This is a genomic window from Citrobacter sp. CtB7.12 (genome assembly GCF_001297795.1).
In the GTDB taxonomy this organism is placed as follows: Bacteria; Pseudomonadota; Gammaproteobacteria; order Enterobacterales; family Enterobacteriaceae; genus Citrobacter_A; species Citrobacter_A amalonaticus.
On sequence record NZ_LIFT01000011.1, the window covers coordinates 1 to 57671 of the forward strand.

The 57671-nt window shown below is 53.1% G+C and carries 55 protein-coding genes, 1 tRNA gene and 2 rRNA genes (1 of these 58 running past the window's edge); 31 read left to right on the forward strand and 27 right to left on the reverse strand.

Features of this window, described 5'->3' with window-relative positions; all coding sequences use genetic code 11:
- The first annotated feature begins 100 nt into the window (after positions 1-100).
- The 3 genes from rrf (AOY24_RS14495) to rrf (AOY24_RS14505) all read left to right on the forward strand — a co-directional run bounded on the left by rrf (AOY24_RS14495) (position 101) and on the right by rrf (AOY24_RS14505) (position 462).
- A 5S ribosomal RNA gene (gene rrf, locus AOY24_RS14495) occupies positions 101-216 on the forward strand.
- A gap of 14 nt (positions 217-230) precedes the next feature.
- Positions 231-306, forward strand: a tRNA-Thr gene (locus tag AOY24_RS14500).
- 40 nt (positions 307-346) lie between these two features.
- Positions 347-462 (forward strand): 5S ribosomal RNA (gene rrf / locus AOY24_RS14505).
- A gap of 106 nt (positions 463-568) precedes the next feature.
- Here rrf (AOY24_RS14505) and AOY24_RS14510 read toward each other — a convergent pair.
- The 7 genes from AOY24_RS14510 to AOY24_RS14540 form a co-directional block, all read right to left on the reverse strand.
- Positions 569-1327 carry an amino acid ABC transporter ATP-binding protein gene (locus AOY24_RS14510; RefSeq protein ID WP_042324914.1) on the reverse strand — a complete coding sequence of 253 codons (759 nt, stop codon included), beginning with the start codon at positions 1325-1327 and terminating at the stop codon, positions 569-571.
- A gap of 7 nt (positions 1328-1334) precedes the next feature.
- On the reverse strand, positions 1335-2438 hold the full coding sequence (locus tag AOY24_RS14515) for an amino acid ABC transporter permease (RefSeq protein ID WP_044263691.1): 1104 nt from the start codon (positions 2436-2438) through the stop codon (positions 1335-1337).
- 9 nt (positions 2439-2447) lie between these two features.
- The gene (locus tag AOY24_RS14520; RefSeq protein ID WP_042998363.1) at positions 2448-3629 is read right to left on the reverse strand and encodes an amino acid ABC transporter permease; all 1182 of its coding nucleotides are present in this window, start codon (positions 3627-3629) and stop codon (positions 2448-2450) included.
- Positions 3630-3698: 69 nt separating this feature from the next.
- Positions 3699-4724: an amino acid ABC transporter substrate-binding protein gene (locus AOY24_RS14525; protein WP_042998362.1), complete on the reverse strand. Its 1026-nt coding sequence runs from the start codon at positions 4722-4724 to the stop codon at positions 3699-3701.
- Between the two features lie 425 nt (positions 4725-5149).
- Positions 5150-5371, reverse strand: a complete 222-nt coding sequence (locus tag AOY24_RS14530) for a membrane protein (protein ID WP_000825639.1) — start codon at positions 5369-5371, stop codon at positions 5150-5152.
- Between the two features lie 240 nt (positions 5372-5611).
- Positions 5612-8725, reverse strand: a complete 3114-nt coding sequence (locus AOY24_RS14535; protein ID WP_054176875.1) for an efflux RND transporter permease subunit — start codon at positions 8723-8725, stop codon at positions 5612-5614.
- Positions 8726-8736: 11 nt separating this feature from the next.
- Positions 8737-9900 (reverse strand): efflux RND transporter periplasmic adaptor subunit, encoded by a 1164-nt coding sequence (locus tag AOY24_RS14540; RefSeq protein WP_044263683.1) that lies wholly within the window; start codon positions 9898-9900, stop codon positions 8737-8739.
- A gap of 412 nt (positions 9901-10312) precedes the next feature.
- On the opposite strand from AOY24_RS14540, the gene envR reads away from it, so the two are divergent.
- Positions 10313-10960, forward strand: a complete 648-nt coding sequence (gene envR / locus AOY24_RS14545) for an acrEF/envCD operon transcriptional regulator (protein WP_042998359.1) — start codon at positions 10313-10315, stop codon at positions 10958-10960.
- A 27-nt stretch (positions 10961-10987) separates the two neighbouring features.
- Here envR and AOY24_RS24005 read toward each other — a convergent pair whose 3' ends face one another.
- From AOY24_RS24005 to AOY24_RS14580, 8 genes are all read right to left on the reverse strand, one after another.
- A complete protein-coding gene (locus AOY24_RS24005) occupies positions 10988-11152 on the reverse strand; it encodes a DUF2556 family protein (RefSeq protein ID WP_042998358.1) in 165 nt (54 codons plus the stop codon).
- 82 nt (positions 11153-11234) lie between these two features.
- Positions 11235-12119 carry an adenine-specific DNA-methyltransferase gene (yhdJ, locus tag AOY24_RS14550; RefSeq protein ID WP_044263680.1) on the reverse strand — a complete coding sequence of 295 codons (885 nt, stop codon included), beginning with the start codon at positions 12117-12119 and terminating at the stop codon, positions 11235-11237.
- 85 nt (positions 12120-12204) lie between these two features.
- Positions 12205-12501, reverse strand: a complete 297-nt coding sequence (gene fis, locus AOY24_RS14555) for a DNA-binding transcriptional regulator Fis (protein WP_000462905.1) — start codon at positions 12499-12501, stop codon at positions 12205-12207.
- A 25-nt stretch (positions 12502-12526) separates the two neighbouring features.
- Positions 12527-13492 carry a tRNA dihydrouridine synthase DusB gene (dusB, locus tag AOY24_RS14560; RefSeq protein ID WP_044327070.1) on the reverse strand — a complete coding sequence of 322 codons (966 nt, stop codon included), beginning with the start codon at positions 13490-13492 and terminating at the stop codon, positions 12527-12529.
- A gap of 327 nt (positions 13493-13819) precedes the next feature.
- Positions 13820-14560: a carbonic anhydrase gene (locus tag AOY24_RS14565; RefSeq protein ID WP_054176876.1), complete on the reverse strand. Its 741-nt coding sequence runs from the start codon at positions 14558-14560 to the stop codon at positions 13820-13822.
- A gap of 146 nt (positions 14561-14706) precedes the next feature.
- On the reverse strand, positions 14707-15588 hold the full coding sequence (prmA, locus tag AOY24_RS14570; protein ID WP_042998347.1) for a 50S ribosomal protein L11 methyltransferase: 882 nt from the start codon (positions 15586-15588) through the stop codon (positions 14707-14709).
- Between the two features lie 11 nt (positions 15589-15599).
- The gene (panF, locus tag AOY24_RS14575; protein WP_042998346.1) at positions 15600-17051 is read right to left on the reverse strand and encodes a sodium/pantothenate symporter; all 1452 of its coding nucleotides are present in this window, start codon (positions 17049-17051) and stop codon (positions 15600-15602) included.
- Positions 17041-17283 carry a YhdT family protein gene (locus AOY24_RS14580; RefSeq protein WP_042998345.1) on the reverse strand — a complete coding sequence of 81 codons (243 nt, stop codon included), beginning with the start codon at positions 17281-17283 and terminating at the stop codon, positions 17041-17043. Before AOY24_RS14580 ends, panF begins: the two co-directional genes overlap by 11 nt.
- A 579-nt stretch (positions 17284-17862) precedes the next feature.
- Here AOY24_RS14580 and AOY24_RS14585 point away from each other — a divergent pair.
- Together AOY24_RS14585 and AOY24_RS14590 are read left to right on the forward strand one after the other, a co-directional pair.
- On the forward strand, positions 17863-18555 hold the full coding sequence (locus AOY24_RS14585) for an oligogalacturonate-specific porin KdgM family protein (RefSeq protein WP_161804588.1): 693 nt from the start codon (positions 17863-17865) through the stop codon (positions 18553-18555).
- Between the two features lie 28 nt (positions 18556-18583).
- Positions 18584-19021, forward strand: coding sequence for a DoxX family protein (locus AOY24_RS14590; protein ID WP_044255997.1), 438 nt, complete (start codon positions 18584-18586; stop codon positions 19019-19021).
- Positions 19022-19113: 92 nt separating this feature from the next.
- Here the strand turns inward: AOY24_RS14590 and accC are convergent, their stop codons facing one another.
- The 5 genes from accC to AOY24_RS14615 form a co-directional block, all read right to left on the reverse strand.
- Positions 19114-20463 carry an acetyl-CoA carboxylase biotin carboxylase subunit gene (gene accC / locus AOY24_RS14595; protein ID WP_042998343.1) on the reverse strand — a complete coding sequence of 450 codons (1350 nt, stop codon included), beginning with the start codon at positions 20461-20463 and terminating at the stop codon, positions 19114-19116.
- A 10-nt stretch (positions 20464-20473) separates the two neighbouring features.
- The gene (accB, locus tag AOY24_RS14600; RefSeq protein ID WP_042998342.1) at positions 20474-20941 is read right to left on the reverse strand and encodes an acetyl-CoA carboxylase biotin carboxyl carrier protein; all 468 of its coding nucleotides are present in this window, start codon (positions 20939-20941) and stop codon (positions 20474-20476) included.
- A 382-nt stretch (positions 20942-21323) separates the two neighbouring features.
- Positions 21324-21923: a protein-methionine-sulfoxide reductase heme-binding subunit MsrQ gene (msrQ, locus tag AOY24_RS14605; protein ID WP_044255994.1), complete on the reverse strand. Its 600-nt coding sequence runs from the start codon at positions 21921-21923 to the stop codon at positions 21324-21326.
- Positions 21924-22928: a protein-methionine-sulfoxide reductase catalytic subunit MsrP gene (gene msrP, locus AOY24_RS14610; protein WP_054176877.1), complete on the reverse strand. Its 1005-nt coding sequence runs from the start codon at positions 22926-22928 to the stop codon at positions 21924-21926. It lies immediately after the preceding gene.
- Positions 22929-23033: 105 nt separating this feature from the next.
- The gene (locus tag AOY24_RS14615; RefSeq protein ID WP_054176878.1) at positions 23034-24008 is read right to left on the reverse strand and encodes an MDR family oxidoreductase; all 975 of its coding nucleotides are present in this window, start codon (positions 24006-24008) and stop codon (positions 23034-23036) included.
- A 206-nt stretch (positions 24009-24214) separates the two neighbouring features.
- Here AOY24_RS14615 and csrD point away from each other — a divergent pair, with 206 nt between their 5' ends.
- The 8 genes from csrD to tldD all read left to right on the forward strand — a co-directional run bounded on the left by csrD (position 24215) and on the right by tldD (position 36528).
- A complete protein-coding gene (csrD, locus tag AOY24_RS14620; RefSeq protein ID WP_054176879.1) occupies positions 24215-26155 on the forward strand; it encodes an RNase E specificity factor CsrD in 1941 nt (646 codons plus the stop codon).
- A gap of 308 nt (positions 26156-26463) precedes the next feature.
- A complete protein-coding gene (mreB, locus tag AOY24_RS14625; RefSeq protein WP_000913396.1) occupies positions 26464-27507 on the forward strand; it encodes a rod shape-determining protein MreB in 1044 nt (347 codons plus the stop codon).
- 63 nt (positions 27508-27570) lie between these two features.
- The gene (gene mreC / locus AOY24_RS14630) at positions 27571-28599 is read left to right on the forward strand and encodes a rod shape-determining protein MreC (RefSeq protein WP_042998337.1); all 1029 of its coding nucleotides are present in this window, start codon (positions 27571-27573) and stop codon (positions 28597-28599) included.
- A complete protein-coding gene (mreD, locus tag AOY24_RS14635; protein ID WP_042998336.1) occupies positions 28599-29087 on the forward strand; it encodes a rod shape-determining protein MreD in 489 nt (162 codons plus the stop codon). The genes mreC and mreD overlap by 1 nt, the downstream gene beginning before the upstream one ends.
- 8 nt (positions 29088-29095) lie before the next feature.
- On the forward strand, positions 29096-29689 hold the full coding sequence (locus tag AOY24_RS14640) for a nucleoside triphosphate pyrophosphatase (protein WP_054176880.1): 594 nt from the start codon (positions 29096-29098) through the stop codon (positions 29687-29689).
- The gene (rng, locus tag AOY24_RS14645; protein ID WP_042998334.1) at positions 29679-31148 is read left to right on the forward strand and encodes a ribonuclease G; all 1470 of its coding nucleotides are present in this window, start codon (positions 29679-29681) and stop codon (positions 31146-31148) included. Before AOY24_RS14640 ends, rng begins: the two co-directional genes overlap by 11 nt.
- A gap of 56 nt (positions 31149-31204) precedes the next feature.
- Entirely contained in the window at positions 31205-35005 is a 3801-nt protein-coding gene (gene yhdP / locus AOY24_RS14650; RefSeq protein ID WP_054176881.1) for an AsmA2 domain-containing protein YhdP, read from the forward strand.
- A 77-nt stretch (positions 35006-35082) separates the two neighbouring features.
- Positions 35083-36528 (forward strand): metalloprotease TldD, encoded by a 1446-nt coding sequence (gene tldD / locus AOY24_RS14655; protein WP_054176882.1) that lies wholly within the window; start codon positions 35083-35085, stop codon positions 36526-36528.
- Between the two features lie 91 nt (positions 36529-36619).
- Here tldD and aaeR read toward each other — a convergent pair whose 3' ends face one another.
- On the reverse strand, positions 36620-37549 hold the full coding sequence (gene aaeR, locus AOY24_RS14660) for an HTH-type transcriptional activator AaeR (protein WP_042998331.1): 930 nt from the start codon (positions 37547-37549) through the stop codon (positions 36620-36622).
- Between the two features lie 182 nt (positions 37550-37731).
- On the opposite strand from aaeR, the gene aaeX reads away from it, so the two are divergent.
- From aaeX to AOY24_RS14685, 5 genes are all read left to right on the forward strand, one after another.
- Entirely contained in the window at positions 37732-37935 is a 204-nt protein-coding gene (gene aaeX / locus AOY24_RS14665; protein ID WP_000051841.1) for a p-hydroxybenzoic acid efflux pump operon protein AaeX, read from the forward strand.
- 7 nt (positions 37936-37942) lie between these two features.
- On the forward strand, positions 37943-38875 hold the full coding sequence (gene aaeA / locus AOY24_RS14670) for a p-hydroxybenzoic acid efflux pump subunit AaeA (protein ID WP_042998330.1): 933 nt from the start codon (positions 37943-37945) through the stop codon (positions 38873-38875).
- 5 nt (positions 38876-38880) lie between these two features.
- On the forward strand, positions 38881-40848 hold the full coding sequence (aaeB, locus tag AOY24_RS14675) for a p-hydroxybenzoic acid efflux pump subunit AaeB (protein ID WP_054176883.1): 1968 nt from the start codon (positions 38881-38883) through the stop codon (positions 40846-40848).
- Positions 40849-40938: 90 nt separating this feature from the next.
- Positions 40939-42387: an NAD-dependent succinate-semialdehyde dehydrogenase gene (locus tag AOY24_RS14680; RefSeq protein WP_054176884.1), complete on the forward strand. Its 1449-nt coding sequence runs from the start codon at positions 40939-40941 to the stop codon at positions 42385-42387.
- Between the two features lie 29 nt (positions 42388-42416).
- On the forward strand, positions 42417-42689 hold the full coding sequence (locus AOY24_RS14685; protein WP_054176885.1) for a barstar family protein: 273 nt from the start codon (positions 42417-42419) through the stop codon (positions 42687-42689).
- 57 nt (positions 42690-42746) lie between these two features.
- On the opposite strand, the gene yhcN is transcribed toward AOY24_RS14685, so the two are convergent.
- Together yhcN and argR are read right to left on the reverse strand one after the other, a co-directional pair.
- Positions 42747-43010, reverse strand: coding sequence for a peroxide/acid stress response protein YhcN (gene yhcN, locus AOY24_RS14690; RefSeq protein WP_042998327.1), 264 nt, complete (start codon positions 43008-43010; stop codon positions 42747-42749).
- Positions 43011-43378: 368 nt separating this feature from the next.
- Positions 43379-43849, reverse strand: a complete 471-nt coding sequence (gene argR / locus AOY24_RS14695) for a transcriptional regulator ArgR (protein ID WP_042324992.1) — start codon at positions 43847-43849, stop codon at positions 43379-43381.
- A 414-nt stretch (positions 43850-44263) separates the two neighbouring features.
- Between argR and mdh the strand changes: the two genes are divergently transcribed.
- Positions 44264-45202, forward strand: a complete 939-nt coding sequence (gene mdh, locus AOY24_RS14700; protein ID WP_042998326.1) for a malate dehydrogenase — start codon at positions 44264-44266, stop codon at positions 45200-45202.
- A gap of 69 nt (positions 45203-45271) precedes the next feature.
- Here mdh and degS read toward each other — a convergent pair whose 3' ends face one another.
- The 3 genes from degS to zapG form a co-directional block, all read right to left on the reverse strand.
- Positions 45272-46339 carry an outer membrane-stress sensor serine endopeptidase DegS gene (degS, locus tag AOY24_RS14705; protein ID WP_042998325.1) on the reverse strand — a complete coding sequence of 356 codons (1068 nt, stop codon included), beginning with the start codon at positions 46337-46339 and terminating at the stop codon, positions 45272-45274.
- A gap of 90 nt (positions 46340-46429) precedes the next feature.
- Positions 46430-47797 (reverse strand): serine endoprotease DegQ, encoded by a 1368-nt coding sequence (gene degQ / locus AOY24_RS14710; RefSeq protein ID WP_042998324.1) that lies wholly within the window; start codon positions 47795-47797, stop codon positions 46430-46432.
- A 168-nt stretch (positions 47798-47965) separates the two neighbouring features.
- Entirely contained in the window at positions 47966-48364 is a 399-nt protein-coding gene (gene zapG, locus AOY24_RS14715; protein ID WP_043001761.1) for a Z-ring associated protein ZapG, read from the reverse strand.
- Positions 48365-48556: 192 nt separating this feature from the next.
- Here zapG and zapE point away from each other — a divergent pair, with 192 nt between their 5' ends.
- The 3 genes from zapE to rpsI all read left to right on the forward strand — a co-directional run bounded on the left by zapE (position 48557) and on the right by rpsI (position 50752).
- On the forward strand, positions 48557-49684 hold the full coding sequence (gene zapE, locus AOY24_RS14720) for a cell division protein ZapE (protein ID WP_044255971.1): 1128 nt from the start codon (positions 48557-48559) through the stop codon (positions 49682-49684).
- A 231-nt stretch (positions 49685-49915) separates the two neighbouring features.
- A complete protein-coding gene (rplM, locus tag AOY24_RS14725; RefSeq protein ID WP_042998322.1) occupies positions 49916-50344 on the forward strand; it encodes a 50S ribosomal protein L13 in 429 nt (142 codons plus the stop codon).
- Positions 50345-50359: 15 nt separating this feature from the next.
- Entirely contained in the window at positions 50360-50752 is a 393-nt protein-coding gene (rpsI, locus tag AOY24_RS14730; protein ID WP_000829818.1) for a 30S ribosomal protein S9, read from the forward strand.
- On the opposite strand, the gene AOY24_RS25195 is transcribed toward rpsI, so the two are convergent.
- Positions 50749-50943 carry a hypothetical protein gene (locus tag AOY24_RS25195; RefSeq protein WP_099433685.1) on the reverse strand — a complete coding sequence of 65 codons (195 nt, stop codon included), beginning with the start codon at positions 50941-50943 and terminating at the stop codon, positions 50749-50751. The two genes, rpsI and AOY24_RS25195, sit on opposite strands and share 4 nt — an antisense overlap.
- A 113-nt stretch (positions 50944-51056) precedes the next feature.
- Between AOY24_RS25195 and sspA the strand changes: the two genes are divergently transcribed.
- From sspA to nanQ, 8 genes are all read left to right on the forward strand, one after another.
- On the forward strand, positions 51057-51695 hold the full coding sequence (gene sspA / locus AOY24_RS14735) for a stringent starvation protein SspA (RefSeq protein WP_042998321.1): 639 nt from the start codon (positions 51057-51059) through the stop codon (positions 51693-51695).
- Between the two features lie 5 nt (positions 51696-51700).
- Positions 51701-52201 carry a ClpXP protease specificity-enhancing factor gene (sspB, locus tag AOY24_RS14740; protein ID WP_042998320.1) on the forward strand — a complete coding sequence of 167 codons (501 nt, stop codon included), beginning with the start codon at positions 51701-51703 and terminating at the stop codon, positions 52199-52201.
- A gap of 111 nt (positions 52202-52312) precedes the next feature.
- A complete protein-coding gene (nanR, locus tag AOY24_RS14745; protein WP_081097258.1) occupies positions 52313-53104 on the forward strand; it encodes a transcriptional regulator NanR in 792 nt (263 codons plus the stop codon).
- Between the two features lie 133 nt (positions 53105-53237).
- Positions 53238-54131: an N-acetylneuraminate lyase gene (gene nanA, locus AOY24_RS14750; RefSeq protein WP_054176886.1), complete on the forward strand. Its 894-nt coding sequence runs from the start codon at positions 53238-53240 to the stop codon at positions 54129-54131.
- A gap of 115 nt (positions 54132-54246) precedes the next feature.
- Positions 54247-55737, forward strand: a complete 1491-nt coding sequence (locus AOY24_RS14755) for an MFS transporter (RefSeq protein ID WP_044263663.1) — start codon at positions 54247-54249, stop codon at positions 55735-55737.
- Positions 55738-55784: 47 nt separating this feature from the next.
- Positions 55785-56474: an N-acetylmannosamine-6-phosphate 2-epimerase gene (locus tag AOY24_RS14760; protein ID WP_054176887.1), complete on the forward strand. Its 690-nt coding sequence runs from the start codon at positions 55785-55787 to the stop codon at positions 56472-56474.
- Positions 56471-57346 (forward strand): N-acetylmannosamine kinase, encoded by an 876-nt coding sequence (locus AOY24_RS14765; RefSeq protein ID WP_054176888.1) that lies wholly within the window; start codon positions 56471-56473, stop codon positions 57344-57346. The genes AOY24_RS14760 and AOY24_RS14765 overlap by 4 nt, the downstream gene beginning before the upstream one ends.
- Positions 57343-57671 carry the 5' portion of an N-acetylneuraminate anomerase gene (gene nanQ / locus AOY24_RS14770; protein WP_054176889.1) on the forward strand. Its footprint extends 139 nt past the window's final position, so the window shows 329 of its 468 coding nt (coding positions 1-329); its start codon is at positions 57343-57345; its stop codon lies off the right edge, out of view. The genes AOY24_RS14765 and nanQ overlap by 4 nt, the downstream gene beginning before the upstream one ends.

The window sequence follows — 57671 nt, forward strand, 5'->3', positions numbered from 1 at the left end:
CGGTACTAATGAACCGTGAGGCTTAACCTTACAACGCCGAAGCTGTTTCGGCGAAGAGATGACGCATTCAACTCAGCTTGATACAGATTAACAGAATTTGCCTGGCGGCTGTAGCGCGGTGGTCCCACCTGACCCCATGCCGAACTCAGAAGTGAAACGCCGTAGCGCCGATGGTAGTGTGGGGTCTCCCCATGCGAGAGTAGGGAACTGCCAGGCATCAAATTTAGCGTGCTGATATGGCTCAGTTGGTAGAGCGCACCCTTGGTAAGGGTGAGGTCCCCAGTTCGACTCTGGGTATCAGCACCACTTAATTAGGTTAAAGTTCGGCACAGTGGAAAAGAATTTGTCTGGCGGCTGTAGCGCGGTGGTCCCACCTGACCCCATGCCGAACTCAGAAGTGAAACGCCGTAGCGCCGATGGTAGTGTGGGGTCTCCCCATGCGAGAGTAGGGAACTGCCAGACATCAAACAAGTGAGAAGGCCATCCGAAAGGATGGCCTTTTTGCGTTTATACGCCGAAAAAACGGTAGGCCGGGTAAGGTGAAGCCGTCACCCGGCAGAGCAAACGACTAATGAATCACCTGAGACAGGAATGCTCGAGTACGTTCTGATTTAGGATGTGCAAAAAACTCATCCGGCGGGGCCTGCTCAACAATTTCCCCACGATCCATGAAGATCACCCTGTCAGCCACCGTTCTGGCAAATCCCATCTCATGCGTGACGCAAAGCATTGTCATTCCTGATTGCGCCAGGCCAATCATCGTATCCAGCACCTCTTTCACCATTTCGGGATCCAGCGCCGACGTGGGTTCATCAAAGAGCATAATTTTGGGTTTCATACATAGCGAGCGGGCAATGGCAACGCGTTGTTGCTGTCCTCCGGAGATCTGCCCTGGAAATTTATGTGCGTGCTCTGCAATACGCACACGTTCCAGGTAGTGCATCCCCAGCGCTTCGGCTTCTTTTACCGGCATCTTACGCACCCAAATCGGTGCCAGCGTACAGTTTTGCAAAACCGTCAGATGAGGAAAGAGATTGAAGTGCTGGAATACCATGCCGACTTCCTGTCGGACGCGCTCGATGTTGCGGATGTCTTCATTCAACTCAATGCCATCGACAATAATTCGTCCCTGTTGATGTTCTTCCAGATGGTTAATACAGCGGATGGTGGTTGATTTTCCCGAACCTGAAGGCCCACATAACACAATGCGTTCCCCCTGTTTAACGCGCAGGTTGATATCCTTAAGGACATGAAACTGTCCGTACCACTTATTGACGTTTTCCAGCGTAATCATCGCGTCGGCAGGTTGTATTAATAGTTGGCTCATAGAATCCTCAGTGCGGTGTACGCCCGGTGTTAAAGCGCTTTTCCAGATGCTGGCTATAGCGCGACATGCTGAAACAAAAAATCCAGTAAATCAGAGCAGCGAAGACATAGCCTTCTGTCGACATACCCAGCCAGGCAGGGTCAACTGTCGCTTGCTGCACGCTGCTGAACAGATCGAACAAACCGATGATGATGACCAGACTGGTATCCTTAAACAGGGCGATAATGGTGTTCACCAGTCCAGGGATCACCAGCTTCAGAGCTTGGGGAAGAATGACCAGCCCCTGGGTTTTCCAGTAGCCCAACGCCAGCGATTCTGCTGCTTCGTATTGCCCTTTCGGTAATGCCTGGAGCCCCCCACGAACCACTTCCGCGACGTAGGCAGACTGGAAGAGGATCACGCCAACCAGCGCCCGGATAAGCTTATCGATGCTGGTTCCTTCTGACAGAAACAGCGGCAGCATGACCGAAGACATAAACAGGACGGTGATCAGCGGGACGCCACGCCAGAACTCGATAAAAATGACGGATAAGATCCGCACGACGGGCATGTGGGAGCGACGTCCCAGTGCCAACAAAATTCCTAATGGCAGAGCCCCCGCGATCCCGACGGATGCGATGATTAAGGTCAGCGTCAGCCCACCCCATTGGCGTGTTTCAACGCGATCCAGACCAAGAAATCCGCCATACAACAGGAACCAGACAGTGATCGGGTAGATCACGGCCCAGACGACGATATAACGCCCGCGACCCGGCAACGCTTTCCAGAACATCGGCACAATGGAAGCCAACCCAATGATCAACGCCAGGTTGATACGCCAACGCTGATCATGTGGGTACAATCCATACATGAATTGTCCAAATCGTTCATGAATAAACACCCAGCAGGCGCCCGCTTTGGTACAGTCAGCACGCGTGGAGCCCACCCAGTTGGCCTGCAGGAACGCCCAGTTCAGCAAAGGGGGAATTAACTCCCACATCAGCCACAGACAGAACAGCGTCAGCAGGCTGTTTGACCAACTAGAAAAGAGGTTCTTCCGTACCCATACGATCGAACGACCAGGGCCGTTACTGGCCGGGCGCATGGGATGAGACAGCAGTGCTTTTGTCATCATGATTCCTTAGCGCTCAATGAGGGCGATTCGCCGGTTATAGATGTTCATCAGCAGCGAGATGCTCAGGCTGATGATCAGGTACACCGACATCGTGATGGCGATCGTTTCGATGGCCTGTCCGGTCTGATTAAGTACCGTCCCGGCGAACAGCGATACCATGTCGGGATAGCCAATGGCGGCGGCCAGCGATGAGTTTTTGACAATATTCAGATACTGGCTGGTCAGCGGTGGAATAATGACGCGAAGTGCCTGAGGAATGATGACCTGGCGAAGGGTCACAGTATTAGGTAACCCGAGAGAACGGGCGGCTTCATGTTGACCGTAGGGAACGGCCTGAATGCCTGCACGAATGATTTCGGCAATAAACGCCGAGGTATATACCGATAACGCCAGCGTCAGGGCTGCCAGTTCAGGAATGAGCACCATTCCGCCACGGAAGTTGAATCCGCGTAGTTGCGGGATATCCCAGTGCAGCGCCGCGCCAAAAAGCCAATGCGCGATGAGCGGCAGCAGCACAATCAGGCTTAATGCAGTAGGCCAGGTTCTGCGAAGTTGTCCCGTTTTCATCTGATGCATTTTATTGAAGCGGAACAGACCCACGGACAGCGCAATGGCAATCACTGCCGAGAGCACGAAAGCGAGTACGCCTTCCCCTAACTGCGGAGACGGGATATAGAGTCCCCGATTACTCAGAAAGACCATATCCAGCGCGCTTGCGGCCTGACGGGGGCCGGGCAAATTGCGCAGAACCGCGAAGTACCAAAAAAAGATTTGCAGCAGAGGCGGGATATTACGAAAGGTCTCAATATAAATCGTCGAGAGTTTACGCAGTAGCCAGTTATCTGAAAGGCGTGCCAGCCCGAGAAAGAAGCCGATAAATGACGCAAAGACAATACACAGCGCGGAAACCAGCAGCGTGTTAAGCAAACCCACCACAAAAACACGTCCGTACGTGTCACCCTGCTGATAGTCGATTAAGTGCTGGACGATGCCAAACCCAGCGCTACGGTCGAGAAAGGCAAAGCCCGAGGTAATGCCGCGACTGCTTAGATTATTAATCGTGTTATGAATGAGATAGATAGCAACTGCAACGACCGCAAGAATGGCGAGGATCTGGAACAGCCAGGCGCGGACCGCAGGGTTTGAAAAGGAGAGCGACCCTTTTACATTTGAGCGGCGATGGAACATAAGAAAGCCTCGGTAACCATAACTCTGAACTGAGCGCCGCTAGTGCGGCGCCCGTTACATCACAACGACTTAACGCACCGGCGGTGCGTATTGAATGCCGCCGTTATTCCAGAGATTGTTCTGTCCACGTTTGATCTTCAGTGGGCTTTCCGAGCCGACGTTGCGTTCAAAGATCTCCGCATAGTTACCCACCTGCTTGATGATGTTGTAAGCCCATTTATTGTCGAGCTTCAGATCTTTGCCGTAGTCGCCTTCTTTGCCCAGCAGATGTGCCATATCTGGTGTTGCCGGGTTCGCCGCTTTCTCATCGACATTCTTCGATGTCACGCCCATCTCTTCGGCATTCAACATGGCAAACAGCGTCCAACGCACAATAGAGAACCATTCGTCATCACCGCGACGAACAACTGGCCCCAGCGGCTCTTTCGAGATCACCTCTGGCAGTACAAGCCATTCAGCCGGGTTGCTGAGTTTGATGCGCAGGGCATACAGTTGGGACTGGTCAGAGGCGAGGGTATCGCAACGTCCGGACTCCAGCGCTTTTGCCGACTCATCTGAGCGGTCAAAAGTCACCGGGGTGTATTTCATGTTGTTGGCTTTGAAATAATCCGCCACGTTCAGTTCCGTATCTGTTCCCGCCTGAATACAAACGGTGGCACCATCTAACTCTTTCGCGCTTTTCAGACCCGCTTTGTTGTGGGTCAGGAAGCCAATGCCATCGTAATAGGTAACGCCAGTGAAGGACATGCCCATTCCTGCATCACGTGAGGAGGTCCAGGTCGTATTACGGGAGAGAAGATCGACTTCGCCAGACTGTAATGCGGTGAAGCGTTCTTTTGCGGTGAGAGGGGTATATTTTACTTTTGTATCATCTCCCAGGACGGCGGCGGCAACGCCACGGCAAACATCCACATCTATCCCGGAGAATTTCCCGTCTGCGTCAGCGTAAGAAAAACCGGGAAGACCGTCACTGATACCGCATTGTACGAACCCTTTCTTTTTTACAGCATCCAGCGTGGTTCCCGCATGTGCCTGATTGGCAACCGCAAGCAGCACACCGGCCGCAGCCAGTGTGGCTATCATCATCTTTTTCATAATGCATCCTGTGTGGCAAAGAAATTATTGTTATAGAGAGACGTTCTGCAACGTCTTTAACCTGTCTGTGGCATTGGCCATACTCTTCTAAGCAAAGGTAATGCCAGGTTTTGCGCGTGAATATCCGACGCAATAAGCAGAGTGTAGACAGGAAAAAATAAAAGCAGCGCCCTGAAATGGTGCGAAATTGAAACGTAAGCCACATTTTGGAGCAAAATATTTAAAATAATGCTCGCAAAATGAAATAACGATTTCAGGCGTGAATATCGAGAGCGTGAGTATTGAAAGATAAATGCGAAAAGAGAAAGGGGTGGACGTTATTGATTATTAAAATGTATTAGAACACGTATTTTTCAACACATTGAATGATATGAAAAACCGTATTCTTAGGCTAAGAGCGCGGCAAGTACCGCGCTCTGAGAATGTTATTTTGACAGTGCGATGATCCCCATCGTCAGGCCTGCAACCGCTGCGGCCCCGCCAGCAATGGCGCCTGCGGTTTCCCAGTTATCCTGAGTCGTCCCTTTCATACAGGTGTTGGTATGAACAAGACGTCCTTGATCATCATAAACCGGAACGCAGGGGGAATCGTGTGCACAGCCCGCCAGCAATGCAGTGAGCAATGCTACTGGAATTAATCTTTTCATGGTGTTACCTCAAAAATAAGCGTTCCGCTAAATGCAGCAACAGGGAATGCTGCTTTGCGAATACGAAATGAATTTTACCACCGCTTAAAAAAAGATTGGCATATGGAATAATCTCAATTCATGTGAATTGTAAAAATAATGAAGGAGTGAATTTAGTATTCCGCAGTGCAAATGACTATCTGTTTAATAAATAAAGATACCTGAAGGAAAAAGGCGTCCGTAGACGCCTTAATTTACACATTAACGCTGGGATTTGTTAAACCGGCCTCTGACGACCACAAAAAACACCGGGACAAAGAAGATAGCCAGCAGCGTTGCTGTCAGCATCCCTCCCATCACACCGGTTCCGACTGCATGCTGGGCGCCACTCCCTGCCCCGCGACTGATGACCAGCGGCATTACGCCGAGGATGAAGGCGAGTGAGGTCATCAGAATAGGGCGCAGGCGCATGCGCGCAGCCTCAAGCGTTGCCTCGATCAGGCCACGACCTTCTTTCTCCATCAGATCCTTGGCAAATTCCACGATCAGAATGGCGTTTTTCGCGGAAAGCCCAATCGTGGTTAACAGTCCGACCTGAAAATAGACGTCGTTATTTAGCCCACGCAGGGAAGCGGCCAAAAGGGCACCCACCACGCCGAGCGGGACCACCAGCATCACCGAGAACGGAATGGACCAGCTTTCATACAGCGCGGCAAGACAGAGGAACACGACGATCAGCGAGATAGCATACAGTGCCGGCGCCTGATTGCCGGACAAACGTTCCTGATATGACATCCCCGTCCAGTCATGACCAATACCATTAGGCAGTTTTGACGCGAGACTTTCCATCATGGCCATCGCTTCACCGGTGCTTCGACCGGGGGCAGCCTCACCCAACAACTCCATCGATGGCATACCGTTGAAGCGTTCCAGGCGCGGAGAACCATACACCCAGCGGGCTGAGCTGAAGGCTGAAAAAGGGACCATCTCGCCGTTAGCACTACGAACGTACAGATTATTGATATCTTCTGGCAGCATACGGAATTTCGCATCTGCCTGAACATACACTTTCTTTACTCGTCCGCGGTCAATGAAGTCGTTAACATAGCTGCCGCCTAACGACGCAGAGATGGTTTCGTTAATGTCTGACAGCGCAATGCCAAGCGCCTGTGCTTTTTCCTGGTCGACATCCAGCTTGAACTGAGGGGTATCCTCCAGGCCGTTAGGTCGAACACGGACCAGCAGATCGGAATGCTTAGCCACCATACCCATTAACTGATTACGTGCTGATGTTAGCGCTGTGTGCCCCAACCCCCCCTGGTCAAGCAGTTCAAAATCGAAACCCGTCGCGGTGCCCAGTTCAATTATCGCCGGCATGTTGAAGGGGAAGACCAGTCCATCCTGGATCTGGTTGAACGCGCGAGTTGCACGCGCAATTACCGCTTCAACGCTGTTTTCCTTGCCGCTACGCTCATCCCAGGGCTTCAGGCTGATGAAGGCCAGACCCGCGTTCTGCGCCTGGCCGCTAAAGCTAAAACCGTTGACCGTAAACACGCTTTCAACGTTCGCTTTTTCGTGAGTCAGGTAGTAATGGGTGACCTGATCCAATACATTTTGGGTTCGTTCCTGGGTTGAACCTGCGGGTAGCTGAACCATCGTCATGAATACGCCCTGATCTTCATCAGGCAGGAAGGAAGTGGGGAGACGGAAAAACAGTACCCCCATTCCGACAACAATCAGGATGTAAAGGAGCAGGTAGCGTCCGGTTTTGCGCACAATGCCGCTGACACTGTTGGTGTAGTGGTTAACGCTGAGATCAAATTTGGCATTAAACCAGCCGAAAAATCCGCCTTTCTTCTCGTGGTGTTCGGCGGACGCTGGTTTTAGCAGCGTTGCGCAAAGTGCCGGCGTCAGGATCAATGCCACCAGAACCGAAAGCGCCATTGCCGACACAATCGTGATGGAAAACTGGCGATAAATAGCCCCGGTGGAGCCGCCGAAAAAGGCCATCGGGATGAAGACGGCAGACAGCACCATCGCGATCCCAACCAGCGCCCCCTGGATCTGCGACATGGATTTCTCGGTTGCCTCTTTGGGCGGCAACTTTTCTTCCATCATCACCCGTTCAACGTTTTCCACTACCACAATGGCGTCATCGACCAGCAGGCCGATCGCCAGCACCATCCCAAACATCGTCAGGGTGTTGATCGAGTAGCCAAACGCCGAGAGCACGGCAAATGTACCCAATAGCACAACGGGAACCGCAATCGTCGGAATGAGCGTTGCGCGGATATTCTGTAAAAACAGATACATCACGAGGAAGACCAGGACGATCGCTTCGAACAGTGTTTTTACCACTTCGTGAATGGAGATCTTCACAAACGGCGTGGTGTCATACGGGTAAACCACTTTCATCCCTTGCGGGAAGAAGGGTTGCAGCTCAACGAGTTTGGTTTTAATCGCTTTGGCGGTATCCAGAGCGTTGGCCCCGGTCGCCAGTTTGATCCCCAGACCCGCAGCCGGTTTACCGTTAATTCGGGCGACAACGTTATAGTTTTCTCCCCCCAGCTCGATACGAGCGACATCTTTAAGGCGAACGACAGAGCCATCGCTGTTTACCCGTAATGTGACTTTGCCGAATTCCTCAGGATCTTTCAGTCGCGTCTGCGCAATGATAGAGGCGTTCAGTTGCTGCCCCGGTAGAGCAGGCGTTCCGCCCAACTGACCTGCTGCAATCTGGTCGTTCTGTATTTTTAGTTGATTGATCACATCGACCGGTGTGAGCTGGTACTTGTTCAGCCGATTCGCATCCAGCCAGATACGCATCGCGTACTGTGCGCCAAACAGCTGGACGTCACCTACACCGTTCAGGCGGCTGATCGTATCTTTTACGTTTGAGGCGACGTAGTCGGAGATATCGTCCTGGGTCGTTTGCGGATCGTCAGAGACAAACCCCGCCACCAACAAGAAACTGCTGCTCGACTTTTCTACGCTAATCCCTTGCTGTTGAACTTCCTGAGGCAGCAATGGCGTCGCCAGCTGCAGTTTGTTCTGTACCTGCACCTGGGCAATATCCGGGTCGGTTCCGGACTGAAAGGTTAACGTAATGGTCACGCTACCCGCAGAGTCGCTGGTGGAGGACATATACATCAGGTTATCGATACCGTTCATATTCTGTTCGATAACCTGAGTCACCGTATCCTGCACCGTTTGCGCATCTGCCCCTGGATAGTTCGCGGAAATGGCTACCGCTGGTGGCGCGATAGTTGGGTATTGCGCAACGGGCAGTTGCATAATCGCCAGAGCGCCCGCCAGCATCAGTATGATGGCCAGAACCCAGGCAAAAACAGGACGCCTGATAAAGAAATTTGCCATGTTCGGTTACCTTATTGCGCCGCTTTTGCCGCAGGAGTATTGGCATCCGTGGTAGCTTTCACTTTCGTGCCGGGATGGGCTTTTTGTAATCCGCTGACAATCACCTGATCGCCTGGATGTAGGCCTTCGCTAATCAGCCATTTGTCGCCGATAGCCTGCGAAGCGACAACGGCGCGTGGCTCAACCAGGCTCTGGTCATTGACGACCAGTACCGTCGCATCGCCACGAGGCGTACGCGTTACGCCCTGCTGGGGGATCAAAATAGCGTTGGGCTGAACGCCTTCGTCAATGCGAGCGCGAACAAACATCCCCGGCAGCAGAGCGTGCTGTGGGTTAGGGAAGACGGCGCGAAGGGTGATGGAGCCTGTGCTTTCGTCCACCGTGACATCCGAAAACTGCAATGTCCCTTTCAGGGGATACGCCGTACCATTTTCCATCACCAACTGGACGCTGCTGCTGGCGCTGTCTTTATGCAGGCTACCCTGTTCAACGGACTGCTTCAGTCGCATAAAGTCGCTGCTGGACTGTGTGACATCGACATAGATAGGATCGAGTTGCTGCACGGTAGCCAGTGCTGTTGCCTGGCCATTAGTGACCAGCGCACCTTCCGTCACGCTGGATTTGCCAATACGACCATCGATCGGCGAGGTGACTTTGGTGTAAGCAAGATTGATACGTGCGCTCTCCACTGCGGCTCGTGCGGCAATGACTGCCGCATCGGCCTGACGCGCATCTGCAATCGCCTGGTCGTATTCCTGTTGGCTAATGTATTTTGTCCCTACCAGCGGAACATAGCGCTTAACCGTCAGGTGTGCGATGGCGGCGGCAGCTTCACTTTTCGCCAGTTCCCCTTTCGCGCTATCGTAATCTGCCTGATAAGTGGCAGGATCGATCTGATACAGTGACTGCCCGGCCTGAACATCGCTGCCCTCGGTGAAGTTTCTTTTGAGAACAATACCACTGACCTGTGGACGAACTTCCGCAATGCGGAATGCCGAGGTGCGTCCTGGCAGTTCGGTGGTTACTGCTAATGGCGCGGCGGTAACCACATGAACGGTCACCTGCGGTTCGGTTGCCTGAGCGTGCTTATCTCCCTGATCGTTACAACCGGCAAGTAACGCAGCAGAGATGAGGATAAATGAGGGCAGGAGTGAAAACCTGGCATGTTTCGTCATTACTGTTCCTTAAAAACCAATAGCTCGTTATTTACCGGATAACGGTAAGGCGATAACGTGCACGAAGAAATAATAGTTGGCTATCCTACAAATTATTAGCGTGCGATGTAAGCGATAGTTATTTTATGGCCGGGTCTACGGCACGTAAAAACAAAAAAGTGATGGCTTTGTCTTTTCATTTTGTTTTTCTTTGTCATGCCTTGTTGCTGGCTAATATATTTGGAAATGTACATTTGTTGTATGAATGTTTTTGTTGGTTTTTATTTGTGGGGGTTATTTGATTGAATGTTTTGTGCTGAGGCTATTCGCTTTTGTTTCATCTCGGAACGGATGAGGTGATACAGTTCTTTTTGAACGGCAATTGTGAATTGCCATATTTCTGTTTTTTATCCTGCTCCTGAAACGATAACTTATGGCTAAAAGAACAAAAGCCGAAGCGTTAAAAACGCGACAACATTTGATTGAGACTGCAATCATCCAGTTTGCCACGCGAGGCGTTGGCAACACGACGCTTAACGACATTGCCGACGCGGCCCAGGTCACGCGGGGGGCTATCTACTGGCATTTTGACAACAAAACGCAGCTCTTCAATGAACTCTGGCAACAGCAACCGCCATTACGTGATCTTATTCAGGACCGGTTAGCTTTGCATGACTGCGATAATCCCTTGCAGCGGTTGCGCGAAAAGTTAATTGCCGGATTACAATATATCGCGGAAATTCCCCGGCAGCAGGCCTTGCTGCAAATTTTATATCATAAATGTGAATTTCATGAGGGGATGATATCAGAACAGGAAATACGCGAGAAAATTGGGTTTAGCCAGAGGGGACTACGCGACGCGTTGCAGGCGAGTATGACGGAAGGGTTAATTTCCAGAACCCTGGATTTAGACGTTGTGTTAATTATTATTCACGGTAGTTTTAGCGGGATCGTGAAAAACTGGTTGATGAATTCTACCCGCTACGATCTTTATCAGCAGGCACCGGCGCTGGTGGATAATGTATTAAGGATGTTAATTCCTGATGGATATGTCATGCAATTAACATCGGAAACCCTATAATCATTTCTCCTGTCTATCAATGGCACGCTATTGTAATTCGGTACAGTTGACCAGCTTGAGCGGATTGACAGAATCCATATTGCGGCATTTATCGACTTCTGTGGTGATCAGTTCAATCCACTGGATCAGTAACGCATCAAAAAGGAACACGGAGACCGCAAAAACAACCAGCCACCAATACTTACGAATCATTGCCAAATCCTGTGTATTCATGCCCAAGCGTGCAGGAAATATACACGAAAAATGCGTCCTGAAAAGCAGGCTTACAATGCTTTTACTTTGCTGTCATCTTCACCACATCTGACGCCGTTCGACTCTTTTTCGACAGGTTTTTCGTCTTTCTCTTTTTGATTTTCGTCAGCTCTTCCTGGGAGTAGTGTGAGCTGATGTTCAGCCGTCTGAGCCCCATCTTCACATACTCATTATTGACCTCAATACCGATGAATTTACGTCCCGATTCCACGGCCACAGCACCTGTCGTAAAGCTGCCGGCGAAGGGATCCAGCACCGTATCGCCAGGATTGGAGGAGGCCAGAACGATCCGTTTTAGCAGGGCGATAGGTTTTTGCGTCGGATGGTTTTCATATTCATCCATCAAATAACGCACGCGGGGAAATTCCCAGACATTGCCCGGAACTTTTTGCGTGTTGTAAGGCTGTGGTGGGTTTTTACGGTAGTCAATCAGCGCTCTTTTCGCACCGGTTTTGGTCTCAACCAGAATAGCGTCACTGTTGAAAGTGTACTGTCGGGCATCTTTGACCATCATCAGGATCGGTTCGTACATTGAGCCAAAGAATTTCTTCGCCTGCACGCCTGAACTGTCATAAGACCAGACAATCCGGCTTTTGATGGTAAACAGCGTTCTGCATTTGAGATCGATATGCGGCATGTTTTCGGTGCTGTTCATGATGTACATCGTGCCCTGTTTTTTCAGCACCCGATGACACTCCTCAATGCACGCGAACAGCCAGCCCAGGAAGATGTCTTCGTCCCAGGACTCGACCATCCCGTCAAAATCCTTTCCGATATTGTAAGGCGGGTCGGCAAAGATTAAATCGACGCTTTCAGCGGGGAGTTTCTTAAGTTCTGTCAGCGCATCTCCGTGGATGATCGACGCGGATTCATCACCAAAGTAGTGTGGCTCACATCGTGAGTTCATATCGGCTCCACAAAAGAGGCGTATAAAAAAGGCGCTTCCCCATGCCGAGTAGCGCCTTTTTAAACAAGCAATTAGCTAATCGAGATTAGTTCATGCCGTATTTTTTCAATTTTTTACGCAGCGTACCACGGTTGATGCCCATCATCAGGGCAGCACGGGTCTGGTTACCACGGGTGTATTGCATCACCATGTCCAACAGGGGCTGTTCTACTTCAGCCAGTACCAGCTCATAGAGGTCATTAACATCCTGACCGTTCAGTTGAGCAAAATAGTTCTTCAGTGCCTGTTTAACCGAGTCACGCAGGGGTTTTTGGGTTACCTGATCCTGAGAGTTAACGGTAGAAACGGTCAGTACGTCAGAATTTACGCGTTGTTCGAACATAGTTCTGTCAGCTCTTTATTTCTGTTTACGCAAAATTTTCGAAGTATGCCTCCAACGCCTCCAGCTGTTCGCTGGCATCCTCAATGGCGTTGAATGTGCGCCGAAACTGGTCATTTGGAGCGTGCTCCTGGAGATACCAGGAGACGTGTTTACGCGCGATTCGGTACCCTTTTGCCTGGCCATAAAAGTCATGCAGTTCCCGAACATGCGCACAAAGCAAGCGCTTAACCTCTGCCAGAGGCAGGGGGGATAGCAACTCCCCAGTGTCCAGATAATGCTGGATTTCCCGAAAGATCCAGGGTCTTCCCTGAGCTGCGCGGCCTATCATCAGGGCATCAGCCCCCGTATAGTCAAGCACAGCTCTGGCTTTAAGCGGGTCAGTAATGTCACCATTCGCGATAATCGGAATGGAAACTTTCTGCTTAACTGCCCGAATACTGTCGTACTCAGCGTCTCCATTGAACAAACAGGCGCGGGTGCGTCCATGAATGGTCAGAGCCTGAATGCCACAGTCTTCAGCCAGTTGGGCAATCTCTACGCAGTTACGGTGTTCCGGAGCCCAGCCGGTGCGAATCTTCAGGGTCACAGGAACGTCCACTGCATTAACCACCCCGGTTAGTATCGACTTCACTAAATCCGGGTACTGCAAGAGGGCTGAACCTGCGAGCTTGCGATTCACTTTTTTAGCCGGACACCCCATATTGATATCAATAATCTGGGCGCCGCTTTCCACGTTAATCCGTGCGGCATCGGCCATCTCAACAGGGTCGCTACCGGCAATTTGCACCGTGCGAATTCCTGGCTCATCAACGTGCACCATCCGTAAACGGGATTTGTCGCTTTCCCAAACCTGCGGGTTAGACGACATCATCTCGGATACGGTCAATCCGGCTCCCATCTCATAACACAGCGTCCGAAAAGGTCTGTCAGTGATGCCAGCCATGGGCGCTGCGATCAGGCGATTTCTAAGCTGGTATTGTCCGATGCGCATGAGTTAAGAAATGACCATACTGTGACTGCAAGGCGGCGTATATTACGCATTTTTTGCACGAGATGAAAGGCCAAACTTTGACCAATCCTCTGCGGTGGATCAAAGAATCGCCGTTAACGTCAACGCCATAAAATAATTAGCCATACAAATCATTGCATTACAAAAGCGTGACGAAATTCTGTACGCTTATAATTTTGCGTAACTTCTCATTTTTTCTTCGAATCTGCGCGGGCTTGCAAGATAATCTGCTGAATTAATCAGCAGATTATCTTGAGTTAATGTGACATCGCTCTCATTTCAGCAGATGATTGCGCAACGCATCGGTCATCACTCGACCACGACACGACCGTTCAGCGGTTGGGGCGGACGATTATTGTCATGATGCATCGTATGGCTGAATTTTTCTAACTGCGCGGCGGACAGCGTCAGAGGGTGCTTCATGACAATCCAGGTTACCCCTTCAGAGCAGGGCGGTGTGGTCAGTGAACCGCTGAAACGCCAAAAGCGTTTGTTTTTCGGCAGCAGGGCATTCAGATCCATTTGTGAGGTGACGTTAGCGTCCTGCCCGGTTTGTTCAGGCATAGTCGCCCACAGTTTGTCCAGCTCAGTGTTTGCCGCCCCTTTATCAAACATGACCGCAACAACGGCGATAGCACCATTTGCGTCTTTGTGCACAAGATGCATTTCCATCGCGTAATGTTTACCGTGAACCGTATTTTCGCTTGGGGCATGAAAGTGGAATTGCTGCAATGTAAACGGAGTCCCGTCAATCGCGATGGTATCAGCCGTTGCGCTCTTTAACGCGGCCTGGATTGTGTGACCGTTGTTAATGAGAGTAATGGGGCCCTCAGTGTAGTGGGTTTTCAGGGGCTTCAGGTGGGCATTTGCCGACTGGTCGATGTTTATTGGGGACTGATTCATCCCGGGCTGACAGGTTTTATACTCTTCACTGAGTGCGCCCCAGTGTTCCGGGGATCCTTCACCCTCATAGCTCCAGTGTGACGCCATCGCGGTGGATGACATGATGCTTAACGCGAGAAGCGTTGCCTTGCTCAAAAAAGGGTTCATGAAATTCTTCCAATGAATAAAATAGTTTTTTATATTTGCAACTTCAATGAGTTACGCGTCTATTTTACCGTATGAGAGGAAGAGGAAGGAGCGGGCGAAATGCTGAAAAACGTGGCCGGTAGTACGGCCACGCGCGGGAGACAGGGTTACTTCTTACGGCCCGTGATTCGACACCACTCTTCTTTCTCCACCACCGGATCGAGAGCGAAGAGATCGGCATAAGCTTCACAAACACTTTCCGCCTGGCTGGCAAGGATACCGGAAAGGCCCAGCAGACCGCCTGTAACGGGCAGGACGCTGATTAACGGTGCCAGCTCGCGTAATGGGCCTGCCAGAATGTTGGCGACCACTACGTCGGCTTTCATGGCGTCTGGCTGATCCTGTGGCAGGTAGAGTTCAAGACGTTCTGATACACCATTACGCTGGGCGTTATCACGGCTGGCCTGAATCGCCTGCGGATCAATATCGATACCGATCGCTTTTGCGGCGCCCAGTTTCAGTGCGGCAATTGCGAGGATGCCGGAACCGCAACCAAAGTCGATAACGGTCTTACCGGTTAAATCGAGACTGTCGAGCCACTGCAGGCACAGTGAGGTGGTGGGATGAGTGCCGGTACCAAACGCCAGACCGGGGTCGAGCATTACGTTGACGGCATTTTCATCCGGCACGTCGCGCCAGCTTGGGCAGATCCACAGGCGTTCGCCAAAACGCATGGGGTGGAAGTTATCCATCCACTCGCGTTCCCAGTCCTTATCTTCCAGTTGTTCAATTTTATGCGCGAACCCGACGCCCAGCAGCGGATGGTGTTCCAGGATGGCGACGACTTCTTTCATGTCGGTTTCGGCATCAAACAGACCGATAACGTCGGTGTCGCCCCACAGGCGTGTTTCGCCCGGCAATGGCTCAAAAACCGGCGTGTCGTGCGTGTCCTGGAAGGTGATGGAAACGGAACCCGCTTCCATCAGGGCATCGCTCAATGCTTCCGCGTTAGCGCCCGTCGTGTTCAGTTTTAATTGGATCCATGGCATGGCAAAACTCTTTATTTATCAGTAGTCAATACAGCGGCTTGCGGGGCAGGAGAACCGAAACGGTTTCCGACCAGGAAAGCCAGCAAACTTAGCAGCAACGAGGGCACAATCGGATGGAAGCCCAGGTACTGAACGTTAAAGGTGGCGAGAATCGCATACAGCACGCCGCCGACAATCATCGCACTCAGCGCTCCGGTCGCATTCGCGCGCTCCCAGTAAAGGCCAAGCACCAGCGGCCACAAGAACACGGCTTCCAGACCGCCAAACGCCAGCAGATTCAGCCAGATGATCATCTCTGGCGGTTTCCAGGCGGCAAGTAAGAGCAGCGCGCCTAAGATGAGGGTGATCATCGCCGATATTCGTTTCAACCGCGTCTCGTTCTGCAACTGTTCCGGGCGAATATTAAGATAGAGATCTTTAATGATCGTAGCGGAACTTTGCAGCAACTGGGCGTTGATCGTCGACATAATGGCCGCCATTGGCGCGGCAAGGAAGATCCCGGCGGCGAAAGGCGGCAGCACTTTGACCATCAGCGTGGGGATCACCAGATCCGGCACCGTCAGGTCAGGGATAACCGCACGACCCAGCGCGCCGGCAAGATGCATACCAAACATCAGGATCGCCACCACGATGGTACCGATGATTATCCCGCGGTGTACCGCTTTGCTGTCTTTGTAGGAGATGCAGCGCACCGCCGTATGCGGCAGACCGATCACACCAAAACAGACCAGTACCCAGAATGAGGTCATAAAGGTCGGAGACAGAATGTCATCGGCGCCCTGCGGTGAAACCAGTTTTGGGTCGATGGTGTTTAAGGTCTCTACGGCATGGCTCAGGCCACCGGCCGCATGCACGATACCGACCAGCAGCACGATGGTGCCAATCAGCATCACCAGTCCCTGCATTGTGTCGTTAAGTACGCTGGCACGAAAGCCGCCGAACGCGGTATACAGCGCGATACTGATACCGAAAATCAGCAGGCCTGTTTCATAGGGAATACCCGCCGCCGTTTCCAGCAGGCGTGCGCCGCCGATGAACTGCACGGTCATGGCACCGACAAACGCCACGAGCAGGCTGAGGCTCGCCAGCCACACCAGCAGGCGACTCTGGTAGCGGGCAAACAGCATGTCGTTGAGGGTGACGGCATTATAGCGACGGGCAAGGATGGCGAATTTCTTGCCGAGTATCCCCAGCGAAAGCCAGACGGCGGGAAGCTGAATCATCGCCAGCAACACCCATCCCAGTCCGTATTTATAGGCCGCACCAGGTCCACCAATAAATGAGCTGGCGCTGATGTATGTCGCGGTCAGGGTCATCGCCAGGACGATCCCCCCCATGGAACGGCTACCCAGAAAATATTCATTCAGGAAGGTGCCGGTCTGCCGTTTACGCATGGCATAAACAGAAAGACCGAACACAACAACCAGATAGGCAACCAGCGGCAGAATGACTTCAAGCTGCATCGTCATCCTCCAGGGGAATGTCACGATAGATAAATTTCACCATGGCCCAGCACAGCAAAATGAAGATCAGCGGTGTTAACAGGCAAGCCATTTCAAACCAGTGCGGCAACCCGGTTATGCCCGGCGTCACCCCTGGAATGTAAGCTGCGGCGAGCCAGGCAGCCAGATAGAGAAGGGTCAGCCATAGCGCCCAACGCGCTTCTTTATTGGCCTGAACAAAACGTTTGTCCATTTTTTGTCCCTTGTTGAAAAAGAAAGCGGGGATTGTACCTTAAGCCGCTGGTCAGGGGGGAGAGAAAGGTGGCGGCTGAAGAACGATCTTGCCCCTGTGGGGTGAGGAGACAAAATAATCACGATCAATTAATCAAAACGAACTGTTCTGAAAATCAACGTATTCTATTTTTATTTTTCTATTTTTGTTTTAGATAATAATATTGATTACTCTCGTTTTTATTGGGCAAAGTACCTAAATTAGATAGCTCCTCCGTTATTAATTAATAATAAGGCGACTAACGGTATGTTATTAATTAATGACGTAATAAGCTGTGACGACTATATAAAGTCGATGAATGCGCTGTTTTTTCTCAATGGCTATTTATATGGATGTTTTCTTATGCCTCTTATTTTGCTCGCCAGATCTCATATTTTATTAATGACTGCAATTTACAGGGTGATATAACAATAATATTCTTAACCGGCGCTGAACCTGTTATCGGGTTTTCTGAGTAGCGAGATTCTCAGTGGCAATGCCTTTTCTTAATTCTGTCAGAGACGGAAAGGTCTTTTTTTGCGTTCATACATGGACTTTAATATGAAATTAAATAAGAGAATGACTATTAGTGCGGTGGCAATACTGGTTAGCTGCAATGTCCTGGCCGCTGAATCTGTTATCGATTTACGTCACGACTACTTCGATGATGGAAAAATTAATAAAGATCGTATCTATTTTGCGCATCGGTTTGATAACCAATTCGGTTTCTCTGTCGAGACCCGTTATAAATCAAGTGGTGACGATGCAAATGAGCCTTTTAATGAATTAGATAATAACGGTAGTGAAGCCACTATCAGCTATCGCTTTATCCTTAATCCCAAAATGTATCTGATCCCTGCTTTTAATATTGATAGTAATTCGGGTAATACCATCTATAAACCTAACCTGTTACTCGGGACCGTACTGGGTAATGGTTTTTATCTGAACCTGCGCTATCGTTATGATTACACCTTGCAGGATAATGAAGACCTGAATAATAAAGCAACTGGGCGTTATGACGCGTGGCTTGGCTATAAGACCGGTGACTGGAAGTTTGAATACAACTTTGTTTACTTACATGCCAATACCGATATTTATAATGAAAGTCACACTGACTATGAGCATGACATGAAGGTCGCCTACTCTGTCACCAAAAACTGGGCACCTTATATTGAGATTGGCAATGTCTCCGTTAACAGACTGCAAGACGACAGGCAAACACGTTTCCGGATAGGTTTCCAGTATACCTATTAAAGCAAGGGATGAAATGGAGTTGCACAGAATGTTAAAACAATGGAATGAAGTATTTCATCGATATACTAATAACCCGGATGCGGCAAAATTAATACTGCGGGTGGTTTTTGGCGGACTCATGCTATTTCATGGCGTAGCGAAAGCGAAACACGGACTTGGCGCAGTCGTGTTCCTGCTGGAATCTCACCATTTGCCGGCTTTTATCGCGTGGGGATCGTTCATCGGCGAAATCGTCGCGCCGTTAATGCTGATTCTCGGCGTCATGACACGTTATGCGGCGGCAATTTTTACCTTCACAATGCTGTTTGCGACATATCTGGTGATGGACGGGAAAGTATTGGCTCTGACGCCTCAGGGATCATGGGCCCTGGAGTTACAGGCTATATATCTGTGTGGTGGGTTTTGTATGCTCTTTCTGGGTGGTGGAAAATATTCCGTAATGTCTGAATTTTCTTCTCGCCGGTAAAAAGAGAAGGCCCGAAAATTCGGGCCTTAGAAGAAGATAAATCGGTGTAAAAAAATGGGCTCTTCCGAGCCCATTTTGCTGTGCACCGAGAATTACTTCTCAGTGAGGCCGAGCTTTTTCTCCAGATAGTGGATGTTAGTACCACCTTGCTGGAAGTGCTCGTCGTTCATGATGCGCGTCTGCAGATCAACGTTGGTTTTAATACCGTCGATGATCAGTTCCTGCAGCGCGTTTTTCATGCGGGCAATCGCCACATCACGGGTTTCGCCGTAGCAGATAAGCTTGCCGATCATGGAGTCATAGTATGGCGGTACGGTGTAACCGGCATAGATATGCGACTCCCAGCGCACGCCAAAACCGCCTGGCGCGTGGAAGCGGGTGATTTTACCCGGGCTCGGCAGGAAGGTGTTCGGGTCTTCAGCATTGATACGGCATTCCACCGCGTGGCCTTTGACCTGCACCTCTTCTTGCTTGATCGACAGCGGCTGGCCAGCAGCAATGCGCAACTGTTCTTTGATCAGGTCAACACCGGTGATCATTTCGGTAACCGGGTGTTCAACCTGAATACGGGTGTTCATTTCAATGAAGTAGAACTCGCCGTTTTCGAACAGGAACTCAAAGGTGCCCGCGCCGCGATAGCCGATATCCACACAGGCTTTCGCGCAACGCTCGCCAATGAAGCGACGCAGTTCTGGGGTAATACCCGGTGCCGGTGCTTCTTCGACGACTTTCTGGTGACGACGCTGCATAGAGCAGTCACGTTCCGCCAGATAAATCGCGTTACCCTGACCGTCTGCCAGCACCTGAATTTCGATGTGGCGTGGGTTCTCGAGGTATTTCTCCATATAAACCATGTCGTTGCTGAAAGCTGCTTTCGCTTCCGCTTTGGTCATGGAGATGGATTGCGCCAGTTCGGCATCGCCGCGTACTACGCGCATACCGCGACCGCCGCCGCCGCCGGACGCCTTGATGATAACCGGATAGCCGATGCGTTTTGCATGGGCACGGTTCGCATCCATATCGTCGGTCAGCGGGCCGTCAGAACCCGGTACGGTCGGGACGCCAGCTTTCTTCATCGCGGTGATCGCCGATACTTTGTCACCCATCAGACGGATGGTGTCCGCTTTCGGGCCGATGAAGATAAAGCCAGAGCGTTCAACCTGCTCAGCAAAGTTGGCGTTCTCAGAGAGAAAGCCATAACCCGGGTGAATCGCTACCGCGCCAGTGATTTCAGCGGCGCTGATGATAGCCGGGATGTTCAGATAGCTTTTTACGGACGGAGCCGGACCAATACAAACCGTCTCATCCGCCAGCAATACGTGTTTTAAATCGCGATCCGCGCTTGAGTGCACAGCGACAGTCTTGATACCCAGTTCTTTACAGGCACGAAGAATTCGCAATGCAATCTCGCCGCGGTTGGCGATAACAATTTTATCCAGCATGTTCGCCTCGTTACTCGATGACGACCAGCGGCTCGTCAAATTCTACCGGTTGACCACTTTCGACCAGGATAGCTTTCACGGTACCTGATTTGTCCGCTTCGATCTGGTTCATCATTTTCATGGCTTCAACGATGCACAGGGTATCGCCTACATTGACTTTCTGACCCACTTCGATGAACGCTTTAGCGTCCGGGCTCGGGGTGCGGTAGAAAGTACCAACCATTGGGGAACGTACGATGTGACCACTGATTTCTGCTGCGGCGGCTGCCGGCGCTTCTGCTGCCGGAGCAACTGCGTTAGACAGAGCCGGTTGCTGCTGCATCATTGGTGCAGCGTAGGCTTGTTGCATCACCGGGAAGCTACCTGCTGGCGCTGCGCGGCTGATGCGTACAGACTCTTCGCCTTCAGAAATTTCCAGTTCGGAGATGCCTGATTCTTCAACCAGCTCGATCAGTTTTTTAATCTTACGAATATCCATGAGTGGGTTCCGTACTCTTTGTTTAGTGTGATTGTGACAGGCATTAAGCGCTGTCTGTAAAGCGTGAGTCCCGATGGCAAAACGGCTTGCGCCTGCCAGGACGCCGGTATATTCCGCCTCAACGATTCATGTGAGACTTGTCGGTTAACATGCAGCGATTTGCTGCAATCCTCCGGCAAAAAACAAAATATACCTTCAATGCTCGATTGTCACCTTTTCAGCGGTCTAAAAACGCTGTCCAGGGAGCCAAGGTCGCACATTATAATGATTTCGTAGCAATTGGCAGCTAAATACTGGTCTTATCAGGGAAGATAATCAACCGCTAACACACAAATAACATCCGAGTCTCTGCATTTTGTAACCGACTGCACAGTTCGCCGAACTAGCGCCACCACTGGCGGAACTTCTTGTAACGGCAGGCCAAAAGCAGCAGTGCGAGCAGAGCATAAATGATGGGTTGAGGTGACAAAATCTTCACCGACCACAGATAATGTATCGGCGCGAGGATCGCCAGCAGATAGACGAAGTTGTGCAAAAATTGCCAGCGCTTACCCAATTTTCGTTGTGCTGCCTGTGTTGATGTTAGCGTCAGCGCGAGCAGGATGAGCCAACTGATGATCCCAAGCGTTAAATACGGGCGCGTAATCAGTTCTCGTCCCAACAATCCGAGATTATGGATACCTAACTCCAGCAGCGCGTAACTGGTCAGATGCAGCGTAGCCCAGGCGAAACACCATAACCCCAGCAGACGACGGGTGCGTATCAATAATGGCTGTTTAGCGTAGCGTGCGAGCGGCGTGACCAGCAAGGCAGCGAGCAAAAATTTCAGAGCTGTCCTACCGGTAAAGTGCTGGATGTCCTTTACCGGATCGGCGCTGAGCCCGCCGTTGTTAATGGCCCAGAACAGCCAGAGAAATGGTAGCAATCCCGCCAGATGAAGCGCCACTTTCAGCCAGGTAATCTGCTTTGCACTCAGCCGCACTTAGAAATTCTCCCGCAAGTTCAGGCCGCGATACAGCGAGGCCACTTCATCGGCATAGCCGTTAAACAGTAGGGTGGGTTGCCGTTGGACATCCAGAATCCCGCCTGCGCCGATAAATCGTTCCGTTGCCTGCGACCAGCGCGGGTGATCAACATGCGGATTCACATTAGCGTAAAAACCGTACTCATCGGCAGCGGCAAGATTCCAGGTGGTGGGGGGCCGCTCGCGGGTCAGTTTAATGCTGACGATCGATTTAATGCCTTTAAAGCCATATTTCCACGGCACTGTCAGGCGTACAGGCGCGCCGTTTTGCGGCGGTAATGCTTTACCGTATACACCAACGGTCAGCAGCGCCAGGGGATGCATTGCCTCGTCCAGGCGCAGTCCTTCGACATAAGGATATTTCAAACCGCCGCCAATGAAGCGATCTTTTTGTCCCGGCATGTCGTCCGGCGCATAAAGCGTCTCGAACGCGACATATTTTGCATTGCTGGTGGGTTCGACGAGCGCCAGCAGCTTATGTAAAGGAAAGCCAATCCACGGCACCACCATCGACCAGGCTTCAACACAGCGCATCCGGTAAATCCTCTCCTCTAAAGGAAAGCGTGTGGTGAGCGCATCGTGATCCAGGGTTAATGGTTTAGCCACTTCACCACTGATTTTCAACGTCCAGGGATCGGTTTTCATGCTGCCCGCATTGGCGGCAGGATCGGCCTTATCCAGACCAAACTCGTAGAAGTTGTTGTAGCCAGTGACTTTATCTTCTGGCGTTAAAGGCAGCGTGTTTTGCCATGCGGCGGGTTTGCTGAATTCCAGCGGTTTGCCGGCGGGCGCGGGTGGACGATCGTTGCCTTTGAACCAGCTCAACAGATCCGCCTGCGCGGATATCGGCAGCGACAGCGTGGCAGCCCCGATCCCCAGCGCTTTCAGCACCTGGCGGCGATGCATAAAGAAAGCCGATTCGGCAGTGACATCGGCTTCTTTGAGTGGACGTAATTTCTTCATAACAGACTCCAGGCGTACATATAATGCGTAGTTACTATGGCAGGGAGTCTGTCAGTGCGCAGCGAAATTTCGTTAATTAAGTGTAAATTTCTACGGCGTTTGTGTTTACTTCACTTTAACCAGCGTACGGCCTTGTACCTGGTTATTAATGATGGCATCGGCGAACTTCGGCGCCTCAGCCAGCGAAATTTCCGTTGCTGCCTGTGCATAGAATGATTCCGGTAAGTCATTCACCAGACGCTGCCAGGCCTGAGCACGGCGCGCCGGTGGTGTCATCACAGAATCCACCCCTTGCAGACGAACGTTGCGCAAAATAAACGGCATCACTGTCGTTGGCAGGGCAAAACCGCCCGCCAGACCACAGGCGGCGACACAGCCCCCGTAGTTCATTTGCGCAAGCACTTTCGCCAGCACTTTATCACCCACGGTATCAATTGCCCCGGCCCACAGTTGTTTTTCCAGTGGACGGGCTTCGGCGAACTCATCACGACCCAGAATACGGCTTGCGCCCAACTGGCGGAGATAATCATGGGTGCTTTCACGTCCGGACACCGCAACAACCTGATAGCCCAGTTTATGCAGCAGCGCGACCGCGGTACTGCCGACACCGCCGCTGGCGCCGGTGACCACGATTTCACCGTCTTGCGGACGAATGCCCGCCTCTTCAAGCGCCATCACGCACAGCATGGCAGTAAACCCGGCAGTGCCGATCACCATCGCTTTACGGCTGTCCAGCCCTTTTGGCAGCGCAACCAGCCAGTCCGCTTTCACGCGTGCCTGTTCTGCCAGGCCACCCCAATGATTTTCGCCAACGCCCCAACCGGTCAGCAACACGTCCTGCCCCGCATGAAAACGAGGATCTTCGCTGGTCCGAACGGTGCCAGCGAAATCAATGCCAGGAATCATCGGAAAGTTGCGGATGATTTTTCCTTTTCCGGTGATGGCGAGCGCATCTTTATAGTTCAGACTGGACCAGTGGACATCCACTGTGACATCGCCTTCCGGCAGCCGACTTTCTTCAAGAGTCTGCACGGAAGCAAGGGTTTTACCGTCCTGCTGTTCTAAGATCAAAGCCTGCATAACCTGTCCTCAATTCTGCATGGTGGATTGGAAAATGACGTCTGAAGACTATACTCGCTAATTGAAACGTGAATCCGATGCAACGCAATAAATTGCCAGATACACCTGATTTGGTAGTATGCACTCACTCTTTGCGCAACCGGACGAATTTTGCGTTTGGTTAAGCAGTTTCGTGTCGCAATTCAACCGTCGGAGTTAACTCAAGGATGCGATTAACGACGAAATTCTCAGCTTTTGTCACGCTGCTCACCGGGTTAACGATCTTTGTCACCCTGATCGGCTGCTCGCTGAGCTTTTACAACGCCATCCAGTACAAGATGGCCCATCGTGTCCAGGCGGTGGCGACAGCCATTGACACGCATCTTGTTTCACGCGATTTCAAACAGTTAACATCGCAAATTGACGAACTGATGGTGTCTGCCGACGTCGTACGCGTCGATCTGCTGCAGGGTGAAAAGGTCATTTATAGCCAAACCCGTAACAGTAGCTATCGCCCGGTTGGCACCAGTAATCTCTTTCGCGAGCTCTCGGTTCCACTGATGAAGCACCCGGGAATGACGATGGATCTGGTCTATCAGGATCCGATGGGCAACTATTTTCATTCACTGATGACGACGGCACCGCTCACGCTGGCCATTGGTTTTATTGTACTGATGCTGTTTCTGTCGGTACGTTGGTTACAGCGTCAACTTTCCGGTCAGGAACTGCTGGAGATACGTTCGACGCGCATTTTGAATGGAGAACGGGGAGCCAGTGTACGGGGTACGGTCTATGAATGGCCGGCGCGCACCAGTAGCGCGCTGGATATGCTGTTGTCCGAAATCCAGAGCGCCCAGGAGCAGCGGAGCCGTCTCGATACGCTGATTCGCTCTTACGCCGCGCAGGACACCAAAACCGGCCTCAGCAATCGGCTCTTTTTTGACAACCAACTGGCGACGTTGCTGGACGATCAGGAGAAGATCGGCGCGCATGGCGTGGTGATGATGATTCGCCTGCCGGACTTTAACCTGTTGCGCGACAGTTGGGGGCGTAACCTCGCCGAAGAAGAACTGTTTAGTCTGATCAATTTATTGTCCACTTTTATGATGCGTTTTCCGGGGTCGCTACTGGCGCGCTACCATCGCAGCGACTTTGCCGTTTTACTGCCGCACCGCACTTTGAAAGAGGCGGAAAGCGTAGCCGGACAACTTTTAAAAGCAGTCGATGCACTTCCGACTAATAAAATGCTCGATCGTGACGATATGGTACATATCGGCATTTGCGCCTGGCGTAGCGGGCAGTCGACGGAACAGGTGATGGAACATGCAGAGGCGGCGACCCGCAATGCTGTGTTGCAGGGCGGAAATAGCTGGGCGGTGTATGACGACTCGTTGCCGGAAAAAGGGCGTGGCAACGTGCGCTGGCGAACGCTGATTGAGCAGATGCTCAGCCGCGGCGGCCCGCGAATTTATCAGAAACCGGCCGTCACCCGGGACGGACATGTGCATCATCGGGAACTGATGTGCCGCATCTTTGATGGTAATGAAGAGGTCAGCACGGCGGAATACATGCCGATGGTGTTACAGTTCGGTTTATCAGAAGAGTATGACCGCTTACAAATAAGCCGCGTCATCCCGCTGCTAAACTACTGGCCGGAAGAGAATCTGGCGATGCAGGTGACGGTAGAGTCGCTGATTCGTCCACGTTTTCAGCGTTGGTTACGCGATACCTTGATGCAGTGTGAAAAATCGCAACGAAAACGCATAATTATTGAACTTGCGGAGGCGGATGTAGGTCAACACATCAGCCGGTTGCAGCCCGTTATCCGCTTAGTGAATGCATTAGGCGTTCGGGTTGCCGTCACGCAGGCGGGTTTAACGCTGGTGAGTACCAGCTGGATTAAGGAACTCAATGTGGAATTGATCAAGCTCCATCCGAGTCTGGTCAGGAACATTGAGAAGCGAACGGAAAACCAGTTGCTGGTTCAAAGCCTGGTGGAGGCGTGCTCAGGCACCAGCACCCAGGTTTACGCAACGGGTGTACGTTCGCGCGGTGAGTGGCAGACGCTGACAGCGCGTGGTGTTTCCGGTGGACAGGGGGATTTTTTTGCTGCCTCCCAGCCGCTGGATACCAATGTGAAAAAATATTCTCAAAGATACTCGGTTTAACCTGCCGTTTGTTCAGTTTTCACGTAGAATAACGCGCGCTGTGCCTTCATGGGGGTGTGCTTGTCTGCTCGCCATTTTGTAACAGCACATATGCAGGTGAATGACCTTAAACCGGTTGCAAATGAGGGCGAGGATTGCTGCTGAAGTGCTCAGCCCTGAGGGACTCAGGTAGAGATTTGTAACAAAGGAAACGAACTGCACTAATTTTCACCGTAGCAGATGATTTTTGCGCCTTGTCGCTGCTGCGTGTGGTTGGTAAAGTAAGCGGATTTTGTTTTCCGCCCCAGCTTTCAGGATTATCCCTTAGTATGTTGAAAAAATTTCGTGGCATGTTTTCCAATGACTTGTCCATTGACCTGGGTACCGCGAATACCCTCATTTATGTAAAAGGACAAGGCATCGTATTGAATGAGCCTTCCGTTGTGGCCATTCGTCAGGATCGTGCCGGTTCACCGAAAAGCGTGGCTGCAGTAGGTCATGATGCGAAGCAGATGCTGGGTCGTACGCCGGGCAACATTGCTGCTATTCGCCCAATGAAAGACGGCGTTATTGCCGATTTCTTCGTGACTGAAAAAATGCTCCAGCACTTCATCAAGCAAGTGCACAGCAACAGCTTTATGCGTCCAAGCCCGCGTGTGCTGGTGTGCGTACCGGTTGGTGCCACTCAGGTTGAGCGTCGTGCTATTCGTGAATCCGCACAGGGCGCTGGCGCCCGCGAAGTCTTCCTGATTGAAGAGCCGATGGCGGCGGCAATCGGTGCGGGTCTGCCCGTTTCTGAGGCAACCGGCTCGATGGTTGTGGACATCGGTGGCGGTACGACGGAAGTCGCCGTTATCTCCCTGAACGGTGTGGTCTATTCTTCTTCTGTTCGTATCGGCGGCGATCGCTTCGATGAAGCCATCATTAATTATGTGCGCCGTAACTACGGTTCTCTGATCGGTGAAGCCACCGCAGAGCGTATCAAGCATGAAATTGGTTCTGCCTATCCGGGCGACGAAGTGCGCGAAATCGAAGTGCGCGGTCGTAACCTGGCAGAAGGTGTTCCTCGCGGCTTCACCCTGAACTCTAACGAGATTCTGGAAGCCCTGCAGGAGCCGCTGACCGGTATCGTTAGCGCGGTGATGGTTGCACTGGAACAGTGCCCGCCGGAACTGGCGTCTGATATCTCCGAGCGCGGAATGGTGCTCACTGGTGGTGGCGCGCTGTTGCGTAACCTTGATCGTCTGTTAATGGAAGAAACCGGTATTCCAGTTGTTGTCGCTGAAGACCCGCTGACCTGTGTGGCGCGTGGCGGCGGCAAAGCGCTGGAAATGATCGACATGCACGGCGGCGACCTGTTCAGCGAAGAGTAATCGGGTGCCGGCAGGAGAGCATTATGCTGTCCTGCCGACTCTGATACGAGAATACGCAAACTTATGAAGCCAATTTTTAGCCGTGGCCCCTCGCTACAGATTCGCCTTATTCTGGCGGTGTTGGTGGCGCTCGGCGTTATTATTGCCGACAGCCGCCTGGGTACGTTCAGTCAGATCCGTACCTACATGGATACCGCCGTCAGTCCTTTCTACTTTATTTCCAATGGTCCCCGTGAACTGCTTGATGGCGTCTCGCAAACGCTCGCCTCACGCGACCAGCTTGAGCTTGAAAACCGGGCGCTGCGTCAGGAACTGCTGCTGAAAAACAGTGAACTGTTGATGCTGGGGCAGTACAAACAGGAGAACGCGCGCCTGCGCGAGCTGCTGGGTTCGCCGCTGCGTCAGGATGAACAAAAGATGGTGACGCAGGTCATCTCCACGGTTAACGATCCCTACAGCGACCAGGTGGTTATCGACAAAGGCAGCGTGAACGGCGTTTACGAAGGCCAACCGGTAATCAGCGACAAAGGCGTTGTCGGTCAGGTCGTCGCGGTGGCGAAGCTGACCAGCCGCGTCCTGCTGATTTGTGATGCCACGCATGCCTTACCCATTCAGGTGTTGCGCAACGACATCCGGGTGATCGCGGCCGGTAACGGCTGCACCGACGATCTGCAACTCGAACACCTGCCAGCCAATACCGATATTCGCGTTGGCGATGTGCTGGTTACGTCTGGTCTGGGCGGTCGTTTCCCGGAAGGCTATCCGGTTGGCGTGGTCTCTTCCGTTAAGCTGGATACTCAACGTGCTTACACCGTGATTCAGGCGCGTCCTACTGCGGGCTTACAGCGTCTGCGCTATCTGCTGTTGCTGTGGGGGGCCGACCGTAACGGCGCCAACCCGATGACGCCGGAAGATGTGCATCGCGTGGCGAATGAACGTCTGATGCAGATGATGCCGCAAGTGTTGCCGTCTCCGGACATGATGGGGCCGCCGTCGCCCGTGCCTGCGCCAGCAACCGGTATCACGTCATCACCTGCCGCTCCGCCAGCGGGTGCGACGCCGCCTCCAGCGCGTGCGCCGGGAGGCCAGTAGTGGCAAGCTATCGTAGCCAGGGTCGCTGGGTTATCTGGCTCTCGTTCTTTATCGCTCTGTTATTGCAAGTGATGCCCTGGCCGGATGAGATCATTGTCTTTCGGCCAAACTGGGTGCTGCTTATTTTACTCTACTGGATCCTCGCCCTGCCGCATCGCGTCAATGTGGGCACAGGTTTCGTGATGGGTGCCATACTGGATCTCATTAGTGGTTCCACGCTTGGCGTGCGGGCATTGTCGATGAGCATCATCGCTTACCTGGTTGCGCTGAAATTTCAGCTCTTTCGCAATCTGGCGCTCTGGCAGCAGGCACTGGTGGTGATGTTGCTTTCGCTGGTGGTGGATATTATTGTTTTCTGGTCAGAGTTTTTAGTGATCAACGTCTCTTTCAGACCTGAAGTGTTCTGGAGTAGTGTAGTCAACGGAGTGCTCTGGCCGTGGCTTTTCTTGCTGATGCGTAAAGTCCGCCAGCAATTTGCAGTGCAATAAAGGTTTCTATGACATCTCTATACTTAGCTTCCGGTTCGCCGCGTCGTCAGGAACTGCTCACGCAGTTAGGCGTTTCTTTCGAACGTATAGTTACGGGAATCGAAGAAACGCGTGGCGAGGGGGAAAGCGCACAGCAATATGTGTCGCGTCTGGCGCGAGAAAAAGCCCAGGCCGGCGTGGCGCAGACGCCGCGCGATCTCCCTGTTCTGGGGGCGGATACCATCGTTATCCTCAATGGGGAAGTGTTAGAGAAGCCACGTGACGTACACCTTGCGGCGCTGATGTTGCGCAAATTGTCCGGGCAAACGCATCAGGTGATGACGGCCGTTGCGCTGGCGGATAGCCAGTATGTGCTTGACTGCCTGGTGATAACCGAGGTGACGTTCAGAGCGTTGACGGATGCGGATATCGCTGACTATATCGCCAGCGGTGAACCGATGGATAAAGCAGGTGCATACGGTATTCAGGGGCAGGGTGGCTGTTTTGTCAGGAAGATAAATGGCAGCTATCACGCCGTAGTCGGCTTACCGCTGGTTGAAACGTATGAGTTGCTGAGCAATTTTAACTCACTGCGTGAGAAAAGGGATACACATGACGGCTGAATTGTTGGTAAACGTAACGCCATCGGAAACACGCGTGGCGTACATTGATGGCGGTATTCTGCAAGAAATTCATATTGAGCGCGAAGCGCGACGCGGGATCGTAGGCAATATCTACAAAGGTCGGGTCAGTCGCGTACTTCCGGGTATGCAGGCGGCTTTTGTAGATATTGGGCTGGATAAAGCCGCGTTTCTTCACGCTTCCGACATTATGCCGCACACCGAATGCGTGGCGGGTGAAGAGCAGAAGCAGTTTACTGTTCGCGATATTTCGGAGCTGGTGCGTCAGGGGCAAGATCTGATGGTGCAGGTGGTGAAAGATCCGTTGGGCACCAAAGGCGCGCGTCTGACCACCGACATCACTTTACCGTCTCGTTATCTGGTCTTTATGCCCGGCGCCTCGCACGTGGGTGTGTCTCAGCGTATCGAAAGTGAAGCCGAGCGTGAGCGCCTGAAGAAAGTGGTCGCTGAGTACTGCGACGAGCAGGGGGGATTTATCATCCGCACTGCGGCGGAAGGCGTTTGTGAAGACGATCTGGCGTCAGACGCCGCGTACCTCAAGCGCGTCTGGACCAAAGTAATGGAGCGCAAAAAGCGCCCGCAGACGCGTTACCAGATGTATGGCGAGCTGGCGCTGGCGCAGCGTGTACTGCGTGATTTTGCTGACGCACAGTTAGACCGCATTCGCGTGGATTCCCGTCTGACCTATGAAGCCCTGCTGGAGTTTACTGCGGAATACATCCCGGAAATGACCAGCAAGCTGGAGCATTACAGCGGACGCCAGCCGATTTTCGATCTCTTTGACGTTGAGAATGAAATCCAGCGAGCGCTGGAGCGCAAAGTGGAACTGAAATCCGGCGGCTATCTGATTATCGATCAAACTGAAGCGATGACCACCGTCGATATCAATACCGGCGCGTTTGTCGGCCATCGTAATCTTGATGACACCATCTTCAACACTAATATTGAAGCGACCCAGGCGATTGCCCGTCAGCTGCGACTGCGTAATCTCGGCGGTATCATTATTATCGATTTTATCGACATGAATAATGAGGATCACCGTCGCCGGGTTCTGCATTCGCTTGAGCAGGCACTGAGTAAAGATCGGGTGAAAACCAGCATTAACGGTTTTTCGCAGTTGGGTCTGGTGGAGATGACGCGCAAGCGCACGCGTGAGAGTGTGGAGCATGTGCTGTGCAACGAATGTCCGACCTGTCACGGACGCGGCACGGTGAAGACGGTGGAAACTGTCTGCTATGAGATCATGCGTGAGATCGTTCGCGTGCACCACGCCTACGACTCCGACCGCTTCCTGGTCTATGCTTCTCCGGCAGTAGCGGAAACCCTGAAAGGGGAAGAGTCGCACGCGCTGGCGGAAGTTGAGATTTTTGTCGGCAAACAGGTGAAAGTACAAATTGAACCGCTCTATAACCAGGAGCAGTTTGACGTCGTAATGATGTAAACCGATACGGTGCCGCGTGACGGGCGGCGCATTTTCAGGCAGACAAGGAGAGACGCGTGAGGCGATTGCCGGGGATATTATTGCTCACTGGAGCCGCGCTCGTCGTTGTCGTAGCGCTGTTGGTCAGTGGTTTGCGCCTGGCATTACCGCATCTCGACAGTTGGCGTCCGACGATCCTCAGCAAAATTGAGTCTGCGACGGGGCTGCCGGTCAAGGCCAGCCAGATCTCCGCCAACTGGCAAAATTTTGGTCCCACTCTCGAAGCACGTGATATCCGCGCGGAACTGAAAGACGGCGGCGAATTTTCGGTAAAACGCGTTACCCTGGCGCTGGATGTCTGGCAAAGTTTGCTGCACATGCGCTGGCAATTTCGCGATCTCACCTTCTGGCAACTGAATTTCCGTACCAACACGCCGATTGAACGCAGCGAAAGCGGTGACGGTCTGGAAGCCAGCCGAATCAACGATCTTTTCCTGCGCCAGTTCGATCACTTCGATCTCCGCGACAGTCAAATCAGCTTTCTGACGCTCTCCGGTCAGCGCGCCGAACTGGCGATTCCGCAACTGACCTGGGTTAATGGTAAAAACCGCCACCGCGCGGAAGGACAAGTCAGCCTCTCCAGTCTGACCGGTCAGCACGGCGTCATGCAGGTGCGCATGGATCTGCGTGATGATGAAGGGTTGCTGAATAATGGTCGGGTCTGGTTGCAGGCCGACGATATCGACGTGAAGCCGTGGCTGGGAAAATGGATGCAGGATAACGTGGCGCTGGAGACCGCGCGCTTTAGCCTCGAAGGTTGGATGACCATCAGCAAAGGTGAGATCGCTGGTGGCGATGTCTGGCTGAAACAGGGGGGCGCGAGCTGGAAAGGCGACAATAACCTCCATACGCTCTCTGTCGACAATCTGACGGCGCATATCAGTCGTGAACAGCCGGGCTGGCAGTTTTCTATTCCCGATACTCGCATCACAATGGACGGCAAGGCCTGGCCGCGCGGTGCGCTACAGCTCGCCTGGATCCCCGAGCAGGAAGTCGGTGGCGCAGACGGAAAACGCAGTGACGAACTGCGCATCCGCGCCAGCCATCTGGAGTTGACCGGGCTTGAGGGGCTACGCCCGATGGTGTCGAAGCTTTCGCCCGAGCTGGGTGACATCTGGCTTGCCACCCAACCGAGCGGAAATATCGATACCCTGGCGCTGGATATCCCGCTTCAGGCCACGGAAAAGACGCGTTTTCAGGCCTCATGGCGCGATCTGGCGTGGAAACAGTGGAAGCTGTTGCCAGGGGCAGAGCACTTCTCCGGAACGCTCTCCGGGAGTGTGGAAAATGGCGCGCTGACCGCGTCGATGAAACAGGCCAAAATGCCCTACGAAACGGTCTTCCGTGCGCCATTAGAAATTGAAGACGGCGTTGCCACGCTGAACTGGCTAAAGAATGACAACGGTTTTCAGCTGGACGGACGTAATATTGATGTGAAAGCGAAAGCGGTCCATGCGCGTGGCGGCTTCCGCTATCTACAGCCGACAGGCGATGACCCCTGGCTGGGGATTCTGGCGGGTATCAGCACTGATGACGGCTCTCAGGCCTGGCGTTACTTCCCGGAAAATCTGATGGGCAAGGCGCTGGTGGACTATCTCAGCGGTGCGATTCAGGGTGGAGAAGCGGAAAACGCGACGCTGGTGTATGGCGGTAATCCGCATTTGTTCCCGTACAAGCACAACGAAGGCCAGTTTGAAGTGCTGGTCCCATTACGCAATGCGAAATTTGCCTTTCAGCCGGACTGGCCTGCGCTGACCGACCTGAATATCGAGCTGGATTTCCTGAATGACGGCCTGTGGATGAAAACCGATGGCGTCAATTTAGGCGGCGTGAAGGCCACGAACCTGACGGCGATCATCCCGGACTACGCCAAAGAGAAGTTGCTGATTGATGCTGATATTCAGGGGCCAGGCAAGGCGGTAGGACCGTATTTTGACGACACGCCGTTGAAGGATTCGCTGGGTGCCACGCTTGAGCAACTGCAGATCGACGGCGATGTGAATGCTCGCTTACATCTGGATATCCCGCTGGACGGCGAATTAGTTACCGCAAAAGGCGATGTGTCGCTGCGCGATAATAGCCTGTTCATCAAACCGCTCGACAGCACCCTGAAAAACCTCAGCGGCAAATTCAGCTTTACCAATGGCAACCTGAAAAGCGAGCCGATGACGGCGAACTGGTTTAATCAGCCAGTGAACGTTGATTTCGCCACCACGGAAGGGACGAAAGCCTATCAGGTTGCGGTGAATCTTAACGGTAACTGGCAGCCCGCTCGTACTGGCGTTCTGCCATCACAAATTAATGACGCGCTCAGCGGCAGTCTGACGTGGGACGGTAAAGTGGGTATCGACCTGCCGTATCATTCCGGCACGACCTACAACGTTGAGCTGAACGGCGATCTCAGGAATGTGAGCAGTCACTTACCTTCTCCGCTGGATAAAAGCGCGGGTGAGGCATTACCCGTTAAAATTAAAGCAACGGGCGACCTGCGCAGCTTTACGCTGACCGGTAGCGCCGGACAGGAAAATCATTTTAACAGCCGCTGGCTGTTAAATCAGAAGCTGACGCTGGATCGCGCGATCTGGACGGCGGAAAGCCGGACGCCGCCGCCTTTGCCTGAACGCGAAGGCATTGAGCTGAATCTGCCCGCGATGGATGGCGCACAATGGCTGGCCCTGTTCCAGAAAGGTGCGGCGGACAACGTTGGTGCCAACGCGAACTTCCCGCAACACATTACGCTGCGCACCCCAGCGTTAACGCTGGGCGGACAACAGTGGAACAACCTGAGCCTCGTGTCTGAACCGGCATCGAATGGCACTAAAGTCGAGGCGCAGGGGCGTGAGATCAACGCAACGCTGGCAATGCGCAATAACGCACCGTGGCTGGCAAATATCAAATACCTCTATTACAACCCCACCGTGGCCAAAACGGATAACAGCGACACGCCGGCATCGGCATTTGCATCCGTAGAACGCGTTAGTTTCCGTGGCTGGCCTGACGTCCAGTTACGCTGTGAAGAGTGCTGGATGTGGGGACAGAAATACGGACGCATCGATGCGGATGTGGCCATTCAGGGTGACACTCTGAACCTGAGTAACGGTCTGCTGGACACCGGTTTCACCAGGCTGACGGCGGACGGACAGTGGGTTAACACCCCTGGCAGCGAGCGTACCTCTTTAAAAGGAAAACTGCGGGGTAACAAAATTGACGCCGCGGCAGGGTTCTTTGGCGTCTCTACACCGATTCGCAACGCGTCGTTCAACGTGGATTACGATCTGCACTGGCGCAATCCGCCGTGGAAGCCGGAGGAAGCCTCGCTGAACGGCATTATCCGCACCCGTCTGGGTAAAGGGGAGATCACCGAGCTAAGCACCGGGCACGCGGGACAGTTGCTGCGCTTGCTGAGCTTTGACGCGCTGCTGCGTAAACTACGCTTCGATTTTAGCGATACCTTCAATGAAGGTTTTTACTTCGACTCCATTCGCAGCACTGCCTGGATCAAAGACGGCATATTGCATACGGACGACACGCTGGTAGACGGGCTGGAAGCGGATATCGCCATGAAAGGGTCGGTCAACCTGGTGCGCCGCGAGCTGGATATTGAAGCGGTGGTGGCACCGGAAATCTCCGCCACGGTGGGGGTAGCCGCCGCGTTTGCGGTGAACCCGATCGTTGGTGCGGCAGTCTTTGCCGCCAGTAAAGTGCTAGGACCGCTATGGAGTAAAGTCTCGATTCTGCGCTATCGGATCACCGGTCCGGTCGACAAACCACAAATCAACGAAGTCCTGCGCCAGCCGCGGAAAGAAAATTCGCAATGATTTGACGGGGGCAAGGAATTGCCCCACTCTCAGTACATAGATCCTCTATCTGCAGTCATTAACGAGTAGCAATAACGATGAGTCTGAACCTGGTAAGTGAACAATTGCTAGCGGCGAACGGCCTGAAACATCAGGATCTGTTTGCCATTCTGGGCCAACTGGCCGAACGTCGTCTTGATTACGGCGATCTCTATTTTCAGTCGAGCTATCACGAATCCTGGGTTTTAGAAGACCGCATCATTAAAGATGGTTCTTACAATATCGATCAGGGCGTTGGTGTTCGCGCAGTGAGCGGTGAAAAAACCGGGTTTGCCTATGCTGACCAGATCAGTCTGCAGGCGCTGGAACAGAGTGCGCGCGCCGCGCGTACCATCGTGCGTGACAATGGCGACGGGAAAGTGAAGACCCTCGGTGCCGTTGAGTATCCTGCGCTGTACACCTCTGTCGATCCGCTGCAAAGCATGAGCCGTGAAGAGAAGCTCGATATCCTGCGCCGCGTCGATAAAGTTGCCCGTGAAGCGGATAAACGCGTGCAGGAAGTGTCGGCCAACCTGACCGGCGTGTATGAATTGATCCTCGTTGCCGCTACTGACGGGACACTGGCCGCCGATGTGCGTCCGCTGGTGCGCCTGTCGGTCAGCGTACAGGTGGAAGAAGACGGTAAACGTGAGCGCGGCGCCAGCGGTGGCGGTGGGCGTTTTGGCTACGATTATTTCCTCGCCGATCTGGATGGCGACGTCCGCGCCGACGCGTGGGCGAAAGAGGCCGTACGCATGGCGCTGGTGAACCTGTCTGCGGTTGCCGCGCCTGCCGGGACGCTGCCCGTTGTGTTGGGGGCTGGCTGGCCTGGCGTACTGCTGCACGAAGCGGTGGGACATGGCCTGGAAGGGGACTTTAACCGTCGCGGCACATCGGTATTCAGCGGTCATATGGGCGAACTGGTCGCCTCTGAACTGTGCACCGTGGTGGACGATGGGACGATGGCGGAGCGCCGGGGGTCGGTGGCCATTGACGACGAAGGCACGCCGGGTCAATACAATGTATTGATCGAAAACGGCATTTTGAAAGGTTACATGCAGGACAAACTGAATGCGCGGCTGATGGGCGTTGCGCCGACCGGAAACGGTCGCCGCGAGTCTTACGCGCATCTGCCGATGCCGCGTATGACCAACACCTATATGCTGCCGGGTAAATCCACGCCGCAGGAGATCATTGAGTCCGTAGAGTACGGGATCTATGCGCCAAACTTTGGCGGCGGTCAGGTGGATATCACCTCCGGTAAGTTCGTCTTCTCTACCTCAGAGGCGTATCTGATTGAGAACGGCAAAGTGACGAAGCCGGTGAAAGGGGCCACGTTGATTGGTTCGGGTATCGAAGCGATGCAGCAGATTTCGATGGTCGGTAACGACCTGAAGCTGGATAACGGCGTCGGCGTCTGTGGCAAAGAAGGCCAGAGCCTGCCGGTGGGTGTGGGTCAACCGACGCTGAAAGTGGATAACCTGACGGTCGGCGGCACCGCCTGACTGTCAGTTGCCGGATAGTGGTTTACGCCTGTCCGGTCAACAACTGATGCTCCCATAGGCCCGGTAAGCGGCAGCGCCACCGGGCAATTTCTCACTTTTCTTTTCCCCGACCATACATTCCCTGAAAAATCTGTGCCACGTCGACGAAATAGTCGGTCAAATAGTTAATCACTACCTGTACTTTCAGCGGCAGTTTGTCTTTTTCGGTATACAGTGCATAGACCGGACGCGGATCGGACTGGTAGCGCGGCAGTAAGATCTCAAGTTCGCCCCGGTTGATCTCATTGATCACCCACATCAGCGGGACGTAGGCAACCCCTGCGCCGGCGGTCAGCCAGCGGCTGAGGGTCATTGGATCGTTGGTCACAAAGCGTCCCTGTGGGATCAGTCGCGTGGAGATCCCTTCCGGGGCGATCAGCTCAAACTCATTATCCGGACGCACGCTGTATTCCAGCCAGGAGTGGTTGGTGAGATCGGCCGGTTTTTCCGGTGTCCCATACTGTGCGAGATAGCGTTTCGCCGCGCATAACACCATCGGCATTGCACCCAGGCGACGGGAAAACAGGCTTGAATCCTGGAGGGCACCCACGCGGATAACCACATCCAGACCGTCGGCAATCAGGTCGGGGGCCGGAATACCGGTGACCAGATTGACCGTCAGGCCAGGGTGCTCTTTGAGCATTTTAGCGGTGATCCCCGCGAGGACATTTTGTGCCATGGTTGAAGAACAACCAATGCGCAGCGTACCAATCGGCGTGTTGTTAAAGGCATAAAGCTGCTCGTGAACATCCTGCACTTCATGCAGCATACGCCGACAGCCCTGATAATAAATTTTCCCGGCTTCAGTCAAGCCAATGCTACGCGTGCTGCGGTTCAGCAGCTTGACCTGCAGCTCATCTTCCAGTTTTGCTACCGTCTGGCTAATCGACGAAACACTCATTTGTAGCTGTCTGGCAGCGGCGGTGAAGGAACCAAATTCCACCACTTTCGCGAACACCGACATGCGCTTTAATCGTTCCATTATTCACTCTGGCTTAAAAGTGATTTAGATCACATATTATAGATAACAGCATAACAGTTACGGTAATATATTATTATTCAAATAAAGGCTATGTCGCTCTCGCCTGGCTTTCCTTGCCCTTCTCCGCGTCGACATTTGCTGAAAACTGTATCGCCTGCACTCTCTACAATATCAAGGTCAATATGAGTCTGTTTCCCGTTATCGTGGTGTTTGGTCTGTCCTTCCCACCGATATTCTTTGAATTGCTTCTGTCACTGGCGATTTTCTGGCTGGTGCGCCGGGTGCTTGTGCCTACGGGCATCTATGATTTTGTCTGGCATCCGGCTCTGTTTAATACTGCGCTGTATTGCTGTCTCTTTTACTTGATATCGCGCCTGTTCGTTTGAGGTTGAAGTGAAAACACTAACAAGAAAAATCTCCCGTACGGCCATTACCCTCGTACTGGTCATCCTGGCATTCATCGCTATTTTCCGCGCCTGGGTCTATTACACTGAATCACCGTGGACGCGTGATGCCCGATTCAGCGCAGACGTGGTTGCCATCGCGCCGGACGTTGCCGGACTCATCACTGCCGTTAAGGTGCATGATAATCAACTGGTGAAGAAAGATCAGGTGCTGTTCACCATCGATCAACCGCGCTACCAAAAAGCGCTGGAAGAGGCCGAAGCCGACGTCGCCTATTATCAGGTGCTGGCGCAAGAGAAACGCCAGGAAGCCGGACGTCGTAACCGTCTTGGCGTCCAGGCGATGTCCCGTGAAGAGATTGATCAGGCCAATAACGTTCTGCAAACCGTATTACATCAGCTTGCTAAAGCGCAGGCGACTCGCGACCTCGCCAGGTTAGATCTCGAACGTACCGTTATTCGCGCGCCTGCGGATGGTTGGGTGACTAACCTGAACGTCTATACCGGTGAGTTTATTACCCGAGGCTCTACCGCCGTGGCGCTGGTGAAACAGAACTCCTTCTATGTGCTGGCCTATATGGAAGAGACCAAGCTGGAGGGCGTCCGTCCGGGCTATCGCGCAGAAATTACCCCGTTGGGTAGCAATAAGGTATTAAAAGGGAGAGTCGATAGCATCGCGGCAGGGGTCACCAATGCCAGCAGTACCCGCGACGATAAAGGCATGGCGACGATCGATTCCAATCTGGAATGGGTACGCCTGGCGCAGCGCGTTCCGGTGCGTATCCAGCTTGACGATCAGCAGGAAAATCTGTGGCCTGCCGGCACCACGGCGACTGTCGTGATCACCGGCAAGCAGGATCGTGACGAAAATAATGATTCGTTCTTCCGTAAAATGGCGCACCGTCTGCGCGAATTTGGTTAATCGCGATGGGCATTTTTTCCATCGCCAACCAGCACATTCGCTTTGCGGTCAAACTGGCCTGCGCGATTGTCTTGGCGCTGTTTGTTGGCTTTCACTTTCAGCTTGAAACACCACGCTGGGCGGTGCTGACGGCGGCGATTGTCGCGGCGGGTCCGGCCTTTGCCGCCGGCGGCGAACCGTATTCTGGCGCGATTCGTTATCGCGGGATGTTGCGCATTGTCGGCACCTTTATTGGTTGTATTGCGGCACTGGTGATCATCATTGCGATGATCCGCGCACCTTTGCTGATGATTCTGGTGTGCTGTATCTGGGCGGGGTTTTGTACGTGGATCTCTTCGCTGGTGCGCGTTGAGAACTCCTATGCATGGGGGTTATCGGGTTACACCGCGCTGATTATTGTCATCACTATTCAAACCGAACCGCTGCTTACGCCACAGTTTGCCGTAGAACGCTGTAGCGAGATTGTCATCGGGATTGTCTGCGCCATTATCGCAGATCTGCTCTTTTCTCCGCGATCGATCAAGCAAGAGGTCGATCGTGAGCTGGATAGCCTGCTGGTGGCGCAGTACCAACTGATGCAGTTGTGCATTAAACATGGCGATAGCGAAGAAGTGGACAAAGCCTGGGGCGATCTGGTACGTCGGGCCACGGCGCTGGAAGGAATGCGCAGCAACCTGAACATGGAATCCTCCCGCTGGGCGCGGGCGAATCGCCGCCTGAAGGCGATCAATACCCTGTCGCTGACCATGATTACGCAATCTTGCGAAACCTATCTGATCCAGAACACGCGTCCTGAGCTGATCACCGATACCTTCCGCGAGTTTTTCGCCATGCCGGTTGAAACCGCGCAGGATGTGCATAAGCAGCTTAAGCGCCTGCGCCGGGTGATTGCCTGGACCGGTGAGCGTGAAACGCCCGTCACGCTATATACCTGGGCTGGGGCGGCAACGCGCTATCTGCTGCTGAAGCGTGGCGTGATCAGCAATACCAAAATCAGCGCCACGGAAGAGGAGGTGTTGCAGGGAGAACCGGTGGTGAAAGTCGAGTCCGCGGAACGTCACCATGCCATGGTGAACTTCTGGCGCACCACGCTCTCTTGTGTGCTGGGAACGCTGTTCTGGCTGTGGACAGGCTGGACTTCCGGTAACGGCGCAATGGTGATGATTGCGGTGGTGACTTCGCTGGCGATGCGTCTGCCGAACCCACGCATGGTCGCTATCGACTTTATCTACGGTACGCTTGCCGCGCTGCCGTTGGGGGCGCTCTATTTTCTGGTGATCCTCCCCAATACCCAACAGAGCATGCTGTTGCTTTGTCTGAGCCTCGCGGTGCTGGGATTCTTTTTGGGGATCGAAGTACAGAAGCGGCGTCTGGGGTCGATGGGCGCGCTGGCCAGTACCATTAACATTATCGTGTTGGATAACCCGATGACCTTCCACTTCAGCCAGTTCCTGGACAGTGCGTTAGGGCAGATTGTGGGCTGCGTACTGGCCTTTCTGGTCATTGTGATTGTGCGCGATAATTCTCGCGATCGTACGGGTCGTGTGCTGCTCAACCAGTTTGTTTCTGCGGCGGTGTCAGCGATGACCACCAACGTGGTACGACGCAAAGAGAACCATCTTCCCGCGCTTTATCAGCAGCTGTTTCTGTTGATGAATAAATTCCCGGGGGATTTGCCGAAGTTCCGTCTGGCGCTGACCATGATCATTGCGCACCAGCGTCTGCGGGATGCGCCGATTCCGGTCAACGACGATCTCTCCGCGTTCCACCAGCAGTTGCGTCGTACGGCGGATCATGTCATTTCAGCCGTGAATGACGACAAGCGTCGACGCTACTTTGGTCAGCTACTGGATGAGCTGGACGTGTATCAGGAAAAGCTGCGAGTCTGGGAAGCGCCCCCGCAGGTCATTGAACCGGTGAAACGACTGACCGGTATGTTGCACAAGTACCAGCATGCGCTAACCGACAGCTAACCCTCAGAAACCGATGCCAAAAGCGTCGGTTTTTTTATGGCTATACTTATTCGATGTGCGCAATGCAGGACATCAGAAGGAGAAAACACCATGCAAACGCTTCAGGACAACGAACTTTTTCAGACGGGATATCTGGTTGATGGGCAGTGGAAAACGCTTGATACCACCTTTGATGTGATCAATCCGGCGACCGGCGACGCGATCGCGAAGGTGGCGAAAGCAGGAAAACAGCAGACCGAGGAGGCGATTGCCGCGGCCAGTAAGGCATTTCCTGCCTGGCGGGCAAAAACGGCAAAAGAGCGCTCGGCAATTCTGTACCGTTGGTATGAATTGATCATCGAAAACAAAAGCTGGCTGGGACGGTTGATGACCACCGAACAGGGGAAACCGCTAAAAGAAGCCGAAGGTGAGGTCGAATACGCTGCCAGCTTTATCCAATGGTTTGCCGAGCAGGCGAAGCGTGCCAATGGCGAAATCATCCCGCCGATCAAACCCGGCTCTCGCATTCTGGCGACCCGCGAACCGATTGGCGTCGTGGCGGCAATCACGCCGTGGAATTTCCCGATGGCGATGTTGACCCGTAAGCTCGGCCCGGCGCTGGCGGCGGGCTGTACCGGGGTGATAAAACCGGCCAATAACACACCACTGAGTGCCTTTGCGCTGCTTACGCTGGCGAAGAAAGCGGGGGTCCCTGATGGCGTGCTCAATGCCGTAGCGGGCAATACACCGGAAATCAGCGATGCCATCATGGCAAGCCATGCGGTGCGCAAAATTTCGTTCACCGGTTCAACGGCTGTCGGCAAAACGCTGGTGCGTAACGCAGCGGAAACCATGAAAAAAGTGTCGATGGAACTCGGTGGCAATGCTCCCTATATCGTGTTTGACGATGCGGACATCGATGCGGCGGTAAAAGGCGCTATTGCCAATAAGTTCCGTAATGCCGGGCAGGTTTGTGTCAGCGTGAACCGTTTTTATATCCAGGAGAGTGTCTACGACGAATTCACCCGCAAACTGGCTGATGCGGTTCAGGCATTGCAGGTGGGGAATGGCCTGGATGACGGCGTCGTCGTCGGGCCGCTGATCGAACCGTCTGCGGTCGATAAAGTGCGTGAGCATGTGGAAGATGCCGTTGCGAAAGGAGCCAAAGTGCTGGCGGGCGGGAAAGCGCACACACTCTGCGGTAACTTCTGGCAACCAACGGTATTGGGTGAATGTCGTGATGACATGAAACTGGCGAGCGAAGAGACGTTTGGACCGGTTGCCGCTTGCTTCCGCTTTACCCGAGAAGAAGAGGTAATTGAGCGCGCGAACAACACGCCGTTTGGCCTGGCCGCTTACTTCTATACGCAAAACCTACAACGGGTGTTCCGCGTCTCTCAGGCTATTGAGAGCGGTATGATCGGGATAAACGAATGTGCGGTTTCCACCGAGTTGGGACCGTTTGGCGGGGTGAAAGAGTCCGGGCTGGGACGTGAAGGATCGGTTCTGGGGTTAGACGAATTTCTGGAAGTGAAAACCCTGCATATTGGCGGCCTGTAGTCAGACCGATATCGGGAAGGTGGCGATAGATGAATATCTATACATTTGATTTTGATGAAATTGAGGATCAGGACGACTTTTATCGTGAGTTTGCGCGAATGTTTGGCCTGGCCAAAGAGAAAGTAAGCGATCTCGACTCTCTGTGGGACATCATCATGAGTGAAGCGCTGCCGTTACCGCTGGAGATCGAGTTTGTACATCTACCCGAGAAATCACGCCGGCGTTATGGCGCACTGATTTTGTTGTTTGATGAAGTAGAAGAAGAACTGGAAGGTCAGTTGCGTTTTAATGTTCGTCATTGAGAGATAAAAAAGCCCCCGACAGTCGGGGGCAAGGTCGTCGGACTAGACGACGAGGGTTTATTTGTACAATTCGGCAGTGGCATGCCAGGTGTCACCGCTACGGGCTTCGGTGATCTGATACGCTGATGCGCCTTTTTCCTGGGCTTTCTTGTTCAGCATTTCATGCATGTCCATTGGGCTGGAGCCGATTGCACTTACGGAGACAGAGCCAATCGCTTCGCGATTTTGTGCTTGTTCTGCGTTGATAGAATCTGCGGCGAATGCGCCGAATGAAAGAACAGAGAGAACGCTTAACGCAGCAACAGTTGTTTTGATTTTCATGATAAGTACCTCGTCGAATTTATTATTTGGGGGTCTTCGTTTCGTGACCCTCATCACAAAATCAAGTATACACTAATCACGTGATAAATTAATACCACGCTAATGGTTTCAGCGATGCGTAAGTAATGAAAATTTATTTTTTTATGCCTGTCTGGAATTAAAAAGTGATGGTTTTTTGTTTATATCTAATAAAATCATATGGATATGAAATTTTGCGATTTGTGCGGTTTTGCATGAGCATATTCACTGCTTGAATGATTTTGGGCAGATAAACGCACTATTTGCTAAATAACAGGCAGATAAAATAACGGGAAGTGAACGTTAAAGCAGGGTTTTACCCCGCCGCCTCAGACGACGGGGTGAGAGGGTCAGAGCTCTTGTTCGAACAGCTCCAGAATGGCTTCGTAGAGATCTTTTACCGTAAAGCCATTAGCCGGGGTGGTAAAGATGGTGTCATCCCCGGCGATGGTGCCCAGAATGCCTTCAGCTTTACCCAGCGAGTCCAGCAGGCGTGCGATCAACTGCGCCGCGCCAGGACTTGTGTGGATCACCACCACTGCATCGTTAAAATCGATATCAAGAACCAGGTTTTTCAGTGGGCTGGAGGTGGTGGGTACGCCCAGTTCAGCCGGGAGGCAGTACACCATCTCCATTTTCGCATTGCGGGTACGGACTGCCCCAAACTTTGTCAGCATGCGTGACACTTTGGACTGGTTGATGTTATCAAAGCCTTGATCCTGCAATGCGAGGACAATTTCGCCCTGAGAGCTGAATTTTTCTTCTTTAAGTAGCGCTTTAAACGCTTTAACTAATTCTTCTTGCTTAGCTGAGCTTCGCATAAGTCACCCGTAGTATGAGAGTGGAAACAACATTATTATGCATACAGATGAATTTTTATGCAAATAGTCTGCCCAAGTGAAGGCTGAAATAATGTTATGAAAGAGCGGAATTTTATCAAATATTGTTATCAAGAAACATGCCTGTGTCACGCCTCGCAAATAAGCTTAAAAGTAAATTAATTGTTATCAAATTGATGTTGTTTTGGGCTGGTAGTAGGGTATATTGTCACCACCTGTTGGAAAGTTGCTCTACTGCACAGACAGCTTCGGATTACGTCAATTAAATGCATAAAAGCTAAATTCGCGTGACAACACAGAATTGAATACGGGTGATTGTATTCATCGAATTTGTGGTTTAACGTCGCCGCCGCGGAGCAACAAACACTAGTTTATCAATATAATAAGGAGTTTAGGATGAAAGTCGCAGTCCTCGGCGCTGCCGGCGGTATCGGCCAGGCGCTTGCACTACTGTTAAAAACCCAACTGCCTTCAGGTTCAGAACTCTCCCTGTACGACATCGCTCCAGTGACTCCCGGTGTGGCTGTAGATCTTAGCCATATCCCAACTGCTGTGAAAATCAAAGGCTTCTCCGGTGAAGACGCGACCCCTGCACTGCATGGTGCGGACGTGGTGCTGATCTCCGCAGGTGTAGCGCGTAAACCGGGTATGGATCGTTCCGACCTGTTTAACGTCAATGCGGGCATCGTGAAGAACCTGGTACAGCAGATCGCGACGACCTGTCCGAAAGCCTGCATCGGTATCATCACCAACCCGGTGAACACCACCGTCGCTATTGCAGCAGAAGTACTGAAAAAAGCGGGCGTTTACGACAAAAATAAACTGTTTGGCGTAACCACGCTGGATATCATCCGCTCCAACACCTTTGTGGCGGAACTGAAAGGTAAACTGCCGACTGAAGTTGAAGTTCCGGTTATCGGCGGACACTCTGGCGTGACCATTCTGCCACTGCTGTCGCAGATCCCGGGCGTGAGCTTCACTGACCAGGAAGTCGCTGACCTGACCAAGCGTATTCAGAACGCAGGTACCGAAGTGGTTGAAGCGAAGGCGGGTGGCGGATCGGCAACCCTGTCTATGGGCCAGGCGGCCGCTCGTTTCGGTCTTTCTCTGGTGCGCGCACTGCAGGGCGAAAAAGGCGTTGTTGAATGTGCCTACGTTGAAGGTGACGGTCAGTACGCACGTTTCTTCTCGCAGCCGCTGCTGCTGGGTAAAAACGGCGTCGAAGAGCGTCAGTCTATCGGCAAACTGAGCGCATTCGAGCAGAATGCGCTGGAAGGTATGCTGGATACCCTGAAGAAAGATATTCAACTGGGTGAAGAGTTCGTTAACAAGTAAGCGAACCGCGAAGCCATAAAAAAACCGGAGCAATATGCCTCCGGTTTTTTATTGCCTGATTGCCGATAACTAATTGGTTGCCGGGTATTCCTGAATAGTGACCTGTAGCGTCAGCTTCTTATCATCACGCATGACAATCACCGGAATGACCGAACCTGGTCGAATCTCTGCTACCTGGTCCATGGTTTCCAGTGCGGAGACCGCCGGTCTGCTGTTCACGGAGATAATCAGGTCGTTAACCTGAATACCGGCCTGCGCCGCCGGGCCATCCGGCGCCACTTCGTTCACGACGATCCCCTGGATTTGGTCCATACCGCCGCCCTGCGTGTGCAGTGGGGCAATTTCACGACCACCAATCCCAATGTAGCCACGGATAACACGGCCATCGCGGATCAGCTTATCCATAATTTTGGTTGCCAGCTGGAACGGAATGGCAAAGCCAATCCCTTCCGGCGTTTCGCCGTCGTTGCTTTTATCAAACGACAGGGTGTTGATACCCATGAGCTCACCCAGCGAGTTCACCAGTGCCCCACCAGAGTTACCGTGGTTGATCGAGGCATCCGTTTGCAGGAAGTTCTGTCGTCCGGTTGGGTTCAGGCCGATACGCCCCGTGGCGCTGATAATGCCCTGGGTGATGGTTTGTCCGAGATTATAAGGGTTACCGATCGCCAGGACTACGTCACCGATATGCGGTGAACGCCCGGCGTTGATCGGAATCGTCGGCAGACCGCCAGTGGCGTTGATTTTCAGTACCGCCAGGTCGGTCAGCGTATCGGAGCCAACCAGCAGCGCTTCAAACACACGCCCATCCTGCAAGGCGACGATGATTTGATCGGCATCGTTGATCACATGCTTGTTGGTAATGATGTAGCCGCGCTGATCCATGATCACGCCTGAACCCAGGGTGCGGATTTCCAGCTGATTATGCGCGGTGCTGTTCATACTGCGGTTATAGACGTTGACCACAGCGGGGGCCGCGCGACGTACCGCAGAGTTATAGCTGGCGGGCGTCTCGTCGGCACTGTCATATTGCGGTGCAGAAAGCGTGTTGATTTTGCGTAGCGAAGGCATGGCGGCCAGAAGAATGGCGCCAACAATCAAACCAATTGCAACCGAACGTAAGAGCTTCACTAACATGATGGAGGCGTCATTAATAAAGGGAACGGCAGCAGCATATCACGAGTTAACCGGACATCACACGCGAGGCTGATGCCCGGTCGTCTGGATTTAACGCAGGAGCAGATAAATGCTCTCGTTACCGCGGACGATTTGTAGCGCAATAATGGACGGTTTGGCTTCCAGCACTTTGCGCATCTCGGCGATAGAATTCACGCGGTCACGGTTGACCCCGATGATCACATCATCCTTCTGCAAACCAGCCTGTGCGGCGGGACTGCTCTTTTCAACGCTGTCAATTTTGATACCTTTGCTGCCGTCTTTGAGCTGACCATCGCTCAGCGTCGCGCCCTGTAACGCCGGGGCAATCATCTCCGCGCTGGCAGATGACGAGGTGCTGGTATCAAGCGTCACTTCCACTTCCAGCGGTTTGCCGTTACGCAACAGGCCCAGCTTCACTTTAGTACCGGGTTCTGTGGTGGCAATCCGGGAGCGCAGCTCAGCAAAACTATTGAGCGGTTTGCCGTTGAGACTGGTAATCACATCGCCGGACTTAATGCCCGCTTTGGCTGAACCGGAGTTTGGCAGTACTTCGCTGACAAAGGCACCGCGCTGCACATCTATCTTGAATGCTTTGGCGATGTCGGCGGACATTTCGGTCCCTTTAATCCCCAACAGGCCCCGCTTGATTTCACCAAACTGAATTAGCTGCTGCGCCAGGATGCGGGCCATATTGCTGGGGATGGCAAAACCGATCCCGACGCTGCCGCCGCCAGGCGCAAGAATAGCGGTGTTAATGCCGATCAGCTCGCCGTTCAGGTTAAGCAGCGCGCCGCCGGAGTTCCCGCGGTTGATTGAAGCATCGGTTTGAATAAAGTTCTCCAGACCTTCCAGGTTCAACCCACTGCGTCCCAGCGCGGAGACGATACCGGAGGTGGCGGTTTGCCCCAGACCAAACGGGTTACCGACCGCCACAGCAAAATCACCAACGCGCAGTTTATCCGAGTCGGCGATGGCGATTTGCGTCAGCTTGCTGGCGTTTTGAATTTGCAGCAGGGCGATGTCGCTTTGATCGTCGCTGCCAATCAGTTTGGCCTCGAATTCACGCCCGTCATTCAACTGAACGCTGATTTTCTGCGCCTGATTAATCACATGATTGTTGGTCAGAACATAGCCTTTTGCGGCATCGATAATGACCCCGGAACCCAGTCCTTCAAACGGCTGTGCCTGCTGATCGGGCAGATCATCGCCAAAGAATTTTTTAAACTCTTCCGGGACTTTCTGCGTTTGAGTGGCGGTGCCTTCAACCTTCACGCTAACGACGGCAGGCAGCACTTTTTCGAGCATCGGGGCAAGACTGGGAAGCGCGGGCTGGCCGGGAACCTGGCCTGGGATCGACGCAATGGCCTGAAACGGCGCCGAGAGAGTTAACCCGACACTTAACGCTAATGCACTCAACAGCTGGGTTTGTATTTTCATTGATCCTGCTCTCGTACCTTGAGTAAAGGGAAAGACGATTCAAAACAGTTTGATGTTATTGAATTTTCAGTCTGCTAACAATGCGGATAATGATTAAATGATAGTCGGGACGGGAGAGAAGAGGTGGGCGCAATCGCTGCGCCCAGGAAAAATATTATCGCTGTGCAGTCAGTCGCGCTTTGCGCCACTACGCAGCAGGCCGGATGCGCCTTCGGAGTAGTCACGCGGCATTTGTACCGGAGCCTGGTCGTTGCCGGCTTCAGATTCAGCCAGACGGTTACGGAACGGGTTAGATTCCGCAGACAGTTCCGGCAGCAGGCTGCTGGAGCTTTTCGCCATGTGCTGATACAGCTGACGGTAATCGTGAGCCATGGTGTCCAGCAACTCGGCGCTGCGGGCAAAATGGCTGACCAGTTCTTCGCGGTACTCTTCCAGCTCAGCTTTATTCTTTTCCAGTTCGTACTGCAACGCCTGTTGCTGGCGTAATTTCCGGTTACCAAAACGCATGGCTACAGCACCGACGATGATGCCGACGACTAACCCAATTAGCGCATATTCCCAGGTCATGAACATCTCCCGTTGTCTTTTGTTTCCGTAGGGTGTTGGCTTTAGGCTCCATACCTGCGCCTGATACTGCCACTATAACCGCTAATCCCACAGAAGTGGAATCCCGTCTTTATATCGCGTAGTGTAGAACGGCCTTTTTTTCGTCAACCGTGAACGACGGCACACCGATTTTCAAGGAATAACAATAACATCATGCAGAGCTTTACCCCCACATCGCGTTACCTGAAAGCCATTAACGAAGGCACTCACCAACCCGACGACGTGCAGAGAGAAGCGGTCAATCGTCTGGAGAGCATTTACCAGGCGTTAACGGCGAACCCCCCTGCGGTTTCCGACGCAAAAGGGTTTATGGCCCGCGTGGGCAAACTGCTGGGGAAAAAGGAAGAGGTACACAGCGCGCCGGTGCGAGGCTTATATATGTGGGGGGGAGTTGGTCGGGGGAAAACCTGGCTGATGGATCTGTTCTACCACAGCCTGCCTGGCGTTCGTAAGCAGCGTCTGCACTTCCATCGCTTCATGCTGCGCGTGCATGAGGAGTTAACCGCGCTGCAGGGACAAACCGATCCGCTCGACATCGTGGCTGACCGTTTTAAGGCAGAAACAGATGTGCTGTGCTTTGATGAGTTTTTTGTGTCTGATATTACCGATGCCATGCTGCTCGGCGGCCTGATGAAGGCGCTGTTTGCGCGCGGTATTACGCTGGTGGCAACTTCGAATATTCCGCCAGATGAGCTGTACCGTAACGGGTTACAGCGTACGCGTTTTCTTCCCGCCATCGATGCGATTAAGCAGCATTGCGACATCATGAACGTAGACGCAGGCGTGGATTATCGACTGCGGACGTTGACCCAGGCGCATTTGTGGCTCTCACCACTGAATAATGAAACGCAGCAGCAGATGGATAACCTCTGGCTGGCGCTGGCTGGCACCAAACGTGAACAGCAGGGACCGGTTCTGGAGATTAATCATCGTCCATTGCCGACGCTGGGCATGGAAAACCAGACGCTGGCGGTCTCATTTCATACGCTGTGCATTGATGCCCGCAGCCAGCACGACTATATTGCGCTGTCACGCCTCTACCATACGGTTATGCTGTTTGACGTGCCGGTGATGACACCGTTAATGGAAAGCGAAGCGCGTCGTTTTATCGCGCTGGTGGATGAATTTTACGAACGCCACGTCAAGCTGGTGGTAAGCGCCGCTGTGCCTTTATATGAGGTGTATCAGGGGGAGCGACTGAAGTTCGAATTCCAGCGCTGTCTGTCGCGTTTGCAGGAGATGCAGAGCGAGGAATATCTCAAGCAAGAACACATGCCCTGATCGCGGCCAATAAACTGTTGTGCAAATCACAGAAAGGGGTCGATCTTTGACCCCGACTTCTCTATAATCTTGCGACCCCACGTTACAAGAAAGTTTTTTTCCCAAAACTTTTTGTGTGCTGGCATTGGCTATTCGAAGGGGTAGGTTTGCCGGACTTTGTCGTGTGAACCTCAACTGACATAACGTTTGGGTGTTCACCAACGTGTAACTTATTTATTGGGTAAGCTTTTAATGAAAACTTTTACAGCTAAACCAGAAACCGTAAAACGCGACTGGTACGTTGTTGACGCGACCGGTAAAACTCTGGGCCGTCTGGCTACTGAACTGGCTATTCGCCTGCGCGGTAAGCATAAAGCGGAATACACTCCGCACGTAGATACCGGTGATTACATCATCGTTCTGAACGCTGACAAAGTTGCTGTAACCGGCAACAAGCGTACTGACAAAGTGTACTATCACCACACCGGTCACATCGGTGGTATCAAAGAAGCGACCTTTGAAGAGATGATTGCTCGCCGTCCTGAGCGTGTGATTGAAATCGCGGTTAAAGGCATGCTGCCAAAAGGCCCGCTGGGTCGTGCTATGTTCCGTAAACTGAAAGTTTACGCTGGCAACGAGCACAACCACGCGGCACAGCAACCGCAAGTTCTTGACATCTAATCGGGATTATAGGCAATGGCTGAAAATCAATACTACGGCACTGGTCGCCGCAAAAGTTCCGCAGCTCGCGTTTTCATCAAACCGGGCAACGGCAAAATCGTTATCAACCAACGTTCTCTGGAACAGTACTTCGGTCGTGAAACTGCCCGCATGGTAGTTCGTCAGCCGCTGGAACTGGTCGACATGGTTGAGAAACTGGATCTGTACATCACTGTTAAAGGTGGTGGTATCTCTGGTCAGGCTGGTGCGATCCGTCACGGTATCACCCGCGCTCTGATGGAGTACGACGAGTCCCTGCGTTCCGAACTGCGTAAAGCAGGCTTCGTTACTCGTGATGCTCGTCAGGTTGAACGTAAGAAAGTCGGCCTGCGTAAAGCACGTCGTCGTCCGCAGTTCTCCAAACGTTAATTGTTTTCTGCCTTTGGCAGATTACGGTTGGCGAAAAAACCCGCTTCGGCGGGTTTTTTTATGGATAAATCTGGCGTAATCCTCTGACAAAACCCTCTTTTTCCCCATTTCCAGAATCGACTCACCACAAAGGTCACAAAATCTGGTAAACTATCATCCAATTTTCTGCCCAAATATCGGGTATTGCTCATTTTTTGTTTGCTTTTTGAACGATGATGACTTTTCCGACGTGGGTGACATCACTTCTGACTGGCCATGCGATGGCTGGTAGCAGTAAAAATTCTGAATATACCTGGAGGTTTTCATGGCTGTCGCTGCCAACAAACGTTCGGTAATGACGCTGTTTTCTGGTCCTACTGACATCTATAGCCATCAGGTCCGCATTGTGCTGGCTGAGAAAGGTGTAAGTTTCGAGATCGAGCACGTGGAAAAGGACAATCCACCTCAGGATCTGATTGACCTCAACCCGAATCAGAGCGTCCCGACACTGGTAGATCGTGAGCTGACCCTGTGGGAATCTCGCATCATTATGGAATACCTGGATGAGCGTTTCCCGCATCCGCCATTAATGCCGGTTTACCCGGTAGCACGTGGCGAAAGCCGCCTGTACATGCACCGTATCGAAAAAGACTGGTATACGCTGATGAACGTCATCGTTAACGGGTCTGCTTCAGAAGCTGACGTTGCTCGCAAACAACTGCGTGAAGAACTGCAGGCGATTGCACCGGTATTCGGTCAGAAACCGTATTTCCTGAGCGATGAATTCAGCCTGGTGGATTGCTACCTGGCGCCGCTGTTGTGGCGTCTGCCGCAGCTGGGTATTGAGTTCAGCGGTGCGGGCGCGAAAGAGCTGAAGGGTTACATGACCCGCGTCTTTGAGCGTGATTCTTTCCTGGCGTCCTTAACCGAAGCTGAACGCGAAATGCGTCTTGGCCGGGGTTAATACTGATGGATTTGTCACAGCTAACACCGCGCCGTCCGTATCTGCTGCGTGCATTTTATGAGTGGTTGCTGGACAACCAGCTCACGCCGCACCTGGTGGTGGATGTGACGTTGCCGGGTGTGCATGTTCCGATGGAATATGCCCGCGACGGGCAGATTGTCCTGAACATTGCACCGCGCGCGGTGGGGAATCTGGAGCTGGCTAACGATGAGGTGCGTTTTAATGCGCGTTTCGGCGGCGTTCCGCGTCAGGTTTCTGTGCCATTAGCGGCAGTGCTGGCTATTTATGCGCGTGAAAACGGTGCCGGAACGATGTTTGAACCGGAAGCGGCCTATGACGAAGATGTTGCCAGTCTTAATGATGATGACGCGACATCTGGCGCAGAGAGCGAAACCGTTATGTCAGTCATTGATGGTGATAAACCGGATCATGACGATGACAACAATCCGGATGACGATCCGCCGCCGCCGCGTGGTGGGCGACCGGCATTACGTGTTGTTAAATAGATGAAAACAGGCCCCGCTGGGCCTGTTTTTGATCGCACCGACCGTGGTTTCACCCTCCTTCCGATCCTGTGTTACGATGAGCCTGCTGTTGTTTGTCACCGTGACTCGCAAATAGGTCTTATGAACGCATTCGATTCTCAAGCAGAAGATTCTCCAGCCACTATTGGGCGTAGCCTTCGCCGTCGTCCGCTGGCGCGAAAAAAGCTGTCGGAAATGGTCGAGGAAGAGTTAGAGCAGATGATCCGTCGCCGTGAGTTCGGCGAGGGGGAACAGTTGCCGTCCGAACGGGAACTGATGGCCTTTTTCAACGTCGGTCGTCCCTCTGTGCGTGAGGCACTGGCCGCGCTGAAGCGTAAAGGCCTGGTGCAAATCAACAACGGCGAACGTGCCCGTGTTTCCCGTCCTTCGGCGGATACCATCATTGGTGAGCTGTCCGGAATGGCAAAAGATTTCCTCGCACATCCTGGCGGCATTGCCCACTTTGAGCAGTTGCGCCTGTTCTTTGAGTCCAGTCTCGTGCGTTATGCAGCGGAGAATGCCACAGAAGAACAGATCGATCTGCTGGCAAAAGCGCTGGAGATCAACAGCCAGTCGCTGGATGACAATACGCTGTTCATCCGTTCAGATGTCGATTTTCATCGCGTGCTGGCGGAGATCCCCGGCAATCCGATCTTTATGGCGATCCACGTTGCGCTGCTGGACTGGCTGATCGCCGCTCGCCCGACCGTGCCGGATCGCGAGCTCTTCGAGCATAATAATATAAGTTATCAGCAGCATATCGCTATCGTTGATGCGATTCGCCGACGCGATCCAGATGAGGCCGATCGCGCACTGCAATCTCATCTCAACAGCGTTTCCGCCACCTGGCACGCCCTCGGTCAACATTCAAAAATGCGTAAGTGATCGCGATCCTGACGATCGTTTAGTGAAGCAGATCGCACTATAAGCGTTCTGTATTGTATTGCTGCTTATTTGATCTGGTATAACAGGTATAAAGGTATGCAGTTAGATAACACTAATCATGACAGAGGTCGTTATGGCAAAAGAGTTACGAGGCGTAATGCCAGCGTTGTTAACCCCTTTCGATAACCAACAGAAGCTGGATATTGAAAGCCTGCGCCGGCTGGTGCGTTTTAACATCGCTCAGGGGATCGATGGGCTGTACGTGGGCGGTTCCACCGGCGAAGCCTTTGTACAGAGCTGTGCGGAAAGGGAGCAGGTGCTGGAAGTCGTCGCGGAAGAGGCGAAGGGCAAAGTCACGCTAATCGCTCACGTTGGAACGGTCAGCACCCATGAGAGCCAGCAGCTCGCCCGTGCCGCGCATCGTTACGGCTTTGACGCGGTCTCTGCGGTGACGCCGTTCTACTATCCGTTCAGCTTTGAAGAGCACTGCGATCATTACCGGGCCATTATTGATTCGGCGGATGGTTTGCCGATGGTGGTCTATAACATTCCGGCGTTGAGCGGCGTGAAGTTAACGCTGGATCAGATCAACACGTTGGTCACCCTGCCGGGCGTTGGTGCACTGAAGCAAACATCGGGCGATCTGTTCCAGATGGAGCAGATCCGTCGCGAGCATCCGGATCTGGTGCTTTATAACGGTTATGACGAAATTTTCGCTTCAGGCCTGCTGGCCGGAGCGGACGGCGGTATCGGCAGCACTTACAACATCATGGGCTGGCGATATCTGGGAATTGTGAAAGCGCTCAAAGAAGGAGATATCCGGACTGCGCAAAAACTGCAAACAGAGTGCAATAAGGTTATCGATCTCCTCATTAAGGCTGGCGTGTTCCGTGGGCTGAAAACGGTTCTGCACTATATGGACGTGGTTTCTGTACCGCTGTGCCGTAAGCCGTTTGCCCCCGTGGATGAAAAATATCTGCCGGAACTGAAGGCGTTGGCGCAGCAGTTAATGGCAGAGAAGGCGTAACCGCGTAACGTAGTGCCGGGGGCGCTGCGCTTACCCGGCCGACAAAAAAGCATCGTGTGCCGGATAAGGCTGAATCGTCATCCGGCACAACAACAAAAATCGTCGGGAGAGTAAAATGAGTACTTCTACCCAAAGCATCCCGTGGTATCGCCATCTCAACCGGGCGCAATGGCGGGCATTCTCCGCCGCATGGTTGGGATATTTGCTGGATGGTTTTGATTTTGTGTTGATAGCCCTTGTGCTGACGGAAGTACAAGGAGAGTTCGGGCTGACGACGGTTCAGGCGGCGAGCCTGATTTCGGCAGCCTTTATTTCCCGCTGGTTTGGCGGGTTAATGCTGGGCGCGATGGGTGACCGGTATGGGCGTCGTCTGGCGATGGTCACCAGTATTATTCTGTTCTCAATGGGAACGCTGGCCTGTGGTTTTGCGCCGGGTTACACCACTATGTTTATCGCCCGACTGGTGATTGGCATGGGGATGGCGGGCGAATACGGTTCCAGTGCGACCTATGTTATTGAAAGCTGGCCAAAACATCTGCGTAATAAGGCCAGTGGTTTTCTGATCTCGGGGTTCTCCGTTGGTGCCGTGATTGCGGCTCAGGTCTACAGCCTGGTGGTGCCGGTCTGGGGCTGGCGCGCGCTGTTCTTCATTGGCATTCTGCCGATTATTTTTGCCCTCTGGCTACGCAAAAACATACCGGAAGCAGAGGACTGGAAAGAGAAGCATGAAGGCAAAGCGCCGGTACGCACGATGGTCGATATTCTTTATCGGGGTGAACATCGCGTCGTCAACATTCTGATGACGACAGCGGCGGCGATCGCACTGTGGTTCTGTTTTGCCGGGGACCTGCAAAATGCGGCGATTGTCGCGGTACTGGGTTTGCTGTGTGCGGTGATCTTTATCAGCTTCATGGTACAAAGTAGCGGCAAGCGCTGGCCGACGGGCGTGATGCTCATGATTGTTGTCCTGTTTGCTTTCCTCTACTCGTGGCCGATTCAGGCGCTGTTGCCCACCTATCTGAAAACGGAACTGGCATACGATCCTTCCACCGTGGCGCGCGTACTCTTCTTTAGCGGCTTTGGTGCTGCGGTCGGCTGCTGCGTCGGTGGCTTCCTTGGTGACTGGCTGGGGACCCGCAAAGCTTATGTTTACAGTCTGTTGGCCTCACAACTGCTGATCATTCCGGTGTTTGCCATTGGCGGTACCAATGTCTGGGTACTTGGTTTACTTCTGTTTTTCCAGCAGATGCTGGGGCAAGGGATCTCCGGAATCTTACCGAAACTGATTGGCGGTTATTTCGATACCGATCAGCGTGCGGCGGGTCTGGGTTTCACCTATAACGTCGGGGCGCTCGGCGGGGCGCTGGCACCGATCCTGGGGGCGCTGATTGCCCAACGACTGGATCTGGGCACCGCGCTGGGATCGCTCTCTTTCAGCCTGACCTTTGTGGTGATTCTACTGATTGGTCTGGATATGCCATCCCGCGTCCAGCGCTGGCTGCGACCGGAGGCGCTGCGTACCCATGACGCCATTGACGGTAAGCCGTTCAGCGGCGCTATCCCGTTCGGCGGCGATAAAAGCCCCTTAGTCAAAAGCAAAAGTTAATCCACTTGCCCGGTCCTGCACCGGGCAATACACGTAAGGGAAGAAGTATGTCGTTACTTGCACAACTGGATAAAAGCATTGCCGCGCGTGGTGGTTTGATTGTCTCCTGCCAGCCGGTTCCCGGCAGTCCACTGGATAAACCCGAGATTGTGGCGGCGATGGCGCTGGCGGCAGAGCAGGCTGGGGCCGTCGCGTTACGTATTGAAGGGATTGAGAATCTGAAGGCGACGCGTGCCGTGGTTTCCGTACCGATAATCGGCATTCTCAAACGCGATCTCGCGGATTCTCCTGTGCGCATCACCGCGTTTCTGGAGGATGTCGATGCGCTGGCGCAGGCCGGCGCGGACATTATCGCGATTGATGGCACCGACCGCGTGCGTCCGGTGCCGGTTGCGGCGCTACTGGCGCGTGTCCATCACCACCAGTTACTGGCAATGGCCGATTGCTCCTCGCAGGAGGACGGCCTGGCCTGTCAGGCGCTCGGTGCAGATATTATTGGCACCACGCTTTCGGGTTATACCACCGCAGAAACCCCTGATGAACCGGATCTGGCGCTAGTGAAATCGCTGAGTGAAGCCGGGTGCCGGGTGATTGCTGAAGGCCGCTACAATACCCCGGCGCAGGCCGGTGAAGCAATGCGTCACGGCGCCTGGGCAGTGACGGTCGGATCTGCGATTACCCGGCTGGAGCACATCTGTGAATGGTATAACACAGCGTTGAAAAGGGCGGTGCTATGACGACGCTGGCCATTGATATTGGCGGTACGAAACTCGCCGCCGCGCTGGTGGTGGATGATTTGCAGATTCGCGAACGTCGTGAGCTGCCCACCCCTGCCAGTAAAACGTCTCCGGCACTACGCGACGCGCTGAAAACACTGGTGCAACCGTTGCAGTCGCAAGCGCATCGGGTGGCGATAGCCTCGACGGGGATTATCCGCGAAGGCCACCTGTTGGCGATAAATCCCTCTAATTTGGGCGGGTTGCTTCACTTTCCGCTGGTGCAGACGTTAGAAGCCCTCACCGGCTTACCAACGCTGGCGATCAACGATGCACAGGCTGCCGCATGGGCGGAATATCATGCAATTGCCGATGAAACGCGGGATATGGTGTTTATCACCGTTTCAACCGGCGTCGGCGGCGGTGTGGTCAGCGACGGTCAGCTAGTCACCGGTACAGGTGGTTTGGCCGGACACCTGGGTCATACCCTCGCGGACCCTAATGGGCCGGTGTGCGGCTGTGGACGAGTGGGATGCGTCGAGGCTATCGCGTCGGGACGCGGTATTGCTGCCGCAGCGCAAGGCTCGCTTGCCGGATGCGATGCGAAAACCATTTTTGCCCGTGCGGCAGAGGGCGATGAACAGGCCCGCCGATTGGTCGCTGACTCCGCAAAGGTGCTGGCACGGCTGATTGCCGATACGAAAGCGGTCACCGATTGTCAGCGGGTGGTTGTCGGCGGCAGCGTTGGGCTGGCGCAAGGGTATCTGTCGCAGGTCCGCGCCTGTCTCGAACAAATGCCCCCGCTCTATCACGTCGAACTCAGCGCGGCGCATTACCGCCACGACGCGGGGCTGTTGGGTGCGGCATTGTTAGCACAAGGAGAGAAAGGATGATACTGGGTGAAGTTTGTACGTTGTCTGCTGCCGGTTTACATCCCGTGCTGGAAGAGGCGCTGACGCTGGCGTTGACCGCCAGACCGCAGGAGCAATCCCCTGGTCGCGTTGAGCTACGCGAGGACGATATCTTTATGAACGTAATGCAGTTTGCCACGCAATCGGCCGCAGAGAAAAAGGCCGAACTGCACGAGCAATACATCGATATCCAGCTACTGCTGGCGGGAGAGGAACGCATTCATTTCGGCGTGGCGGATTCTGCGCGGCAATGTGAAGAGGTACATGTTGAAGAGGATTATCAGCTTTGTCGCGAGATAGCGGGTAG

Bases quoted from the DNA above. Each gene is read 5' to 3' on its own strand.
- AOY24_RS14510 (WP_042324914.1), bottom strand. From the start codon at position 1,327: ATGAGCCAACTATTAATACAACCTGCCGACGCGATGATTACGCTGGAA.
- AOY24_RS14515 (WP_044263691.1), bottom strand. From the start codon at position 2,438: ATGACAAAAGCACTGCTGTCTCATCCCATGCGCCCGGCCAGTAACGGC.
- AOY24_RS14520 (WP_042998363.1), bottom strand. From the start codon at position 3,629: ATGTTCCATCGCCGCTCAAATGTAAAAGGGTCGCTCTCCTTTTCAAAC.
- AOY24_RS14525 (WP_042998362.1), bottom strand. From the start codon at position 4,724: ATGAAAAAGATGATGATAGCCACACTGGCTGCGGCCGGTGTGCTGCTT.
- AOY24_RS14530 (WP_000825639.1), bottom strand. From the start codon at position 5,371: ATGAAAAGATTAATTCCAGTAGCATTGCTCACTGCATTGCTGGCGGGC.
- AOY24_RS14535 (WP_054176875.1), bottom strand. From the start codon at position 8,725: ATGGCAAATTTCTTTATCAGGCGTCCTGTTTTTGCCTGGGTTCTGGCC.
- AOY24_RS14540 (WP_044263683.1), bottom strand. From the start codon at position 9,900: ATGACGAAACATGCCAGGTTTTCACTCCTGCCCTCATTTATCCTCATC.
- envR (WP_042998359.1), top strand. From the start codon at position 10,313: ATGGCTAAAAGAACAAAAGCCGAAGCGTTAAAAACGCGACAACATTTG.
- AOY24_RS24005 (WP_042998358.1), bottom strand. From the start codon at position 11,152: ATGATTCGTAAGTATTGGTGGCTGGTTGTTTTTGCGGTCTCCGTGTTC.
- yhdJ (WP_044263680.1), bottom strand. From the start codon at position 12,119: ATGAACTCACGATGTGAGCCACACTACTTTGGTGATGAATCCGCGTCG.
- fis (WP_000462905.1), bottom strand. From the start codon at position 12,501: ATGTTCGAACAACGCGTAAATTCTGACGTACTGACCGTTTCTACCGTT.
- dusB (WP_044327070.1), bottom strand. From the start codon at position 13,492: ATGCGCATCGGACAATACCAGCTTAGAAATCGCCTGATCGCAGCGCCC.
- AOY24_RS14565 (WP_054176876.1), bottom strand. From the start codon at position 14,560: ATGAACCCTTTTTTGAGCAAGGCAACGCTTCTCGCGTTAAGCATCATG.
- prmA (WP_042998347.1), bottom strand. From the start codon at position 15,588: ATGCCATGGATCCAATTAAAACTGAACACGACGGGCGCTAACGCGGAA.
- panF (WP_042998346.1), bottom strand. From the start codon at position 17,051: ATGCAGCTTGAAGTCATTCTGCCGCTGGTTGCCTATCTGGTTGTTGTG.
- AOY24_RS14580 (WP_042998345.1), bottom strand. From the start codon at position 17,283: ATGGACAAACGTTTTGTTCAGGCCAATAAAGAAGCGCGTTGGGCGCTA.
- AOY24_RS14585 (WP_161804588.1), top strand. From the start codon at position 17,863: ATGAAATTAAATAAGAGAATGACTATTAGTGCGGTGGCAATACTGGTT.
- AOY24_RS14590 (WP_044255997.1), top strand. From the start codon at position 18,584: ATGTTAAAACAATGGAATGAAGTATTTCATCGATATACTAATAACCCG.
- accC (WP_042998343.1), bottom strand. From the start codon at position 20,463: ATGCTGGATAAAATTGTTATCGCCAACCGCGGCGAGATTGCATTGCGA.
- accB (WP_042998342.1), bottom strand. From the start codon at position 20,941: ATGGATATTCGTAAGATTAAAAAACTGATCGAGCTGGTTGAAGAATCA.
- msrP (WP_054176877.1), bottom strand. From the start codon at position 22,928: ATGAAGAAATTACGTCCACTCAAAGAAGCCGATGTCACTGCCGAATCG.
- AOY24_RS14615 (WP_054176878.1), bottom strand. From the start codon at position 24,008: ATGCAGGCTTTGATCTTAGAACAGCAGGACGGTAAAACCCTTGCTTCC.
- csrD (WP_054176879.1), top strand. From the start codon at position 24,215: ATGCGATTAACGACGAAATTCTCAGCTTTTGTCACGCTGCTCACCGGG.
- mreB (WP_000913396.1), top strand. From the start codon at position 26,464: ATGTTGAAAAAATTTCGTGGCATGTTTTCCAATGACTTGTCCATTGAC.
- mreC (WP_042998337.1), top strand. From the start codon at position 27,571: ATGAAGCCAATTTTTAGCCGTGGCCCCTCGCTACAGATTCGCCTTATT.
- AOY24_RS14640 (WP_054176880.1), top strand. From the start codon at position 29,096: ATGACATCTCTATACTTAGCTTCCGGTTCGCCGCGTCGTCAGGAACTG.
- rng (WP_042998334.1), top strand. From the start codon at position 29,679: ATGACGGCTGAATTGTTGGTAAACGTAACGCCATCGGAAACACGCGTG.
- tldD (WP_054176882.1), top strand. From the start codon at position 35,083: ATGAGTCTGAACCTGGTAAGTGAACAATTGCTAGCGGCGAACGGCCTG.
- aaeR (WP_042998331.1), bottom strand. From the start codon at position 37,549: ATGGAACGATTAAAGCGCATGTCGGTGTTCGCGAAAGTGGTGGAATTT.
- aaeX (WP_000051841.1), top strand. From the start codon at position 37,732: ATGAGTCTGTTTCCCGTTATCGTGGTGTTTGGTCTGTCCTTCCCACCG.
- aaeB (WP_054176883.1), top strand. From the start codon at position 38,881: ATGGGCATTTTTTCCATCGCCAACCAGCACATTCGCTTTGCGGTCAAA.
- AOY24_RS14680 (WP_054176884.1), top strand. From the start codon at position 40,939: ATGCAAACGCTTCAGGACAACGAACTTTTTCAGACGGGATATCTGGTT.
- AOY24_RS14685 (WP_054176885.1), top strand. From the start codon at position 42,417: ATGAATATCTATACATTTGATTTTGATGAAATTGAGGATCAGGACGAC.
- yhcN (WP_042998327.1), bottom strand. From the start codon at position 43,010: ATGAAAATCAAAACAACTGTTGCTGCGTTAAGCGTTCTCTCTGTTCTT.
- argR (WP_042324992.1), bottom strand. From the start codon at position 43,849: ATGCGAAGCTCAGCTAAGCAAGAAGAATTAGTTAAAGCGTTTAAAGCG.
- mdh (WP_042998326.1), top strand. From the start codon at position 44,264: ATGAAAGTCGCAGTCCTCGGCGCTGCCGGCGGTATCGGCCAGGCGCTT.
- degS (WP_042998325.1), bottom strand. From the start codon at position 46,339: ATGTTAGTGAAGCTCTTACGTTCGGTTGCAATTGGTTTGATTGTTGGC.
- degQ (WP_042998324.1), bottom strand. From the start codon at position 47,797: ATGAAAATACAAACCCAGCTGTTGAGTGCATTAGCGTTAAGTGTCGGG.
- zapG (WP_043001761.1), bottom strand. From the start codon at position 48,364: ATGACCTGGGAATATGCGCTAATTGGGTTAGTCGTCGGCATCATCGTC.
- zapE (WP_044255971.1), top strand. From the start codon at position 48,557: ATGCAGAGCTTTACCCCCACATCGCGTTACCTGAAAGCCATTAACGAA.
- rplM (WP_042998322.1), top strand. From the start codon at position 49,916: ATGAAAACTTTTACAGCTAAACCAGAAACCGTAAAACGCGACTGGTAC.
- rpsI (WP_000829818.1), top strand. From the start codon at position 50,360: ATGGCTGAAAATCAATACTACGGCACTGGTCGCCGCAAAAGTTCCGCA.
- AOY24_RS25195 (WP_099433685.1), bottom strand. From the start codon at position 50,943: ATGAGCAATACCCGATATTTGGGCAGAAAATTGGATGATAGTTTACCA.
- sspA (WP_042998321.1), top strand. From the start codon at position 51,057: ATGGCTGTCGCTGCCAACAAACGTTCGGTAATGACGCTGTTTTCTGGT.
- sspB (WP_042998320.1), top strand. From the start codon at position 51,701: ATGGATTTGTCACAGCTAACACCGCGCCGTCCGTATCTGCTGCGTGCA.
- nanA (WP_054176886.1), top strand. From the start codon at position 53,238: ATGGCAAAAGAGTTACGAGGCGTAATGCCAGCGTTGTTAACCCCTTTC.
- AOY24_RS14755 (WP_044263663.1), top strand. From the start codon at position 54,247: ATGAGTACTTCTACCCAAAGCATCCCGTGGTATCGCCATCTCAACCGG.
- AOY24_RS14760 (WP_054176887.1), top strand. From the start codon at position 55,785: ATGTCGTTACTTGCACAACTGGATAAAAGCATTGCCGCGCGTGGTGGT.
- AOY24_RS14765 (WP_054176888.1), top strand. From the start codon at position 56,471: ATGACGACGCTGGCCATTGATATTGGCGGTACGAAACTCGCCGCCGCG.